Genomic DNA, 55,566 nt, shown 5'->3' on the forward strand with positions numbered 1-55,566 from the left:
CCAGGCGTACGGGGTGCCCGACCGGCGTCCGGGCCGGCGGAGCGCCGGGGAGTCCGCGGGCTGCTGCTTGCGGGCCCGCCGCCTGCGCATGAACAGCCAGCCGAGGCCGAGCAGGACCATCCCGATCGGCGTGCGCGCCAGCCAGCGGGTGACGACGAGTTGCAGGATCCTCTTCATGACACCCGCCTCTACCCGGCACGCATGTGATCATGTGCCCGCCGTTCAGGATGCCAGCTGCGGATAGAGGCCGGCCACGTCGCCGGACAGCTTGGCCCGCACCTGGCGGCTCGTGTCGTCGGCGACCACCTCGAAGCTCCCCTGCTCGATCCCCTGCAGGGCCTGGGCGGCGACCTCCGCCGGGTCGATCTTCGGACCGTCGACGTGGGCGGCCATGTCGGTGTCCATGTATCCGACGTGCAGCGCCGTGACGAGCGTGCCCTGCTCCTTCAGTTCGAGGCGGAGGCTGTTGGTGAGCTGCAGCGCGGCCGCCTTGGCCGCGGAGTACCCGGCCACCTGCGGGGCGGTGAACCACGACAGCACCGACAGCACGTTGAGGATCGCGCCGCCCCCGTTGCGGCCCAGGACCGGGGCGAACTCACGAGCCATGGCGAGCGTGCCGAAGTAGTGCGTCTCCATCTCCAGGCGGATGTCGTCGAGCGCACCCGCGAGGAACGACGAGCCCGTGGAGATCCCGGCGTTGTTGATCAGCAGGTTCACGTCGCGGGCCCGCTCGACGGCGGCTCGGACGGACACGGGGTCGGTGATGTCCAGGGCGAGCGGCACCACGCCCGGCAGGTCGACCGTCTCCGGCCTGCGCGCCGCCGCGTACACCTTGGCGGCGCCACGGTCCAGCAGTGCGGCCGCGAAACACCGTCCCAGCCCGCGGTTCGCGCCCGTGACCAGCGCGACCGATCCCTCGATCCTCATTGTGGCCTCCATTCCTCGACGGCTTCGCGTCCACGCTAGAGGTCTGACTTTAATATTGCAAGCCAGCTTCCTCGGGCTAGCCTGGATCCCACCGGCGACGAGCGAGCGAGGCGTGCGATGACGACCACCGAACTCCCCGACTCGATGACGTGTTCCATCGAGCGGGCGGTGACCCTCCTCGGAGAGCGGTGGACGCCGCTGATACTGCGGGAGCTGCACACGGGAGTCGTGCGCTTCGCCGACATCCAGCAGCGCCTGGGGATCGCCACGAACTTGCTGACCACGCGGCTGGCGACGCTCACCGGTGCGGGCGTCGTCGAGAAGCGGCCCTACCGCGACACGGGGGCGCGCACCCGGTACGAGTACCACCTGACCGATTCGGGCCGCGACGCGCTCGTGATCCTCGGAGCACTGCAGCAGTGGGGGGACCGCCACGTGCCCCTGCTGGCGGGACCGACCGTCGAGCGCCGCGATCGGCGGACCGGGGCGCGGCTGGACGTGTCCTTCACCGACCCCGAGGGGCACGCCGTCCCGCTGGACGCGGTCGCCTTCGTACGCACCGGGCACTCACCGGCGGGGTCGCCTGCCGCGTAGCGGTGGGGCTGCCGCGCGGTCACCCCGGACCTCGCGAGCGACTACCGTCGATGAGTGGGCGGGACCTCGAAGCCGAACGCCTCACTCAGCGCGTGGACGTCCTCGCGGTCCTTCTCCGCCGGGCTGTAGGCCGTTTTGAAGGCGAACATCCACTCCGGGGCGACGCAGTCCACGGCATGATCATGGATCGTGCCCCGCCCGGTGAGCGAGCCGTGGGGATATTCGATCCCGTAGACATTCGTCCCTGACTCGTCGTATTCGAAGACGTGCACGTCGACGCTGCGGCCCCGGCCGTCGGTCAGGACGTAGTTCCACGCGGTGCCGTCGCCGTCGCGGCTTTTCGTGAACCCCAGGTCCTTCATGTGTCCGACGAACTCTTCTTCGTCCTTGTGGTCGACCGCCAGATCGAGGTCGGGGTGGTCTCTCGTCTGCTTTCCCAACAGGGCGTCGACGCACCAGCCGCCGTCGATCCAGATCCTCACTCCGCGTTCGGCGAGGTATCCGTAGATGCCCGAGACCGTTTCACCGTCCATCGGAACACCGAGAGCCGCCCTCCGGACGGAGGACGGCTCCTGGGGTGATTCAGCCGATGATTCAGCCATGGTGGAGCTATGGGGACTCGAACCCCAGACCCCTTCCATGCCATGGAAGTGCGCTACCAGCTGCGCTATAGCCCCTTGCCACGCCGCGTCGGCGGTGCCCCGTCAGTGTATAGGACTTCCGCGGCGTGGGTGTAACCGTGCAGGCTTCAGCAGGCGCAGGCGGCACCCGCGGGCGCGGTGAGCGGGTCGGCCGGTCGCGCGCGCACTCCGGACGGCTCCACGACCGGGAAGCCCTCGCGCACCCAGTATTCGAAGCCGCCGATCATCTCCTTGACCCGATAGCCCAGCCGGGCGAACTCCAGCGCGGCGCGGGTCGCGCCGTTGCAGCCCGGCCCCCAGCAGTACGTGACCACCGTCACGTCACGGGGGATCAGCGCGGGCGCCCGGGCGGCGATCTCCGCCGTGGGCAGGTGGACGGCGCCCTCGATGTGGCCCTGCCGCCAGCTCTCCGCGCTGCGGGAGTCGACCACCGCGATCCCCGGCTCCCCCGAGAGCAGGTCGGCGCGTACGTCGGACACGTCGGTCTCGAAGGCCAGGCGGGCGGAGAAGTGGGCGACGGCGGCGGCCGGCTCGGCGGCGGGCGTGTGCGTTACGGCGGACATGCGACCAGGGTGCCCGGCCGGCCTGCCACCTCAGAAGGGGCGTGAACGCCCGATATCGCTAATATCCCGCCATGCTCCCGCTTCCCGATCGGAGCCGTACCGTGTCGGTGCTGGCCTTCGACGGCATGAGCCCCTTCGAACTGGGCTGTGTCGTCGAGGTCTTCGGGCTGCCCCGCCCGGAGCTGGACGTCCCGTGGTACGAGCTGGCGGTGTGCGCCGAGACGCCGGGCCCGCTGCGTGCGGTCGGCGGGTTCACGATCGAGGCGGCGCACGGGCTGGACGTCTTCGCCGAAGCGGGGACCGTGATCGTGCCGGGCGTCCCGGACGTGAAAGCGGAGATCTCTCCCGCGCTCACGGCGGCGCTGCGCCGGGCGCACGAGGGCGGGGCCAGAATCGTGTCGATCTGCTCGGGCGCCTTCGCGCTCGCCGCCGCCGGACTGCTCGACGGGCGGGCCGCGACGACCCACTGGAGGTACGCCGCGCTGCTCCAGAGGCGCTTTCCCGAGGTCAGAGTGGATCCCGGAGTTTTGTACGTGGACGAGGGCGACGTGCTGACCAGCGCGGGCAGCGCGGCGGGCCTCGACCTGCTCGTCCACCTGGTGCGGCGCGACCACGGGCCGAGCGTGGCCAACGCGGTGGCCCGCAGGCTGGTGGTGCCGCCGCACCGCGAGGGCGGGCAGGCGCAGTTCGTCGAGGCGCCGGTCGCGCCGGTGGACGACGGCGACCCGGTGGGCAGGGCGATGGACTGGGTGCTCGCCGATCTCACCCGGCCGGTCACGGTGGCCGCGCTGGCCCAGGTCGCCGGGATGTCGGAACGCGGATTCATCCGGCATTTCGGTCGCCGCACCGGGACGAGCCCCCTGCGATGGGTGATCGCGCAGCGGATCGCGGCCAGTCTGCCGCTCCTGGAGACGACGGCGGCTCCGGTGGAGGAGATCGCGGCCGCCGTCGGGTTCGAGAGCCCGGTGACGTTCCGCCACCACTTCGGCCGTTCGATGCGCACGTCGCCGTCGGCGTACCGCAAGGCGTTCCGGCGTTAGGGGATCGCCAGGGAGAACCACACGGTCTTGCCTCCGGCGACCCGGCTGGTCCCCCAGTGCTCGGCGAGCTGGCTGACCAGATAGAGGCCCCTGCCGTCCTCGTCGAGCAGGCCGGGCTCGCGCACCATCGGCAGCCGGTGGTCGTCGTCGCTGACCTCGCACAGCAGGTGATCGGTGCGCAGCAGCCTGATGGTGATGGGCCGCTGGGTGTGCCGCACGGCGTTGGTGACGAGCTCCCCGGCGAGCAGCTCGGCCACGGGGATCATGGACGTGAGGCCCCATGAGCCGAGCGTCCTGCGGACCAGGCCGCGTACGCGCCACGGCGTCGTCGGCTGGGGCTCCAGCAGCCACTGGGCGACATGCTCGCTGGGGATGCCGCGGAACCGGATGGCCAGCACGGTGACGTCGTCGGTCCTCTCGGCGGACAGCACGTCGTCGCTCAGCGCCTCGATCGAGGTGCCGTTCGCGAGCCTGCGGCGCAGCGACTCCACGCTGAGCCCGATGTCCTGCCCGCGCTCCTCCACGAGCCCGTCGGTGTAGAGGACGAGCATGCTGCCGTCCTCCGCCGCGATCTCCATCGTCTCGAACGGCGTGCGGCCCAGCCCGATCGGCGGGCACCGGGGCGGTGACAGCACCTCCGCCTTGCCGTCCGGTCCCAGCAGGATCGGCGGCAGGTGCCCGGCGCTCGCGATCGTGCACCTGCGCAGCACCGGGTCGTACACGCAGTAGACGCAGGTGGTGAGCGTCTGCGCGGCCAGCCGCTGGGCCATCTCGTCGAGCGAGTGGAGCACCTGCTCGGCCGGCAGGTCGAGCGAGGCCAGGGTCTGCACGGCCGTGCGGAGCTGGCCCATCACGGCCGCGGCGGCCAGCCCGTGTCCCATCACGTCGCCGACGACCAGGGCCACCCTGCTGCCCGGCAGCGGGATGACGTCGTACCAGTCTCCGCCCACCCGCTCGGCGGCGGGCTTGTAGCGGTAGGCGATCTCCAGCCCCGGCAGGTCGGGCGGGTCGCCCGGCCGCATGCCGCGCTGGAGGGTCTCCAGAATCTCGTCCTGCTTGCGGTCCCGTCGCCCGTGGAAGATCGTGAGCGCGGCGGGCACGGCGAACTGTTCCGCGGCGAGCACGTGGGCCTCGCCGAACGGCGGCCGCCGGGCGTCGCGCGCCAGCAGCGCGCAGCCGACGTGTTCGCCGTACGCCCTCAGCGGCACGGCGAGCAGGTGCCCGTCGAGCAGGACCGCCGCACGGATCCCGTCGCCGGCCCAGCGTGGCGGCAGCCGTCCGTCGGGATCGACCCGGTGCCAGACGGCGCCGTCCACGTAGACCGCGGCGGCGTCGGCCAGCTTCGGCACCACCGCCTCGCAGAGGGTCCTCGTCGCCTCCTCCGGGCCCGGGCTCTCGCCCATGGCCCGGACGATCCCGCTGACGTGATTCAGCACAGAGAACGGTTCCCCGTCTCCTGACACGGGCGTGGCCGCTCAGAATTGGTCATGCCGGCAGTTGACGAAGAGCTGGATTTCCGGCGGCGCCTGCGTGGTCGCCGGCGCGTACGAAAGGTGATTCTCCGACAGCACGGTGAAACCGGCGGCTTCGATGACCTCGCGCAACTCGTCGCGCAGATATCCGGTCACCCGCACCGGAGCGCCGAGAAACTGGAAAGGAACGTCGTCGAGGTCGATTTCCACCATGCTCAGCGAGAACAGGCCGCCGGGAGCGAGCACGGCGTGGATCTTGCGGAGCGCCTGCTCGATCTCGGCCCGCGGCAGCATGAGCAGGCTGAAGAAGGCCGTCACGGCGTCGAACACGCCGAGCGAGTCGTCGAGGTCGAGCACGTCGCGTTCGAGGAACGTCCCGGTCGGCACGTTCTTCCGCGCCAGGTCCAGCATGACCGGGGAGATGTCGATGCCGGTCACCTCGCAGCCCGCCTCGGCGAACTGCTGCGCCGTGGGCGCGCCCGTGCCACAGCCGACGTCGAGGACGCGCGCCCCCGGCTTGAGCTGCTTGATCATCCATTCACCGGCGGCCACCTGGCCTTCCTTGTGCGGGAAGGCCTCGTCGTACCGCCCGCCGATGCGGTTGAACGCCTCGGCCTGGATGGCGCGGTACTCCCGACGCGGATTGCCCGGTCCTGATTCGATTGTCATGGTCGCCGCCGTTATTGATCAGCCGTCTTTTGCCTTCTTCTAGATAGGGGACCACACCCGAATAAGTCAAGACACTGCGTCGCTAAATGGGCATTTCGGCCATCAAGTGTGTCAAAGATCGTTGTCAACTTCACTTGGTCGGCATACTGATATATCAGATATCAGACGCGGGAGGTTCCCATGATCGACGAGGTCCGCGAGGCGCTGCGCGGCGTGGTCGCCGTCACCGTCACCCCGTTCGACGACGGCGACCGGATCGACGAGCCGGCGCTCGCGGCCGTCGTCGAGCGGCTGGCGGGAGGCGGAGTGCGCGCGCTCACCCCCAACGGCAACACCGGCGAGTTCTACTCGCTGGACGACGACGAGCTGTCCCGGGCCGTCGCCGTCACCCGGAGGGCCGCGCCGGACGCCGTCGTGATCGCGGGCGTGGGCCACGAGGTGCGCCGGGCCGTACGGCTGGCCGGGGACGCCGCCCGGCAGGGCTGCCAGGCCGTCATGGTCCACCAGCCGGTGCACCCCTACCAGTCGGAGGCCGGCTGGACGGCCTACCACCGCGAGATCGCCCAGGCGGTGCCCGACCTCGGAGTGGTCTGCTACGTGCGCTCCCCCGCCGTGACCGAGCGCGCCCTTCGGGACCTGCTGCGCGAATGCCCCAACGTGGTCGGAGTCAAGTACGCGGTGCCCGACCCGGTGGCCATGGCCGTCCTCGCCGCCGCCGTCGAGGGGCCGGTCTGGCTGTGCGGGCTCGCCGAGACCTGGGCGCCCTTCTTCTGGCCCGGCGGCGCGGAGGGCTTCACCTCCGGCCTGGCGGTCATCGCCCCCGAGCTGTCGCTCGAACTGCACGCCCTGCTCAGGGCGGGCGACCGGACGGGCGCCGCGAAGGTGTGGAGGCTGCTCAAGCCCATCGAGGATCTGCGCGCGAGAAACGGCAGCGAGCACAACGTCTCGGCGGTCAAGGAGGCGCTCGCCCAACTCGGCGTGTGCGGCAGGGCCGTACGCCCGCCGATGACCGAACTGGACGGCCCCGACCGGCAGCGGGTTTCGGACATCCTGCGCACGCTCGCCTGAAGCCGGTTACTGGGCGAGGCGGGCGACCGAGCGCTCGATGTGGCGGCGGGTCAGCCGCTCGGCGAGGGCGGCGTCGCCCGCCTCGACGGCGGCGAGGACCGCCTCGTGCTCCTCGTGCTCCTCGGGCCAGGTGGGCCGGTCCCGCCACAGCACGGTGACGCTGCCGAGCGCGGCGAGATCCTGGAGGGTGTCGAGCTGGGCGACCACCAGTTCGTTGCCGCACCGGCCGTACAGCTCACGGTGGAAACGCCGGTTGGCCAGGCTGAGGGCCGCCGTGTCGGTGCCCGCGAGCAGCGCCCGCGCCTCGGCGAGGGCCGCCCGCGCGCCGTCCGTCGCGTGTCCGGAGGCCGCCGTCCGGCCGATCGCCCATGGTTCGAGCAGCAGCCTGACCTCGTACGCCTTCCGGAGGTCGGCGCGGCCCACCACGCGCACCGTCACCCCCCGGTTCGGCCCGATCACGACCAGCCCGGTGGCGGCCAGTCCGATGAGTGCCTCCCTCACGGGCGTCTTGGAGACCCCGAGCCGCTCGGCCAGGCGGCGCTCCACCAGCGTCTCTCCCTGCGCGAGCCGTCCGGACAGGATCGCGGTGCGGATCGCGTCGGCGACCAGGTCGGTGCGGGTGGTCGACCTGGCCACCGGACTCAGCACGTGCTCAGCGGTCATGCGTACCGGTATACCAATCCCGATCAGTCGACGTCCGGCTCGGGCGCCCCGCCGGACCCCCGCATGAAGTCGAGGTCGCATCCCTCGTCGGCCTGGAGGATGTGCGCCTCGTGCAACGCGCCGTACCCTCGCGTGTAGCGCGGGGGCGGCGGCGTCCAGGAGCGCCGCCTGCGGTCGAGCTCCTCGTCCGCAACCTCCAGCGTGAGGCGCCGCGCCCCGACGTCCAGCGTGATCGGGTCGCCGTCGCGCACCAGTGCCAGCGGCCCGCCGACGTGGGACTCCGGGGCGACGTGCAGCACACAGGCGCCGTAACTGGTGCCGCTCATCCGCGCGTCGGAGATCCGCACCATGTCGCGCACGCCCTGCTTCAGCAGCCGCTCCGGGATCGGCAGCATGCCGTGCTCGGGCATGCCGGGGCCGCCCTTCGGGCCTGCGCCGCGCAGCACCAGAACGCTGCCGGGCGTGACGTCCACCTCGTCGATGCGGCGCAGCAGGTCCTGGTGGCCCTCGAACACCACGGCGGGGCCCGTGTGGCGCAGCAGCCGCGGCTCCGCGGCCACATGCTTGATCACCGCACCGCCCGGCGCGAGGTTGCCGCGCAGCACGGCCAGCCCGCCCTCCGGCGACACCGGGTCGTCCCTGCGCCTGATGACCGCGTCGTCGTACGGCTCCCGCGTCATGACGCCAGAGCCGCCGACCGTGGGCCGGTCGAGGTGGAGCAGGTCCGCGATCCTGTGCAGCAGCGCGGGGACGCCGCCCGCCCGGTGGAAGTCCTCCATGAGGAACGCCCCGCCCGGCCGCACGTCCGCGAGGACGGGCACCCGGCGGGAGGCGGCGTCGAAGTCGTCGAGCGTGAGGCGCACCCCGCTGCGGCGGGCCATCGCGATCAGGTGGATCACCGCGTTGGTCGAGCCGCCCAGGGCCAGCACGGCGGTCACCGCGTCGTGGTAGGCCCTCTCGTCCAGCACCTGCGACGGGCGGGGACCGTGCCAGGCCAGGTCCACCGCGAGCCGGCCGCTCGCGGCGGCCATCCTGGTGTGCGCCGACAGCACGGCCGGGATCGAGGCGGCGCCCGGCAGCGTGAGTCCGAGCACCTCGGCGACCGAGGTCATCGTGGACGCCGTGCCCATCGTCATGCAGTGGCCGGGCGAGCGCGCGATGCCCTCCTCGATCTCCGCCCACTGCTCGTCGCCGAGCTGACCCGCCCGTCGTTCTGCCCAGTACTTCCACATGTCGCTGCCGCTGCCGAGCCGCTGCCCCCGCCAGTCGCCGGGCAGCATCGGCCCGCACGGCACGAAGACGACCGGCAGGTCCGCGCTGATCGCGCCCATGACGAGCGCCGGGGTGGTCTTGTCGCACCCGCCCATGAGCACGGCCGCGTCGACGGGATAGGAGCGCAGCACCTCCTCGGTCTCCATCGCGAGCAGGTTCCGGTAGAGCATGGCGGTCGGCTTCTGGAAGGTCTCCCCCACGGCCATGACCGGCAGCTCCACCGGGTAGCCCCCGGCCTGCCAGACGCCGCGCCGGACGTCCTCGGCCCGCTCGCGCAGATGGATGTGGCAGGGGTTGAGCTGGCTCCAGGTGTTGAGGATGCCGACGACCGGCTTGCCGAGGTGCTCCTCGGCCGCGATGCCGAGCTGCCGGGTGCGCGCCCGGTGGCTGAACGACCTGAGGCTGCCGGTGCCGTACCAGCGATGGCTGCGCAGCTCTTCCGCTCTCATCCGCTCGAACGTACGCCAGCGAATCCTGGTATATCAAGATATCTTCTTCCCTTTGCGCGGAAAGATCCCTAGCGTGGGCCGCCGTGACGATGCACACGGGCACGCTCCGCCCGCGCGGCGGAGAGCAGCGGGTCACGTTCACCGAGCTGTTCTTCGACCTCGTGTACGTGTTCGCGGTCACCCAGCTCTCCCACCTGCTGCTCGGCCACCTGTCGTGGCACGGCGCGGCGCAGACCCTGTTGCTGCTGCTCGCCGTCTGGTGGGCCTGGATCTACACCGCCTGGCACACGAACTGGTTCGACCCCGACCGCCCCTCCGTGCGGATCGTGCTGGTCGCCGTCATGCTGGCGAGCCTGGTCATGTCGGCGGCGCTGCCCCGGGCCTTCGGCGAGCACGGCCTGATGTTCGCCGCGGCGTACGTGGCCGTCCAGGTCGTCCGTACGGCGTGCTCGGTGGCCGCGGCGCCGCGGGGCCCGCTGCGGCGCAACCTGGCGCGCGTGCTCGCCTGGGCGGTGCTGTCGGGAGCGTTCTGGATCGCGGGCAGCCTCACACACGGCCCCTCCAGGGAGCTGCTGTGGGCGGCGGCGGTGGGAGCCGACCTGCTGGCGCCCTGGGTGGGATTCGTCACGCCGGGCCTCGGCAGGTCGGCGACCACGGACTGGTCGATCGACGGCGCCCACCTGGCCGAGCGCTGCCAGCTCTTCCTGATCATCGCGTTCGGCGAGTCGATCCTGGTCACCGGGACGACGTTCGCCGCGCACCCGTCGCCCGCCGCGGGCGCGGCCCTTCTCACCGCGTTCGGCGCGAGCGTCGGCCTGTGGTGGACCTACTTCGGCAGCAGCGCCGAGGCGGGCAGCCGGGTGATCGCCGCGGCGGACGACCCGGGGCGGCTGGCCCGCTCGGCCTACACCTTCCTCCACCTGCCGATGGTCGCCGGCGTCGTCGTGTCGGCCGTGGCCGACGAACTCGTGATCCGCCACCCGGGCGGGCACACCGCGCCCGGGACGGCGATCGCCGTGCTGGGCGGCCCCGCGCTCTTCCTCACCGGGCACGCGCTGTTCAAGCGGGCCGTGTGGGGACGCGCCCCGAGGTCGCATCTCGCGGGCGTGCTCGTCCTCGCCGCCCTCGGGGCCCTCACGCCGCTGGTGCCGCCCCTGGCGCTCGCGGCCTGCGCCACCGCGACCGTGGCGGGCGTCGCCGTCCGTACGGCCGTCACCCGCCGTGGGGAGCCGCGGGAGGGCTAGATGTGCTCCATGACGATGACCGCGGTCGTGTCGGGCTCGAGGGCCTCGAAGACATGGGGGGCGTCGCCGGGATAGGCGATGTAGTCGCCCGGCCCGAGCTCGACCGGTTCCTCCGCGGGCCCGGCCAGCGCCCGTCCCGCGCCGATCAGGAGATGCTCGACCGTGCCGGCCATGTGCGGGTCGGAGGTGCGCGGCCGGCCCGGCTGCGCCGAGATGCGATACAGGTCGCGCCGCGCGTGCGGCGGGCACGAGGCCAGCAGGGTGGCCGAGTAGCTGGCCTGCTCGGAATAGGTCGCGGGCCCCTCCCCCGCCCGGATCACCCGTACGGCCGGCCGGGGCGGGTCCACCAGGCGGCTGAACGGCACGCCGAGTGCGACCCCGAGCGCCCACAGCGTCTCCACGCTCGGATTGCCGACGCCCGACTCCAGCTGAGAGAGCGTGGACTTGGCGATGCCCGCGCGCTTGGCCAGCTCGGTCAGCGACAGACCGGCACGCTCGCGCTCCCTGCGGATCGACGCCGCGATGAGCGTGATCAGGTCGAAGGACGGCCTCTCAGCCACGTGTTCGCTCCACACTTCCGTTTGTTCGACTTGACGAACCGCATCGGTATTGTTCACTCTACTGGACATGCATTCGGTCTGGCGAACACTCGACCGCGGCACGCTCCGCGACATCGCCCTGGTGTGCCTCGCCGACGCCATGGTGGGCGCCGCGTTCGGCGCGATCGCCGTGTCCGGCGGCCTGCCTCCGTGGGTGCCGGTCGTCATGTCCCTGCTGGTGTTCGCCGGAGGGGCGCAGTTCGCCGCGGTCGGCGTGGTGCTGGCCGGCGGCGCCCCGATCGCCGCCGTCGCGGCCGGTCTGGTGCTCAACGCGCGCCTGCTGCCGTTCGGCTTCGCGATCGGCGACGTCCTCGGCGGCCGGTGGTGGACCCGCCTCGTCGGCGCGCACGTCATGACGGACGAGGCGGTGGCCTTCGTGCTTCGCGACGGCGATCCCCGCCGGCGTCACGCCGCGTTCTGGGCCTGCGGGCTCGGTCTGTTCGTCAGCTGGAACGCCGCCGTCGTGCTCGGCGCGCTGGCCGGAGGCGGCATCGGCGACACCGCCGCCCTGGGGCTGGACGCGGCCTTCCCCGCGGTGCTGCTCGCCCTCGTGCTGCCCTCGCTCACCGAACGGAACGTGCAGAACGCCCCCCTGCGCCGGGCCTGCGTCGTGGGTGCGGTGGTCGCTGTGGCGGCCACGCCGTTCCTGCCCGCCGGCCTGCCGGTGCTGCTCGCCCTGACCGGACTGGTGCTCGCCGTGCGCGCACCGGCCCCACTGCCCGACCGGGAGGCCCGCTGATGCCCCTGCTCGCCGTCGTCGCCCTGGCCGCCGGCACCTACGCGTTCCGCCTGGCCGGACCGGTGCTGCGGCACCGCCTCCGGCTGCCCGGCCGCCTGCGCCACCTGCTGTCCGTCGCCGCGACCGTGCTGCTGATCGGCCTGGTCGCCACCTCGGCCCTCACCGAGGGGCACGGCTTCGCCGGATGGGCCAGGCCCGCCGGGGTGCTGGTCGCCGGGATCCTCACGCTGCGGAAAGCGCCGTTCCCCCTGATCGTCGTCCTCGCCGCCGCCACGACAGCGGTCCTCCGCCTCCTCGGCGTGCCCTGACGGGCAAGCGCCCGATCGCATCACAGCGTTTATCGCTACTGGCTGCTCGGCTGTTCCCCAAGGCCGGTGATGTGTTGTGGTCAGGCCGGCTCGTCGACCGGCAGCGACAGGATGGTGGTGGCGTGGTCGATCAAGTGCGTCGCCGTCTTCATCGCGACACCCGTCGCCGGCGACTCACCGGTACCCAGGTTCCGGTCGTACTCGGGGAACGATCCGCCTGACAGTTGTAGCCGGATCCGCTGCCCGACGCCGATCCGGCGAGCGCAGAAATCGAGCGTCAGCTCGACCGTTCGAGCGACGGTCGGATCGGCCGCGAACGGCAGCCGCAGCATCGCGTCGGAGAAGTTGACGGAGATGCCGTCCGCGTCCACCACACACAGCCGCGCATGCAGGTCGGCGTGTGGGTTGTCAGATGTCAAACCGACGCTCAGCGTGGGATTGCCGTGTATCTCGATCGGCCGGTCGAACGCTGCGGTGGTGAAGGTGAGTACATCTCGCCGCTGCTCGCGTGCGGCATTGTCCTGCGGCCCGCTGTTCGGACCGACACGGCGGCCACCGAGAGCGGGCGTCGGATCGTTTGGATCATAGGTGAACGTCGAGAACTCGGTATCGCCGCGGGTGTTCAGCGTTCCACCGGCTCCAAGCCGCAACGTGAGGCGCCCGGAAGCCCTCGGCAGGCCGTCCAGTTCGCGCCACTCGTCGACACCGGCGACGTGCAGCCGGACGGCGGGTCGTGCGAGAGTGGCGACGCCGTCGCGCAGATGGTCGTCGAACCACGCCTGCGTCTCGTCCACCATCGTTGCGGCGGCTACCGCGACGACATCGGTGTGCACCCAGGGACCGAGCGTCAGGGCGACTTGGACACCTCGACCGCGCAGCGCCTGGAAAGCCTCGATGCTCTGCGGCAAGAACACGTCGTAGCTGCCGCCGATCAGCAGCGTCGGCCCCGCGAATCGCTCCAACGCCGCACGCTGGTCATAGGGCCGCCAGTACGGATCGTCCAGATCCGGTCGGCTCACCCAGTCTCGATACCAGGGCGCTGTCGCGCCGAGTAGCTCGGCGCCGGCCAGCAGCGGAATCCGCTGCGCGGCGTCGGCCGGCAGCTCGTCGTCAACGCCGGGACACGGCCGGCGCACCAGGTTGCTCCAGCTCTGACACTCCTGCACGGTGAACGCGCCGGTGCGATAGAACGCCGAACCGAAGTCGTACGGCCCGACCACGATCACCGCGGTCCTCACCTCGGGCGGCGGGTCCTGGAGCAGTGCGTAGGCGCAGTGGGCAAGGTAGGACATGCCGAACAGGCCCAGACGACCGTCGAACCAGTCCTGCCCACGAAGCCAGGCGACCGTGTCGTGACCGTCCGCCGCCTCCTGGACCATCGGTCGCAGCTGACCGTCGGAGTCAGCGGTGCCCCGGCAGCTCTGGAGCAGCACGTGGTAACCGGCGCCGGCGAACAGCCGCCCGAGTAGTAGGTCGTATGGGAAACCACGCCCGTACGGCGAGCGCACGAGAATGGTGGGCGCCGGCCGGTCGGTGTGGGGCGCGTAGTGTTCCGCCGCCAGTTCGACACCGTCACGCATACCGATGCGCACCGTGGTGACCAGACAGTCGGTGCTGCGGGCGCTGATGCCCAGCTGAGCCAGGACCTGGCGCGGATCGGCGAGGTCCGGCCGCCCGTCCGGCGCGAAGTCGAAGTGGGCCTGTTCCGGCACAGGGTTCTCCTGTTCACACATGCTGTCGGGTGCCCGTGGGCGCGGTTCAGGCCGAGACGGAATCGGTGACGTGACGCCATTTCTCGTCGGACTCGGCCAGGACCTGGGCCGCTTGCTGGGCGTAGCCGTAGGCGTCGGCGCCGAGCAGGAGCCGGAGCGGCGCGTCGTCTCGACCGGCGAGATCACGCACGATCCGAGCGATTTTCGCTGGCTCAGCGGCCTTTACCCCAGTGGCCGCGCTCACCGCAGCCGCGTCGCGAAGCATGTCAGCGAACGCACCAACGGTGGACCGGTAGGGCTCACTGATCGGAGGGACAGTCATGGAGGAGCCGGCCCAGTCGGTGCGCATGCCACCCGGTTCCAGGACCGTGACCTTGATCCCGAGAGGAGCGACCTCCTGCGCGAGAACGGTGGAGAATCCTCCGATCGCCCACTTCGCGCTCTGGTACGCGGCCAAGCCGGGCGACCCCACCCGGCCGCCGATGGAGGAGACCTGGAAGATGTGCCCCGAGCCCTGTGTCCGCAGGAACGGCAGCACCGCCTTGGTGACCTGCACGACGCCGTAGAAGTCGGTGTCCATCTGGGCCCGGAAGTCGGCGAGGTCGACATCCTCGATCGCGGCCAGGTCGGCGTACCCGGCGTTGTTGACCACGACGTCGAGGCGGCCGAACGTCGACACTGCCCGCTGCACAGCAGAGTGGACCTGGTCGTTGTCGGTGACGTCGAGCGGCACGGGAAGCACGTGCTCGCCGTAGCGCTCGACCATGTCGTCCAGCTGAGCGGGCTTACGTGCGGTAGCGACGACGCGGTCGCCGCCCTCCAGCGCCACCTCGACCAGAGCCCGGCCCAGGCCGCGAGAACTTCCGGTGACGAACCACACCTTCGACATGATCGAACTCCTTATGTACCGCCGGTCTATTACCTTCGCAAGATAATAGACCGGCGGTATCATGTCAATGTGCCGGCGGCCTATCATGGCGAACATGACGACATTCCGTCGGGCGCGCAGCGAGGAACAGCGGGAGATCCGTCGGCAGGCGATCCTCGACACCGCCGCCGCCATGCTCGACGAGATGCCCGTGAGCAAGGTCAGCCTCAACGAGCTGAGCCGCCGGGTGGGACTGGCCAAGTCACCCCTGCTGCGCTACTTCGAGTCCCGCGAGGCGATCCTGCTCGAACTGTTGGACCGCACCTGGAAACTGTGGCTCGGCCAGCTTTCCGAAGAACTCGCCGTCGACATCGACATCGACGACACCCCCCAGCAGCGCTGCGCGCAGCTCGTCGACACCCTCACCCGCTCGCTCGACCACCAGCGCACGCTGTGCGACCTGCTCTCGGCCCAGGCCGGGGTTCTGGAGCACAACGTCTCGCCGGAAGTCGCCATTCGGTACAAGCACGCGGCCATCGACAACGTGGTCACTCTCGCCGGGCTGATTCGCGGCCCGCTGCCCGAACTCGGCGACCGCGCCGGCCAACTGGCAGCCCAAGCCATCCTGGTGATCGGCGCCATCTGGACGCACTCGGTGCCGTCGCCGAGCATGCTCGCCGCCTATGAGCTCGTCCCATCACTGGCTGAGCAGCGGCTCGACTTCACCAGCACACTGCGGAGCATGCTGACCACCCTGATCATCGGGAACCTCGGCTGTCCGCGGTCGGACGCCTCTCCGTCGTCGACGTCCGGCCAACGCCCCGCCGGGTAGAGCCGGTCTTGCCGATCAAGCGAGAGCGGCTGCGAGCCGCGACGCGGGATCGACGCGGAGTGCTCTCCACGCACGTGGAGGTGGGGTCGCGGCGGTCCACACCGAACCCGAGTGCGGGGCGAGGTGGCCGCCCTTGGCGATGCGGACGAACAGCGGCCGATCGTACGCCCGGCGCCGGCCAGGCCCGCCCGGTAGGCGCGCGGCGCGCACCGGGCCCCGAAACGACAAGACCCGCCTGATCGCGATGATCAGACGGGATCTCGTCAACTTCAGTCCAGCCGATTCAAGAACGGCCCGCTGTGGAGCTATGGGGACTCGAACCCCAGACCCCTTCCATGCCATGGAAGTGCGCTACCAGCTGCGCTATAGCCCCTTGCGACGCAGTCAGTGTATAGGAGTCCGCGCGGGGACGGTAACCGGACGAGCCGATGTCACACAACGGCGGGCATGATACGTCTGCGTGACATGACCATCGAAGTCTTCACCGCGCACCGGAGCCTGCTCGCCGGTGTGGCGTACCGCATCCTCGGCAGCGCCGCGGACGCGGAGGACGTGGTCCAGGAGGCGTGGCTGCGCTGGGCGGAGGTGGACGCCACGTCGGTGGCCGACCCGAAGGCCTACCTCGTGCGTGTCACCACCAACCTCGCCATCGACCGGCTGCGCCGGGTGCGGGCCAGGCGGGAGGCGTACGTCGGGCCCTGGCTGCCCGAGCCGGTCGTCACCGCGCCGGACTCCGGGGAGGCCGCGGAACGCGCCGACAGCGTCGAACTGGCCCTCCTCGTCGTGCTGGAGACGCTGTCCCCTCTGGAACGGGCGGTGTTCGTCCTCAGGGAGGCGTTCGGCTTCTCCCATGCCGAGATCGCCGAAATCCTCGGCCGGGGCGAGCCCGCCGTACGGCAGCTCGCCAGACGCGCCCGCGACCACGTGCGCGAGCGCAGGCCGCGCTTCGAGGTGGACCGGCGCGAGCGGCGCAGGATCACCGAGCGCTTCACCGCGGCCTGTGCGGAAGGGGACGTCGAGGGCCTGACGGCGCTGCTCGCCGCGGACGTCCGCATGGTCGGCGACGGCGGCGGCAAGGCCAGGGCGCCGCTGCGGGAGCTGGCCGGCGCCGTTCCCGTCGCCCGCTTCCTCGTCGCGATCGCGAGCGCGGAGGGCCGCCGGCGCTTCCTGACATCCATCGGCGCTCCCCTGGGCGTGGAGATGGACCTGGAGATCACCGAGGTCAACGGCGGGCCCGCGATCGTCGCCCGGCTGGACGGCCGTCCCGTGACGGTCATCTCGCTGGTGATCACCGATGGTCTGGTGGACACGATCTATCTCATCGCCAACCCGGAGAAGATGTCACGGATCGGGGCCCGGGACGCGTCCGGAAGTGCATGAGAGAAAACATCACGATCGTGGGCGGCGGGCTCGCCGGGCTGACCGCCGCCATCGCCTGCGCCGAGGGCGGCGCGGCCGTCGTCCTGCACGAGGCGCACCACACCCTCGGCGGGCGCGCCCGCTCCACCGCCACGCCGTACGTCGCCAACGACGGCACCCACGTCTTCTACTCCGACGGCCTGCCCTGGCGGTGGCTGGACGAGCGGGGACTGGTCCGGCCGCACGTGCCGATACGGCCGGGCCACCTGGTCCGGGCGCGGTTGCGCCGGGACGGGAGGCTGACCGGGCGGCCCCCGGCACGGCTGCTGCGGATGCTCGCCCGACGCGGTCTCGAGGCGCCGGTGGACGAGGACTTCGGATCCTGGGCCACCCGGCGCTTCGGCGCCGACGCCGCGCGGGCCGCCGCGGGCCTGCTGGGAGTCGTCACCTACGAGTCGGACCCCGGCCGGCTGTCGGCGGCCTTCGCCTGGGAGCGGCTCCGGCGGGCGTTCGCCCCGCGGTACCCGTCCGTCCGCTATGTGGTCGGCGGCTGGGGACGGGTGATCGACCGGATGGCCGCGCGGGCGCGCGACCTCGGCGTCCGCATCGAGACCGGGTCGAGGGCAGACCGGCTGCCGGAGGGCCGGGTGATCGTCGCCACCTCCCTCGACGCCGCCCGCGGCCTGCTGGGCGACGACTCGCTGCGCTGGGAGAGCGGCCGGGCGGTCCTGCTCGACCTCGCGGTGCGCGCCGACCCGCGGGACCTGTTCCTCGTCAGCGACCTGGACGAGGGCGGCTTCCTGGAGCGTTACTCGCTGCCCGACCCGTCCCTCGCCCCGCGCGGGGAGAGTCTCGTCCAGTTGGAGATGCCGATGCGCCCCGGCGAGCCGAAGGCTGCGGCGCTCGCGCGGCTGGAGCGGATCGCCGACCTGGCCCTGCCGGACTGGCGCGAGCGGACGACCTGGCGCCGCGACGCCGTGGCCGCGGGGCGCACCGGCGCGCTCGACCTGCCCGGCACGTCGTGGCGCGACCGTCCGGCGGTCGAGCGCGGCGACGGCGTCTGGCTGACCGGCGACCAGGTGGCGGCGCCCGGCCTGCTCGCCGAGGTGTCGGTCAACAGCGCGCTCGCGGCGGCCCGGGCCGCCCTCGCCGCCCGGCCGCTGTCCCGGCGGGCGGCCTGACGCACGGCAAACGGGCCCTTCCCCCGGAGAGGAAGGGCCCGCGAGCGGTCTTCGGCGGCCACGGTGCCGGAGGTCTCGTCGATCACCAGAGAGCGAGGCCCTCGTCCGCCGCCGAGGCGGCGGACGGAGCGAGGGCTCCGGCTCCGAGTGTGAGGGCGGCCAGGCCGCCCACCACCCACCTCTGCCCCATCAAAATCCTTGCGCGAGCCGGTAGTAGGCCTGGTTCCACCGCAGTTCCTTCGTGAACTGGCGGGAGGTGGTCGCCTCGTCGATGACGAGCAGCTCGACGCCGAGCATGTCGGCGAAGTCGGTCAGCTCCTCCGACCCGACGGCCGAGGAGAGCACCGTGTGGTGCGGGGCGCCCGCCGTGATCCACGACTCGGCGGAGGTGCGCATGTCGGGCCGGGGCCGCCACACGGCGCGGGCGACCGGCAGGGCGGGCAGCGGCTCGGGCGGCGCGACCACGTCGATCTCGTTGGCCACCAGCCGGAACCGCTCGCCCATGTCGGACAGGCCGACCACCACGGCGGGGCCGGGGGCGGCGTCGAACACCAGCCGCACCGGGTCCTCCCGGCCGCCGATGCTCAGCGGGTGGATCTCGCACGCGGGGGTGTCCGCCGCGATCGTCGGGCAGACCTCCAGCATGTGCGCGCCGAGGATGAGCTCCTCGCCCGGGGTGAGGTGGTAGGTGTAGTCCTCCATGAAGGAGGTGCCGCCGGGCAGGCCCGCCGACATGACCTTGAGCGTGCGCAGCAGCACCGAGGTCTTCCAGTCGCCCTCGCCGCCGAAGCCGTAGCCCTCGGCCATGAGCCGCTGCACGGCCAGGCCGGGAAGCTGGCGCAGCCCACCCAGGTCCTCGAAGTTCGTGGTGAACGCCTTGAACCCGCCACCCTCCAGGAAGTGCCGCAGGCCCAGCTCGACGCGGGCCGCGTAACGCAGCGACTCGTGCCGCTCCCCGCCCGCGCGCAGCTCGGGGGCCATCCGGTAGAGGTCCTCGTACTCCTTGACGAGCGCGGACACGTCGGCGTCCGCGGCGGCGTCCACGGCCTCGACCAGCTCGTTGACGCCGTAGGTGTTCACCGACACCCCGAACCGCAGCTGCGCTTCGACCTTGTCGCCCTCGGTCACGGCGACGTCGCGCATGTTGTCGCCGAAGCGGGCCAGGCGCAGCGAGCCGACCTCGGCCCGGCCGGCCGCGGCGCGGGCCCAGGTGGCGATGCGCGCCGCCACCGACGGGTCGCTCACGTGGCCCGCGACGGTCTTGCGCGGCACGCCGAGGCGCGTCTGGATGTAGCCGAACTCGCGGTCGCCGTGGGCGGCCTGGTTGAGGTTCATGAAGTCCATGTCGATGGAGCTCCACGGCAGCTCCACGTTGGCCTGCGTGTGCAGGTGCAGCAGCGGCTTGCGCAACGCGTCCAGGCCGGCGATCCACATCTTGGCCGGGGAGAACGTGTGCATCCACGCGATCAGGCCGATGCAATCGTCGTCACCGTTGGCCTCAAGGCACACGCGGCGGATGGCCGCCGCGTCGGTGAGCACGGGCCGCCACTCGAGCTCGAACGGCAGCGCATCGCCCAGCTGCTCGGCGATGCGCTGGGACTGCTCGGCCACCTGCCGCAGCGTGTCCTCGCCGTACAGGCCCTGGCTACCGGTCAGGAACCATAGCTTCACAGGTGACTCCTCTGTCCATAGACGTTCTGATACCGGTCGTACAAGCGGTCGATGTCGCCCTGCGCGATCGGCAGAGGCTCACCGAGCTGCCGGGAGACATGCACGGTTCGGGCGACGTCCTCGCACATCACGGCGGCCTTGACGGCCGCCTTCGGCGACTCGCCGATGGTGAACACGCCGTGGTTCTGCATCAGCACGGCGCGGGAGCGGTGACCGGTCAGGGTCGCGACGATCCCCTTGCCGATGTCGTCGTTGCCGATGAGTGCGAACGGCCCGAGGGGGATCTCGCCGCCGAACTCGTCGGCCATCGCGGTGAGCACGCACGGGATGGCCTCACCGCGGGCCGCCCACGCCGAGGCGTACGTGGAGTGGGTGTGCACGACCCCGTTGACCTCCGGCATGTGCCGATAGACGTAGGCGTGCGCGGCCGTGTCGCTGGAGGGGGCCAGGTCGCCCTCGACCAGATTGCCGTCGAGGTCGCAGACCACGATCGACTCGGGGGTCAGGTCGTCGTACGACACCCCGCTGGGCTTGATGACGAACAGGTCCTCGCCCGGCACCCGGCCCGACACGTTGCCGGCCGTCCATGCGACGAGGTTGTATCGCACCAGCTCGGCGTGGAGCCGGCAGACTTCCCTGCGAAGTTCATCGATCATGCGCTGGCCTCGTTCCTGATCGCGCGGAGCCGGTGGAGCATCTCGCCGTCCGCGAAGTGGTCGTGCAACCTGCGGTATTCGGCGTACAGCCGGTCGTAGGCGTCGGCCCGCTCGGCGTCGGGCACGTACGCCGCCGCCTCGCGCTTGCCCATGGCCGCCGCGGCGGCGGTGATGTCGGGGTAGGCGCCCGCGGCGACGGCCGCGTGGATCGCCGAGCCGAGGGCCGGCCCCTGGTCGGAGCCGATCACCGACAGCGGGCGGCGCAGCACGTCGGCGTACGTCTGCATGAGGAAGCGGTTCTTGAGCAGGCCGCCGGCGACCACGAACTCCTCGACCGGCACCCCCGACGCCTCGAACGTCTCCACGATCGTGCGGGCGCCGAACGCGGTGGCCTCGATGAGCGCGCGGTAGACGTCCTCCGGGCGGGTGGCGAGCGTCTGCCCGACGATGACGCCGGACAGGGTGTGGTCGACCAGGACCGAGCGGTTGCCGCCGTGCCAGTCGAGCGCGACCAGCCCGTGCTGCCCGACCTTCTGCTCGGCCGCGAGCGTGGTCAGGTAGTCGTGCAGGCCGGTTCCCGCCTCCGCCGCCCGCTCGGCGTACGACGCGGGCACGCAGTTGTCGACGTACCAGCCGAAGATGTCGCCGACGGCGGACTGGCCGGCCTCGTAGCCCCACAGGCCCGGGACGATGCCGTCGCGCACGACCCCGCACATGCCGGGGACCTCGGCGAGCTGGTCGGAGCACATGACGTGGCAGGTGGAGGTGCCCATGATGGCGACCATCTGGCCCGGCCGCACGGCGTCGGCCGCGGCCGCGGTGACGTGGGCGTCGACGTTGCCGACCGCGACCGCGATCCCCTCGGGCAGTCCCGTCCACTCGGCGGCCCGCGCGGTCAGGCGACCGGCGAGGCCGCCGAGCGGAGCGAGCTCCTGGCCGAGCTTCCGGGTGAAACCGGAGAAGGCGGGATTGAGCGCGGCCAGGAAGTCCTCGGACGGATAGGCGCCGTCCTGGTAGACGGCCTTGTACCCGGCGGTGCAGACGTTGCGGGTCTCCACCCCGGTGAGCTGCCAGATGATCCAGTCGGCGGCCTCGATCCAGCGGTCGGCCCGGTCGTACATCTCCGGGTCCTCCTCCAGCAGCTGCAGGCCCTTGGCGAAGGCCCACTCGGAGGAGATCTTGCCGCCGTAGCGCGGCAGCCAGGCCTCGCCGCGCTCGGCGGCCAGCGCGTTGATCCGGTCGGCGTGCGGCTGCGCCGCGTGGTGCTTCCAGAGCTTCGGCCAGGCGTGCGGCCGCTCGGGGAACTCCTCGCACAGCGGATGGCCGTCGGCCGTGGCGGGCAGGATGGTGCAGGCCGTGAAGTCCGTGCCGATGCCGACCACCTGCTCCGCGGGGACCTGCGCGTCGGCCAGGGCCTTCGGCACGGCGTTCCGCAGCACGTCGATCCAGTCGGCCGGCGACTGCAGCGCCCAGTCCGGTCCGAGGCGGACGCCGGAGCCCGGTAACGCGTCCTCGATCACCCGGTGGGCGTACTCGTGCACGGCGCTGCCCAGCTCCGCACCGTCGCTCACCCGCACCACGACGGCACGGCCGGACAACGTGCCGTAATCCACACCGACCACATAACGGTCACTGTTAACGCTCACACTCAACCTCCAGAGGCTCTTGCGCCGACCACGCCCGGAGCGGGGGCCGCCGGCCGGCAATGCGGCCGGCGGCCCGGAAACCGGTTTCCATCGATATACATCAGCGTGCGGTGCCGGCCCTGCGCTTGGTCCACACGTCGAACGCCACCGCGGCGAGCAGCACGGCGCCCTTGACGAGCATGACCCGCTCGCTGGGTGAGCCGATCAGCGACATGCCGTTGTTGATCACCGCCATGATCAGACCACCGGTGATCGCGCCGACCACCTTGCCGACGCCGCCCTGCACGGCGGCGCCGCCGATGAAGGCCGCGGCGATCGCGTCAAGCTCGAAGCTGTTGCCCGCGGTGGGACCCGCCTGGTTGAGCCGGCCGGCGAAGATGACGCCGGCGATCGCCGACAGCACCCCCATGTTGACGAAGATCCAGAAGACCACCGACTTGACCTTCACGCCGGACATCACGGCCGCCTGGAGGTTTCCGCCGATCGCGTAGACCTGCCGCCCGAACACGGTGCGGTTGGCCATCAGCGAGTACGCCAGCACGAGCACCGCCAGCAGCACGAGCACCCACGGCAGGTTCTTGAAGCGGGCGAGCTGCACGACGAGGAAGAGGATCAGCGCGGCTCCGGCCGCCATCTTCAGCGCGAACAGCGCCAGGGAGTCGACCGCCTGGCCGTAACCCTTGCGGGCGCTGCGGGTGCGCCACTGCGCGAAGACCATGCCGGCGATCGCGACGATGCCGACCAGCAGGCTGAACAGGTCGGCGCCCCCTAGAGGGCCGAGACCGATGTTGCCCAGCCAGCCGTCGGTGAAGCCGTTGGCCAGCGTGCGGACCTGGTCGGGGAACGGGCCGATGCCCTGGTTGCCCAGGACGGTGAGGGTCAGCGCCCGGAACAGCAGCATGCCGGCCAGCGTGACGATGAACGCGGGGATGCCGAAGTACGCGATCCAGTACCCCTGCCAGGCTCCGATCAGCGCGCCCGCCACGATCGTGATCAGCAGGGCCGCCGGCCAGGGCACGCCCATGTTCACCATGAGCACCGCGGCCAGCGCGCCGGTGACCGCGACCACCGAGCCGACCGACAGGTCGATGTGCCCCGCGATGATGATCAGGATCATCCCGATCGCGAGGATCAGGATGTAGGAGTTCTGGACGATGATGTTGGAGATGTTCTGCGGCTGCAGCAGTGCGCCGTCGGTCAGCACCGAGAACAACACGATGATCAGCGCGAACGCGATGTAGATGCCGCTGGAGCGCAGGTTGAGCGACAGCCCGCCGAGCGACACCCGACCCGGCCGCCCCGGCGCTCCCCCGCCGCCCTTGGCGCCGACCTCCACGTCGGCGGGCGTGATGCTGCTCATGCGAGCTACTCCTGTCCTTTGGTCATGAGATACATGAGGCGTTCCTGCGTGGCCTCCTCGCGCGGCACCTCGCCGGTGACGCGCCCCTCCGAGAGCGTGTAGATGCGGTCGCAGAGACCCAGCAGCTCGGGCAGCTCAGACGAGATCACCAGCACGGCCTTGCCCTGCTCCGCCAGACGGTTGATGATCATGTATATCTCGTACTTGGCGCCGACGTCGATGCCCCGGGTCGGCTCGTCGAGAATCAGCACGTCCGGCTCGGTCAGGATCCACTTGGAGAGCACGACCTTCTGCTGGTTGCCGCCGCTCAGCTTGCCGACGACGCTGTCGACGCCGGGCGCCTTGATGTTCATGCTCGTGCGGAACTGCTGGGCGACGCGGTATTCCTCGTACTCGTTGACCCAGCCACGCCGCGACAGGCCCTTGAGCCAGGCGGCGCTGATGTTGCGCTTGATGTCCTCGATGAGGTTGAGGCCGTACCTCTTGCGGTCCTCGGTGGCGTAGGCCACGCCGTGTTTGATCGCGTCCTGCACGGTGCGGATCTCGATCGGCTCGCCGTTCTTGAAGATCCTGCCGGAGATGTGCACCCCGTACGTCCGCCCGAACACGCTCATCGCCAGCTCGGTGCGGCCGGCGCCCATCAGCCCGGCCAGGCCCACGATCTCACCGCGCCGCAGCATGAGCGAGGCCCCGTCGACCACCTTGCGCCCGGGCTGGCTGGGGCTGTAGACCGTCCAGTCCTCGATGCGGAACGCCTCCTCGCCGATCGCCGGCGTGCGCGGCGGGAAGCGATTGTCGAGGGCCCGGCCGACCATGCCGGAGATGATGCGGTCCTCCGTCACGCGGTCGGCGGCCATGTCCAGGGTCTCGATCGTGCGCCCGTCACGGAGGATCGTGACGGAGTCGGCGATCGCGGTCACCTCGTTGAGCTTGTGCGAGATGATCACGCACGTGATGCCCTCGTCCCTGAGCCCGCGCAGCAGGTCGAGCAGGTGGGCCGAGTCCTCGTCGTTGAGCGCCGCGGTCGGCTCGTCGAGGATGAGGAGCTTGACCTCCTTCGACAGCGCCTTGGCGATCTCCACGAGCTGCTGCTTGCCCACGCCGATGTCGGAGACCGTCGTCGTGGGGTTCTCTCTCAGGCCGACCCGCTTCAGCAGCTCGCCGGCCTCGTAGTTGGTGCGGTTCCAGTCGATGACGCCACGCGTCGCCCGCTCGTTGCCGAGGTAGATGTTCTCCGCGATCGACAGCTGCGGGCACAGCGCCAGCTCCTGGTGGATGATGACGATGCCGGCGCGCTCGCTGTCGCGGATGCCGCCGAACTCGCAGTGTCTGCCCTCGAAGGTGATCTCGCCTTCGTACTGGCCGTGGGGATAGACCCCGGACAGCACCTTCATCAGCGTCGACTTGCCGGCGCCGTTCTCGCCGCAGATGGCGTGGATCTCACCCCGCCGTACCGCCAGGTTGACGTCCTGCAGGGCCGTCACCCCGGGGAATGTCTTGGTGATCCCGCTCATCCGCAAGATGTGCTCGGTCATGTGCCCCCCGCTCAGGGAGGGCCCGGGGAATCCTCCCCGGGCCCGGATCCCTACTTGAGCTGGTCCTCGGTGTAGTAGCCGCTGCCGACGATGACGTCCTTGTAGTTGTCCTTGTCGACGACCACCGGGTCGAGCAGGTACGACGGGACGACCTTGTTGCCGTTGTTGTAGTCCGTGGTGTTGTTCACCTCGGGCTTCTGGCCCTTCAGCACCGCGTCGGCCATCTTCACGGTCTGCTCCGCGAGCTTGCGGGTGTCCTTGAAGATCGTCGAGTACTGCTCACCGGCGATGATCGACTTCACCGACGCCAGCTCGGCGTCCTGGCCGGTCACGACCGGGTACGGCTGGCCGCTGGTGCCATAGCCGGAGCTCTTGAGCGCCGACAGGATGCCGATGGACAGCCCGTCGTACGGCGAGAGCACACCGTCGACCTTGGCGTCGCCGGTGTAGGTCTTGGTGAGGATGTCCTCCATGCGCTTTTGCGCCGTGGCGGGGTCCCACCGCAGGATGGCGGCCTGCTTGAAGTCGGTCTGGCCGCTCTTGACCTTCAGCGTGCCGTCGTCGATCTTCGGCTTGAGCACCGACATCGCGCCGTTCCAGAAGAAGGTGGCGTTGTTGTCGTCGGGCGAGCCGCCGAACAGCTCGACGTTGAACGGGCCCTTCTTGCCGCTGTCGACGCCGAGGCCCTTCAGCAGCGAGGTGGCCTGCTGCACGCCGACCTTGAAGTTGTCGAAGGTGGCGTAGTAGTCGACGTTCGGGCTGTTGCGGATGAGCCGGTCGTAGGCGATGACCGGGATCTTGTTGTCCGCGGCCTCCTGCAGCTGCGAGGTGATCGCGGTGCCGTCGATCGAGGCGATGATCAGGAGCTTGGCGCCCTTGGTGATCTGGTTCTCGATCTGGTTGACCTGGGTGGGGATGTCGTTCTCGGCGTACTGGAGGTCCACCTTGTAGCCGAGGGCCTCGAGCTGCTGCTTGACGTTGTCGCCGTCGTGGATCCAGCGCTCCGACGACTTGGTCGGCATGGTGACGCCGATCAGGGCACCGGCGTTGCCCGCCGCGGAGGACGCGGACGCCTGGGTGTCCACCGTCTTCTGGCTGGAGCCGCAGGCCGTCATGGTCGCGGCGAGCGCGATGGCGGACACCACGCCCCCGATTCGTAGCAACCTCATATGCATCTCCTTGTTGGGGGTCGCCGCACATCTGGATGCGGCCGATAGAAGGTATAGGACGTATCAAGGAGTTCGGCGGCGCGATCCACCCGAGAACACGCGCTGCAGGAGGATGAAGACGAACAGCAGCAGACCAATGAAGATCTTGGTCCACCAGGAGCTGAGCGTGCCCTCGAAGCTGATGATCGTCTGGATCAGCCCCAGCACGAGCACGCCGAGCACGGTGCCGAGCAGGAAGCCGCTTCCGCCGGTCAGCAGCGTACCGCCGATGACGACCGCGGCAATCGCGTCCAGCTCCATGCCCACGGCGCTCAGCCCGTAGCCCGACAGCGAGTAGAAGGCGAACAGCAGTCCGCCGAGGGCCGAGCAGAACCCGCTGATCGTGTAAACAGCGATCTTCGTACGGGCCACCGGGAGACCCATGAGAAGGGCCGACTGCTCGCTGCCGCCGGTCGCGTAGACGTTGCGGCCGAGCCGGGTGTAGTGCAGCACGTACGCCGCGATCAGCACGACCACCACCGCGATCACCGCGCTCGGGGAGACCGACAGGTCGCCGCCGAGGTTGATCCGCGACTGGGCGATGTCGGTGAACGTCGGGTTCTCGATCGGGATCGACTCCGTGCTGATGGTGTAGCACAGGCCGCGGGCGAGGAACATCCCGGCCAGCGTGACGATGAACGGCTGGATCTCGAAGTAGTGGATGATGGCGCCCATGGCCAGGCCCAGCACCGCGCCGATCACCAGCACCAGGGCCATGACCGCGTACGCCGGCCAGCCGTCCTTCAGCAGGCTGGCGCTCAGCATCGTGGCGAGCGCCACCACGGAACCGACCGACAGGTCGATGCCGCCGGTGAGGATCACGAACGTCATGCCGACCGCGACGACCAGCAGGAACGCGTTGTCGATGAAGACGTTGAGGATGATCTGCCCGGTGGCGAAGTTCTCGTAGCGGATGCCGCCCGCCACGAACATCGCCACGAACAGGCCCGCGGTCACCAGGACCGGGATGTACTTCGGCGGGACCGTACGGCGGAGGTCCCGCAGGCCGGTGATGCTCGTCATGCCGAGACCCTCACCTTCTCTTCGGCCGCCGGGCGCGCCGTCATCGGGCGCCTGCGGCGGTGGAACACCTTCGCGCGGAAGGCCGGGGACTGGATCAGGCAGACGATCGTCACCACGAGCGCCTTGAACAGCAGCGTCGTCTCCGGCGGAACGCCGATCGAGTAGATCGTGGTGGTCAGCGTCTGGATGATGAGGGCGCCCAGCACCGTGCCGCTCAGCGAGAACCGGCCGCCGGACAGCGGGGTGCCGCCGATGACGACGGCGAGGATCGCGTCCAGCTCGATCCACAGGCCGGCGTTGTTGCCGTCGGCGCTGGAGACGTTCGAGCTGATCATGAGGCCGGCGATGCCGGCGCACAGCCCGCAGAACGCGTACACCGTCATGAGCACGCCGCGGGCGCTGATGCCGGCCAGGCGGCTCGCCTCGGCGTTGCCGCCGACCGACTCGATGAGCAGGCCGAGCGCCAGGCGCCGGGTGAGGAACGCGGTGAGCGCGAGCACGACCGCCACGATGATGATCCCGAACGGCAGCGTCAACCAGTAGCCGCCGCCGATCAGCTTGTACGGCGAGCTGTTGACGGTGGTGATCTGCCCGTCGGTGATGAGCTGGGCCAGGCCGCGCCCGGCGACCATCAGGATCAGCGTCGCGATGATCGGCTGGATGCCGATGCCGGCGACCAGGAAGCCGTTCCACGCGCCGAGGACCACCGACAGCACCAGCGCGAGGCCCACGGCCCCGAGGACGCCGCCCACGGAGTTCTGGTCGGACAGGCCGCTGATGCGCAGGCAGGCCAGCGCGCCGGCGATCGCCACGACCGAGCCGACCGACAGGTCGATGCCGCTGGTGGCGATGACCAGCGTCATGCCGAGCGACACCAGGATCAGCGGCGCGCCGAACCGGACGATGTCGATGAGGCTGCCGTAGAGGTGCCCCTCCTTCATCTGGATCTTGAAGAAGTTGTCCGTGAAGAAGAGGTTCAGGGCCAGCAGCGCGACCAGGATGACCAGGGGCCAGAACAGGCGGTGCTTGAGGATCCGGCTCATGATCGGGCTCCGCTCGCGATCGTCTCCGTCAGTGTGTCTGTGGTCAGGCGCTCGTCGTTGTCCAGTTCGGCGACGAGCCGCCGGTCGCGCAGCACGCCGACCTTGTGGCTGAGCCGCAGCACCTCCTCCAGCTCGGCGGAGATGAACAGCACGGCCATCCCGCCGTCCGACAGCTCGGCGACGAGGCGCTGGATCTCGGCCTTGGCGCCGACGTCGATGCCGCGGGTGGGCTCGTCGAGGATGAGCAGGCGGGGCTCCAGGATGAGCCAGCGGGCCAGCAGCACCTTCTGCTGGTTGCCGCCGCTGAGGTTCTTGATGAGCTGGTCGGGGTTGGCCGGGCGGATGTTCAGCGCGGTGATGTACTTGTCGACCAGCTCGTCCTGCTTGCGCCGCGGGATCGGCCGGGTCCAGCCGCGGGCGGCCTGCAGGGCGAGAATGAGGTTCTCCCGGACCGTCAGGTCGGGGATCAGTCCCTCCGCCCGCCGGTTCTCCGAACAGAAGGCCAGCTTCCGGGAGACCGCGGATCGGGGCGTGCGCAGGTTGACCTGCTCACCGCCGATCTTCAGCGATCCGGTGCCGGCGTGGTCGGCCCCGAACAGCAGCCGGGCGATCTCCGTACGGCCCGAGCCGAGCAACCCGGCCAGGCCGACGACCTCGCCCTCGTGAATCGTGAGCGTGAACGGCTGGATGGCGCCGGCGCGGCCCAGGTGCTCGGCCTCCACCAGCGGGGCGCCCTCGCGGGCCGGCGGGCGCTCCTCCAGCTTCTCCAGGTCGGCCAGCTCCCGGCCGATCATCTTGCCGATCAGCTCGACCTGGCTCAGCTCGCTGGTGAGGTACTCCCCCACGAGCGCGCCGTTGCGCAGGACCGTCATCCGGTCGGAGATCTCGTAGATCTGGTCGAGGAAGTGCGAGACGAACAGGATCGCGATGCCCTGCTCCTTGAGCCTGCGCATCACCGTGAAGAGCTGGGCGACCTCCCCGGCGTCCAGGCTGGAGGTGGGCTCGTCGAGGATGAGCACCTTCGCGTCGATGTCGACCGCCCGAGCGATCGCCACCATCTGCTGGATCGCCAGCGAGTACGACGACAGGGGCGCCGACACGTCGATGTCGAGGTCGAGCCGGGCGAGGATCTCCTCGGCCCGGCGGCGCATCGCCTGCCACTGGATGCGGCCGAGCCGGCGAGGCTCACGGCCGATGAAGATGTTCTCCGCCACCGACAGGTTCGCGCAGAGGTTGACCTCCTGGTAGACGGTGCTGATGCCCGCCTGCTGCGCGGCCAGGGGGCTGGAGAAGGCGACCGGCCGGCCCTCCAGCTCGATCTCGCCGGCGTCGATGTCGTAGACGCCGGTCAGCACCTTGATCAAGGTGGACTTGCCGGCGCCGTTCTCCCCCATCAGCGCGTGGACCTCGCCCGGCAGCAGCCGGAAGTCGACGCCGTCCAGTGCCTTCACGCCGGGGAACTGCTTGCCGATCCCGCTCATCCGCAGGATCGGCGCGGGTGCGGCCATGCGGCGCCCCTCTCTGTGTCTCCCGCTCACCGTCGGAGCGCTCACTTCCGCCTGGTCGTGCCGGAGGCGCGGGAAACGCCTCCCTCGTCGCGCTCTGGTCGCCGTGCCTGCCGTGCCTCGCTTCGCTCGGCTGCTCGGGGCGCCTTCAGGCCGCGTCTTCCCTCGTCGCGCTTGGTCGCTTCGCTCCCGCGCGCTCCTCAGTCCAGAACACGGCCGCGCCCTTCGCGGCTCCCGTGCGCTCCTCAGTCCAGATCGGCGGCGCACTCCTCCGGATCGCTCGGTTCTCGTGTCTCGTCGTCGCGGGCAGGGCCGCCCCCGTGGCGGGGGCGGCCCTGAATCCGATCAGTACTTGCGGTTGGGCAGGGCCTCCTTGGCCTGCTCCTGGGTGAAGGTGGTCTCCTCGGTGACCACCCGCTGGGGCACCTGCTCGCCCTTGACGACCTTCTTGGCGAGGTCCATGAGCTGGGTGCCGAGCAGCGGGGAGCACTCGACGATGTAGTTGATCTTGCCGTCGGCGAGGGCCTGCATGCCGTCGTGCACCGCGTCGACCGTGATGATCTTGATGTCCTTGCCCGGGACCTTGCCCGCGCCCTCGATCGCCTCGATGGCGCCGAGGCCCATGTCGTCGTTGTGCGCGTACAGCACGTCGATCTTGGGGTTGGACTTCAGGAAGGCCTCCATGACCTCCTTGCCCTTGGCGCGGGTGAAGTCGCCGCTCTGCGAAGCGATGACCTTGAACTTCGGGTCGGCGGAGATGACCTGCTGGAAGCCGGCCTTGCGGTCGTTGGCGGGCGCGGAGCCGGTGGTGCCCTCCAGCTGGACGATGTTCACCTCGTCCTTGCTGTCCTTGTACTGGTCGACCAGCCACTGACCGGCCTTCTTGCCCTCCTCGACGAAGTCGGAGCCGAGGAAGGTCTTGTACAGGCTGGTGTCCTTGGAGTCGACGGCCCGGTCGGTGAGGATGACCGGGATCTTCGCGTTCTGCGCCTCCTTGAGGACGGTGTCCCAGCCCGACTCCACGACCGGCGAGAAGGCGATCACGTCGACCTTCTGCTGGATGTAGGACCGGATCGCCTTGATCTGGTTCTCCTGCTTCTGCTGCGCGTCGGAGAACTTCAGCTCGACGCCCGCGGCCTTGGCGGACTCCTGGATGTCCTTGGTGTTGGCGGTACGCCAGCCACTTTCCGCGCCGACCTGGGCGAAGCCCATCACGATCTTTCCGTCGTCGGCGGAGCCGCCGCCCGACGCGCTGTCGCCGCCGCCGCTGTTGCTCCCGCAACCGGCCATCGTCAGCGCGGTGGCACCGGCCAGGATCAGTGCCGAGATCCTCTTCAACACTTGGGGGGATCCTTTCTAACTGTTAGCGCTAACACCTAGGGCACAGCGCTCGTTATCCAATGTGTTTCCGTACGGCTAGCGCGCCGCTGTGCTTCCCCTGAGCACGAACTGGGGAGGCACGACGAGACGCTCATGGGGCAGCGCCTCGCCCGACTCGATCTGCCGGAGCAGCACGTCGATGCTGCGCCTGCCGACGGCCCCGAAGTCCTGTCTGATGGTGGTGAGCGGCGGGGAGAAGAACTCCGACTCAGGGATGTCGTCGAAGCCCACGATGCTGATCTGCTCGGGGACCTTCACCCCCTCCTCCGTGAACGCGCGCAGCAGGCCGAGCGCCATCTGGTCGTTGGCGACGAACACCGCGGTGACGTCGCCGGCCATCGCGGCGAGCTCCTTGCCGGCGCGGTAACCGGAACGCGGGCTCCAGTCGCCGGTCAGCATGCCGGGGACGGGCCGCCCCGCGGCGGTCAGCACCGCGCGCCAGCCCTCGATCCGGCCCTCGGCCTCCAGCCAGTCCGCCGGGCCGCTGACATGCCAGACGGTCTCGTGCCCGAGGTCGAGCAGGTGCGAGGTCGCCAGCCTGGCGCCCTCGACCTGGTCGACGCTCACCACGGAGACCTCGCCCTGATGCCAGCCCTCGACGGCCACGGCGGGCATGCCCGCCGGCAGGTCGTCGAGCGCCCGGGCCGCCGATCGCTGCGGGGCGACGACGACGATGCCGTCCACGCCCTGCTCGGCGAGGTAGCCGATCGCGTCGTTCACGCCGGCCCTGTCGATGGTCCGCAGGCTCACGATGCTCACGAAATAGCCCGCGTCCCGCGCCGCCTGCTCGATTCCGTATACCGTGCTGGCCGGGCCGTACAGCGTCGTGTCGAAGCTGACCACGCCCAGCGTGCGCGAGTGCTTGGTGACCAGGGCCCGGGCGACGAGGTTGCGACGGTAACCGAGCTGGTCGATGGCCCGCATGACCCGGGTGCGGGTCTCGGCGCGGACGTTCGGATGGTCGTTGAGCACCCGCGAGACCGTCTGGTGCGACACTCCGGCCAGCCTGGCCACGTCGGCCATGACGGGCGGGCGACGCTCGACGTTGGGTCTCACCGGCACTCCTCTCAACTGCTTGGGAAGACTGTGAGCGTTAACACGACCCCCCGTCAAGGTGGTGGCCGATTACGGTCCGGTCACACCGAAACATCGCGTTAACCTCCTATTGACGGACATGCCGCATCGCCCTTAACTGGTGGCCGAATCCAGCTTGTTAGCGCTCACTTTGCGACCATCCCGTGATGTTTGCGCTAACAGAACCCGGAGGAGCCCCCCAAATGAGCAGAAAGGCCTGGTCACTGGCCTTATCGGCGGCCATGATGAGCGGTGTGGTGAGCGGCGTGCTCTCCACCACGCCGGTTCAGGCCGAAGCCGCCGACCCGATTCCCGCCGGCGCGGTCGTCGACCAGTTCGACACCGCCGCGCTCGGTCCCGACTGGCAGGTCCTCAACCCCGACGACACCCAGTGGTCCCTGGGCGAACAGCCCGGCAGCCTGCGGATCCACTCCCTCAAGGGCGACACCTACCAGAGCGACAACTCGGCCAAGAACATCTTCCTCATGGACGTCCCCGCCGGGGACTTCGAGGTCGTCACGAAGATCAGCGCCCCGGTCGCGCTCGACTACCAGAGCGCCGGCATCTTCGCCTGGCAGGACTGGGACAACTACGTGCGGGCCGGTCTCGCGCACGTCGGCTCGTCCGGGGGCAACGTCATCGAGACCGACACCGAAGTGAAGGCGGCCTTCACCGCGGCCTTCGCGAGCCGCCCCGGATCCACCGGCGAGATCCTCAAGCTGGCGAGGTCGGGCAACGAGTTCACCTCGTCCTACTGGGACGGCTCCGCCTGGGTGCAGGCGTCCAAGGTCACCGCCGCGCTGGACGTCAGGCAGGTCGGCCTGTTCGCGCTGTCCGCGCAGAACGGCACACCGATCGCGGCCGACTTCGACTACTTCGCCGTCAAGGCCGCCGCGGGCAAGACGATCGTCCCGTCCGGCCCGTTCACGCTGCGCGCGGCCGGCTCCGCGCCGTACCTGTCGGCCGCCGAGGACGGGCGGGTGCTCGTCTCCGACGCGCAGGCGATGACGAGCCTCGCGGTCACCGCCGAGGACAAGGGCGACGGCACGGTCGCGCTCAAGGACCTGAACGGCAAGGGCTACCTGCGGGTCGCCGACGACTCCACGCTGCGCATCGGCTCGACGGCTGGATCGTTCCAGCTCCGTGACGCCGGCGGAGGCAAGGTGTACCTGTCGGCCGGGGACAGGCAGGTCGTGGTCAGCGACGGCAGGCTCGTCGCCGGCGGCCAGAACACGACACAGGGAACGAAGTTCCGGGTCGAAGGGTATGCCAAGGACGTCGGCGAGCTCACGGTGGACACCGCCGCCGACGGCACCAAGGTCAGCCCCAACCTGTACGGCATCTTCTACGAGGACATCAACCACGCGGCCGACGGCGGCCTGTACGCCGAGCTCGTGCAGAACCGCTCCTTCGAGTTCAACTCGGTGGACAACCGCAACTACAACGGCCTGACCGCGTGGACCAAGGTCGGACGCGGCGGCGCGACCGGCACGGCCGCGGTGTCCGGCGACCAGCCGCTGAACGGCGACAACCGCAACTTCCTGCGGCTGGACCTCACGAACCCGGGCGCCGGCTACGGCGTGAGCAACGCCGGCTTCAACAAGGGCATCGCGGTCCAGGCCGGCAAGGCCTACGACCTGTCGCTGTTCGCCCGGCGCACCGCCGGCGGCCCGATCACCGCGTCCATCGAGAGCGCGGACGGCTCCACGGTGTACGGCACCGCCACGATCGACGCCCAGTCGGCCGACTGGAAGAAGTACACCGCGACGATCACCGCGAGTGGGACCACCGACGCCGCGCGCCTGGTCGTGCTGGCCGGCGGCACCGGCCGGGTCGACCTCGACATGATCTCGCTGTTCCCCGAGGACACCTTCAAGGGCCGCCAGAACGGCATGCGCAAGGACATCGCCGAGACGATCGCCGCGCTCAAGCCGCGGTTCCTGCGCTTCCCCGGCGGCTGCGTGACCAACGTCGGCACCTACGACCCGTACTCGCTCAACCAGGACCGGCGCCGCATCTACCAGTGGAAGGAGACGCTCGGCCCGGTCGAGGAGCGGCCGACCAACTTCAACTTCTGGGGCTACAACCAGACGTACGGCATCGGCTACTACGAGTACTTCCAGTTCGCCGAGGACCTCGGCGCCGAGCCGCTGCCGGTGCTGTCGGTGGGCGTCAACGGCTGCAACGAGAACCGGCCGCTGACCGACGAGGCCAAGCTCCAGCGGTGGGTCCAGGACACGCTCGATCTGATCGAGTTCGCCAACGGTCCCGCCGACTCCACCTGGGGTGCCAAGCGGGCCGCCATGGGCCACCCCAAGCCGTTCGACCTGAAGTACATCGGCCTCGGCAACGAGGAGATCTACACCGAGTTCTTCACGAACTTCCCCAAGTTCGCGAGCGCGATCCGGGCGAAGTACCCGAACATCAAGATCCTCTCGAACGCCGGCCAGACGTCCCAGGGCAGCTGGTTCGACCGGATGTGGCAGTTCGCCCGTGACCAGAAGGCCGACCTGGTCGACGAGCACTACTACAACGACCCGAGCTGGTTCCTGGCCAACAACCACCGTTACGACACCTACGACCGCAGCGGCCCGCACGTGTTCGTCGGCGAGTACGCCTCGAAGGGCAACACGTACTGGAACGCGCTGACCGAGGCGTCGTACCTGACCGGCATCGAGCGCAACTCCGACGTCGTCGAGCTGGCGTCGTACGCGCCGCTGCTGTCCAACGTCGACTACGTCAACTGGACGCCGGACCTCATCTGGTTCGACAACGACCAGGTCTACGGCTCGCCCAGCTACTACGTGCAGCGCCTGTTCTCCCGCAACGTGGGCGACACCGTGCTGCCGAGCACCTACAAGGCGAGCCCGCTGCCGGTCGACGCCATCAGGGGCGCCATCGGCCTCGGTTCCTGGAGCACCCAGGTCCGCTACGACGACGTCAAGGTGACCGGCGCCGACGGCACGGTCCTGTTCAGCGACGACTTCTCGAACGGCACGGGCAAGTGGACCCCCGGCCAGGGCACGTGGGCGGTGCAGGACGGCGCGTACGTCCAGACGGCCAACGTGACCGACGCCCGGTCCACGGCCGGCTCGACGGACTGGTCCGACTACACACTGGAGGTCACCGCCCGCAAGACCGGCGGCGCCGAGGGCTTCCTGGTGATGTTCGGCGCGAAGGACACCGGCAACTTCTACTGGTGGAACATCGGTGGCTGGAACAACACCCAGTCGGCCGTCGAGAAGGCGACGAACGGCTCCAAGTCGTCGATCGCCACGTCGGGCACCACGGTCCAGACCGGCCGCGACTACAAGATCAAGATCCAGGTCTCCGGTCGCCGCATCACCACGTGGCTGGACGGCCAGAAGATCAACGATTTCACCGACAACGCCTCCGTCGAGCCGCTCTACCAGGTGGTCTCGAAGGACAGCGACACCGGCGACGTGGTGATCAAGGCCGTGAACGTCCAGGACACCGCCGTGCGCAGCACCGTCGACCTCGGCGCCGCCAAGATCGCGCCGAAGGCCGTCGTCACCTCGCTGACCGGCGACCCCGCCGCCGTGAACTCGCTCGCCGAGCCCACGAAGGTCTCCCCGGTCGAGCGGGAGGTGAGCGGATTCTCCTCCGCCTTCACCTATGACTTCCCGGCCCGCTCGGTGACGTTCATCCGCCTCGGCAAGGACACCCGGACCGACACCGCCGTCACCGCCCACGCGTCGCCCACGCAGGTGAAGCAGGGCAAGAAGGTCCAGGTCCACTACAGCGTGGACCCGGAGGGCGCGACCGGTGAGGTGACCGTGTCCGAGGGCGCGACGATCCTCGGCGAGGGCACGCTCAACCCCGGCGGCCAGGGCAAGACCGAGCTCGGTCTCGACCTGCCGGCCGGCACGCACGAACTCACCGTCTCCTACTCCGGCGACGCCCGCTTCCGGCCGTCCGTCACCACGGTGACGCTGGAGGTGAAGCCGTAACAAGCGGCCGTCCGGGGTGCGCCATCGCCCCGGACGGCTCCTCCGCGCGCCCCGCCGGGGGCCTAGACCGGCGGGACGCGGTTTTCCGCCCGGCGCGCTCGCGAGCCGGGCGGAAGCCTTTCAGGGGCGCACGCCCGTGCTCTCCCTGACCACGAGCTCGGGCTCCACCATGCGCCTGGCCTTGCCTTCCACCCCGGCGATGCGGTCCAGCAGGAGCTGGAACGCCTGCCGGCCGACCTCGCCGAAGTTCTGCCGTACGGTGGTCAGGGGCGGCCAGAAGTAGGCCGACTCGGGGACGTCGTCGAACCCGACGACGCTCACGTCCTCGGGGACCCGCCGGCCCGTCTCCCGCAGGGCCCGCAGCACGCCCATCGCCATGTGGTCGTTGGCCACGAAGATCGCCGTCACGTCGGGCTCGCGGGCGAGCCGCTTGCCGATCTCGTAGCCGGAGTACGCGGTCCAGTCGCCGACCAGCGGCTCGGGCACCTCCCTGCCCTCCGCCTCCAGCGCCGACCGCCAGCCGGCCACCCGGCCGCTCGCGTCGATCCAGTTGGGCGGGCCCGACAGGTGCCAGACGGTGCGGTGACCGAGGCTGAGCAGGTGGCGGGTGGCGCGGGCGGCGCCGGCGTACTGGTCCACCGCCGCCACCGGAACCGGCAGGTCCGTTCCCCCGCCGACGTCGACCACCGGGAGCCCCGGGGGAAGGTGCCGGAGCCCCTCGGCGGCCGACTCGTGCGGCGCGACGACGATGACGCCGTCCACCGACTGGGACCGCAGGCGGTCGATCCCCCTGGTGATCCAGCTGCGGTTGAGCGCGGGCAGGCTGGCGATGCTGACCAGGTAGTCGCTGTCCCTGGCCGCCTGCTCGATGCCGAACAACGTGGAGGCCGGGCCGTACAGGGTGGTGTCGAAACTGACGACCCCGAGCACTCCCGAGCGGCCGGTCACCAGGACCCGTGCGGCCGAATTGGGCCGGTAGTCGAGTTCGCGGACCGCCGCGAGAACGCGCGCCCGGGTCTCCGGGCGCACCTTCTCCGGAGCGTTCAGCACTCTCGACACGGTCATCGCCGACACTCCTGCCAGCTCCGCGACGTCCTCCATGACCGCCGCCTTCGGGCGTTCGGTCGGGCTCTCACCAGGCCGGACCTTCGTCATCCGCCGCGCCCCGCTCATTCTGATCAGGTTCCCGAGTGTTTGCGATAACAGCAAGCCGTGTCACTATTGTCATGATCACTGTTGCGTCACGCGCCGATGAGGAACGTTCCGCCCGGTGACCGCGCACGCGCACTGCCCCCAGCTCATGGTATCGCTAACAGGTGCCCCGGCCCCGGAGTTACCTTCGGGCGTCGCGAAGTTCCCCCCTGGCGAGCCAGGCGAGGGCGCACAGAAGCACGATCGCCCCGCCCACCTGTACGGCGGACATGCGCTCGCCCAGCAGCACGACGCCGATGACGGCGGCGACCAGCGGTTCGAGCAGGGAGAGGACCGCCGCCGTGGTGCCGCCGACGACGCGCAGCCCCGCGAAGAACAGCCCGTACGCGAGCGCCGTCGGCACGGCCGCCAGGTAGCCGAGCAGCAGCACGTTGGTCACGGCGTGCCCGGCGGGCAGCAGCCCTCCGGCGGCGGCGAGCGGGAGCAGGCAGGCCGCGCCCCCGGCGAAGCCCCACACGGCCACGCCGTCGGCGGGCATCCGGCGGGTCGTGAGGGTGACAAGGGAGTAGGCCGCCGCCGACAGCAGCGAGTAGCCGGCGCCCGCGGGGGTCACCGTCTGCGCGCCTCCTGTGAGCATGGCAAGACCGGCGACGGCGAGCGCGGCGCTCCCGAGGCCGGTGCGCCCCAGCGGCTCGCCCAGGAAGACCCTGCCGCCGGCCGCCACCAGGAGCGGGGCGGCGCCCATCGTGATCATCGTGGCGATCGCGACACCGGCCTCGGCGATCGCCGCGAAGTAGGCCGCCTGGCACACCGCCATCGCCGGGCCGACGAGCAGCACCACCCGCCAGGAGGGGCGGCTGCGGGCGACGGCGAGCAGGAGCGCCGCGCCGCAGGCGAAGCGCCAGAACGACACCGCGACGGGACTGAGCTGTCCCGCGCCGTGCAGCAGCGCTCCCGCCGCTCCCCCGGTTCCCCAGGCGACCGCGGCGGTGGACACATAGACGAGGCCCTGCCGTACGGACAGGGCTGGAGCATGGTTCATCGACGTCTCTCCAGTGAGGTGGGCCCGATTCCCGCAGGCGGGCAGGGACCACCGGCCGGGCCGCCCTGGCCCGGCTCACCGGATGGCGCCGCCCGCTAGCGGGCGGGGGGCGGAGAGACGATCAATGTCACGCGGGCACCGTAACGTGTCCGCACGGCCGGCCGCATCACCATTTAGGCACTTTCGGGGGTGCCGGTGCGCGCGGCGCGAGCCGGAAGGCTTAGTCTTGCATCGTGGCAGCCCGAGGCGAGGTCAGGTCGCCTCGGGCTGTCCGTTCAAGGAAGCCCAGGATGCGCGACCAGGCGTCGGCGCAGACCTCGGCCAGCTCCGGACGGCCCAGCTCGAAGAAGCTGTGCGGCGCTCCCGGATAGGTGACGAACTCGTGCGCCACCCCCGCGCCTTCCAGCGCCTCGCCGAACGCGCTCACCACCTCGGGGGAGATGCCCTCGTCCGCGCCTCCGAACAGTCCCAGGATCGGCCCGCGCAGCTCGCCCGCCATCTGGGTGGGACCGGGCTTGCCGAACAGCACGTCCGGATAGCCGTACAGGCCGATGGTGCCGGCGAGCCCGAAGGCGGGCCGGGCGGTCATGAACGCGAGCCTGCCACCGAAGCAGAAGCCGAGGGAGACGATCTCCTCGGCGCCCTCAGTCCGCAGGTGCGCGGCGCCGGCGGCGATGTCGGCGAACAGCCCGTCCTTGTGCGCCTTGCCCAGGTGCTCCATGAAGGGGAAGTCGCCGGTCCGCGGGCCGGTCCCGGCCGTACGCCCGAAATAGTCGATGGCGAGTGCGGTGTGCCCCCGCTCGGCGAGCCGTTCTGTGAGGCGCTCGTAGAATCCCGACAACCCCCGGTTGTCCGGCAGGACGAGCACCGCAGGACCGGACGCGCGGCCGGGGCGGGACAGACAGGCCGCGAAGTCCGCGCCGTCGGCCGAGGTCAGCACGAGACGCTCGGTCGTGGCGGTCGTGATCGGAGAACCGTGGACGGGCGGCACGGCGCCGGGCTCGTAACACACGGGCGATACGCCTTTCATCGGAATCGGCAGGTACACCCGTGAGGCTATAAGACGATTTTTGCATCATATCATGACGAAATAAATTTCCGATCTCCGGTATATAACAAGCCCATCTCCCCGAATCGGGGAGATGGGCTTGTCATGGCGGCGTTCGAATCAGATCACCGGACCGGGCGTGTCACGCGGCGGCACCGGCCCGGTGCCGGGGACGGGACCCGTGCCGGGAGCGGGCGGGATCGGACCGGAGCCGGGCGCCGGCAGCGGCGTCTCGCGCGGATACTCGGGGTTCACGGTCTGGGGCGGCATCGGCTCACCGATGTCGTAGCCCGTGCCGGAGCCGCCGGTGCCCGTGCCGCCCTGCTGGTGCGGGCCGGGAACCTCGCCGCGCCAGGCGCCGGTCTCGGCGCCGCGCGACTCGATGAAGGTCTTGAAACGCTCCAGGTCGCCCTTGACCCGCATGCGGACGATCTGCAGCGCGTCCGCCGCCTTCTCCAGGAAGCCCTCGGGGTCGTACTCCATCTGCAGCGTGACGCGGGTCGTGTTGTCGTCGATCCGGTGGAAGGTGACGACGCCGGCCTGCCGCGGCGGGTCCACCGAGCGCCAGGCCACCCTCTCGTCGGGGTGCTGCTCGGTGATCTCCGCCTCGAACTCGCGGCGGACGCCCGCGATTTCGACGACCCAGTCGGTGCGCGTGTCACCGATCTGCTTGACCGACTCCACGCCCTCCATGAACTCCGGGAAGCTCTCGAACTGCGTCCACTGGTTGTACGCGGTGCGGATCGGGACATTCACGTCGACGGACTGTTCGATCGAGCTCATGCCTTCTCCTTCTCTCGTGGATTTCTGCACTACGCCTGCCCTGAGAGATGGACGTAAACCCGGGTGCGCGGCCTCAGCGGGAGGCCGACCTGCGGCGCTTCTCGTGGCGTCCGGCCGGACGGGCCAGGCGCGGCCGGGCCGCGTCGCCCCCGTTGCCGCCGTCGGCCGACCGCGCACGCCGCGTCTTCTCGGCCGACCGGCGCCCCCGTCCCGTGACGAGGTCGCGCACGCCCCGCGAGACGTGGTCGTGCCGCCGGCCGGTGGGCACGGACGACGTCTCGTCTTCCAGGGTGCGGTCGGCCGCCGCGTACCAGCCGGTGACCACCTGTACGGCGAGCGCGGCGAACAGCAGCCCGAACGGCAGCGCCCACCCGCCGCTCACCTGGTGGAGCAGGCCGAACGTGATCGGTCCTGCGCCCGCGATGAGATATCCGGCGCTCTGCCCGAAGGCCGACAACGCGGCGGTGCCCGCCGCCGTGCGGGTCCGCATGGCCAGCAACGCCAGCGCGAGCGGGAAGGTGCCCCCGCCGACGGCCACGAGGATCGACCAGGCCCACAGCGCCTGCCCGGTGAGCAGGCCCGCGAAGCCGGCCGTGTACAGGGCGGCGAAGACGATCACCAGCGGACGCTGGCCGGACAGCCGGGCCGCCAGGGCGGGCACCGCCATGGAGACGGGGATCCCGAGCCCGGTGAACACGGCGAGGACCAGGCCGGCCTGGCCCGCGGTGTAGCCGTTGTCCCGCAGCAGCAGCGGCAGCCAGCCGAACATCACGTACGCGATGAGCGACTGCGAGCCGAAGTATCCGGCCACGGCCCAGGCGAGCCTGCTGCGCAGGAGGCCGTCGGCTCCGGCCCTCGCGGATGTGTCGCGCCGCTCCGGCTCACCGCGCCTGAGCGCGAGCCACGGAATCGCGGCCACGGCGGCCAAGGCCGCCCACACCCCGAGTGCCACATGCCAGTTGCCTCCCGCGGCCTGCTGCACGGGAACGGTCGCGGCGGCGGCGACCATCGTCCCGGCCGCGAGGGCCGTCGAGTAGACGGTGGTCATCGCCCCCGCCCGCCGGGGGAAGTGCCTTTTGATCAGCGCGGGGATGACGACGTTGCCGACCGCGCCGCCCGCCAGCGCGACCGCGCTGGCCGCCATGAACGGCACGGCGGAGTCGACGAGGGAGCGCGCGGCCTGTCCCGCCGCGAGCAGGACGATCGCGCCCAGCAGCAGCCGGTGCTCCCCCATCCTGCGGGACATGGCCGGCGTCAGTGCGCCGAACAGGGCGAAGCTCATCACCGGCAGCGTGGTGAGCAGCCCGGTCATCGCCGCCGACAGCCCCAGCCCCGCGCTCACCTCGTCGAGGACGGTCCCCACGCTGGTCACCGCGGTGCGCAGGTTCAACGCGGCGAGGGCGATGCCCCCGGCGATCAGCCACGCCATCGATCCGCCTTGTGCTCCCGGCACGCCCCTCCGCGTCACGACGGCACTCATCGCCGCAACATCTCCCCTCATCGGGTCATCCTACGATTGACACCATACCAAAGCCCTCATCGCTCCCATTTGTTCCAGCTTCGGAGAACTCGTTACGAACGCCGGACGCCGCGCAGCAGCCACAGGAGGCCGATCACGGGCAGCGCGAGCGGCACGAAGCCATACCCGCTGCCGTACCCCGACCACACGGTGGCCTGCGGAAACGCGGCGGGGTCCGCCAGGCTCAGCGTGCCGACGACCAGCACCCCGGCCAGCTCGACCAGGCAGGCGGCGAGCGCGACCCGCCGTGCGCCCCGGGCCAGCGCCACCGTGAGCACGATGTAGACCACTCCGGCGAACGCCGACAGCACGTACGCCAGCGGCGCCTCGGCGAATCTCGTGGCGATCTGCACGGCGGCGCGGGAGGTCGCGGCCAGCGCGAAGATCCCGTACACGGCCACGAGCACCCGTCCCGGCCCGGAGCGTACGGCCTCGCCGCCCCGGTCCTGCCCGGAAGGGATGCTCATGCCACCTCCTCGCCTTGCGGCTCGGAGTCGCATGAGCGAATCGCACTGTGTCTATTGATTCGCTCGCTACGCTCGCTCATGCCACCTCCTCGCCTTGCGGCTCGGAGTCGCATGAGCGAATCGCACTGTGTCTATTGATTCGCTCGCTACGCTCGCTCATGCGCCGGCGTTCCAGATCTGCAGCAGCCGCCCGGTCATGACGGCCACGGTGAAGGCGGCCACGGCGATGACCCCCGGGCCCCAGCGCGTGCGCTCCGCCCGGCCCCACCACATGGCGGCGGGCGGGATCACCACGGTGCCCGCCAGGTAGCCGATGAAGGTCGCCTTCTCCACCACGTGGCCGAGATCGGCGAGCGCGAAGCCCGCCTGCGCGAGCACGGCCAGCTCCAGCAGCCCCAGCCCGGCCAGCAGCACCGGCCCCATCGGGCGGTCCCGTACGGCGGTGACGACGCCGGCGAGCGCCAGCAGCAGGGCGGCGCCGATCAGCCAGCCCGAATAGGCGCCGTTCATGCCGCGCTCAGGGCGGGGATCGCAGACATGGCCAGTAGGGTATCGGCCCGCACCCCCGCCCTGCCGCACGCCCTGCCATCGCTGCCGCGCGGCCTGCCGGCGCCGTCACACGCCTCGCTAGCGCTGCCGGGTCTCCGCGAGGAGCAGGTCGACCGCGTCCTCCGGCTTCCCGTTGACCGCGTACGCGCCCCGCTGGCGCGAGGCGGAGCTGCCCCGGCGCAGCGCCGCGTCGGCGAGCTCCGAGACGATCTCCCAGTCGCCCAGCTCCTCCAGCGTCGGCCGCAGCTCCTCCAGCATCCAGGTGATGAGCCGCGGGGCGGGCTCGGGCCGGCTCGTCACCGGCGACAGCAGGTCGCCCTCCAGCCCGTCACGGGCCGCACGCCAGTTGGCGGCCCGCAGCAGCGCGAGGCGCTGCTCGCCGACCGGCGGCTCGCCCCGCTCCACCGCCTCCGTCTCCCTCGTCATGAGGGCGCGGAAGAGACCGGCGAGCAGCACCACGTCGTCCGCGAGCGGGCAGGAGTCGCAGATGCGCATCTCCACCGTCGGCACGTGGGCGCTGAGCCGCAGGTCGAAGTAGACCATGCCCCGGTCCTCGATGACGCCGGACGCCACGAGGTCCTCGGCCGTCCTGTCATATTCGGCGGCGTCGGCGAACGGGCCGAGCGGGCCCGCCGTCGGCCAGCGCTGCCAGGTCAGCGCCCGGCTGCTGGCATACCCGCTGTCCTCGTCCATCCAGTAGGGCGAGCTGGCGCTGAGCGCGAGCAGCGGGGGCAGCCACGCCTCCACGCGCTGGGCGGCGAGCACCGCCACGTCCCTGTCGTCGATCTCCACGTGCACCTGCGCCCCGCAGATGAGCTGCTCCTGGGCGAGGAACCGGTAGGACTCCGACAGGTACTCGTAACGCTCCCCCGGAGTGAACGTATAGCCCTCGATGCCGGTGATCGGCGTCGTGCCGGAGGCGATCACGCCCACCCCCAGCGGCTCGCCGGCCGACACGAGCGCCTGGCGCAGCCGCACGATCTCGGCCCGCACGTCGCCCAGGTCCTCCATCGGGGTGCTGTTGGTCTCCACCACCGAGCGCTGCAGTTCGGCCGCGAACCCCTCGTCCGGCAGCCGCTCCAGCATCGACTCCGCCAGCGGCGTCAGCCGCCGGGTCTCGAGATCGACGACAAGGAACTCCTCTTCAACGCCGACAGGCCGTCTCTTCGTCATGACCGATCACTACCCCGGTGGTGCGGAATAGGCCTGACCTGGCCGATCACGCATGGACCGGTGTCGGGGCGCGACCCCCGGGTAGGAGGCGTCTTCTAGGCTTTCGGTCCTTCTGCTGCTTCCTCGTGCCGGCCGTCCTGCGCCCCGACGAGAACCCCGCCTTCTCGGCTCTGCTCGCCCGTACGCGACGCGAACCGCGGCTCGGCGCCGACGGCACGACGGTGCACGCGACCGAGAGCGGTTACGTGGTCGACATCGACCTCGATCTGCTCCAGGAGGCCGTGGCGGCCTGCCCGGGCGAGGCCGAGATCGTGCTGGAGGTCCAGCTCGGCTCGCACGTCGTGTTCGGCGACCCGGTGGCCACCGTCGTGTGCCCCGGTCACGAGGACACGGACGGGGCGCGGTCCGCGCTGCCGGCCGCGATCAGCCTCGACGACCTGCGCGACATCGACGTGGACGCGGGCTACGGAGTGGACGAGATCGGAGCATCCCGGGTCGCAGGCGGTGGCCGGCGAGGGCGCCCCGGTGGGTATCCGGCGTCGCCGCTGATTTCTCCCTGTACGCCGAACCTTTTCCGTGGATGATGGCTCTTATCGGTGGGGGCCCGACATTTCCACTACGGGGAAGGATTCGACATGCCGGTCGACCTGTCCAACGGCAAGCCGCTCGCATGGGATTCGGCGAAACTCGACGCCGACACCAAGGCGATGCTCGACAACCTGCAGCCGAACATCCTGCAGGCGCACGTACGCGAAAGCATGTCCCTGCTGCTCGTGCACTTCGGCGACGGCGCGGACGGCAGGCGCTTCCTGCGCTCCCTCGTGCCGCTCATGAAATCGGCCAGGAAGCACCTGGAGGAGGTCCGCGACTTCAACCGCTCGAAGAAACCCGGCACGCCGTACGTGGGCGTCGGCGTCAGCAAAATCGGCTATCTGAAACTGGGCCACGCCACAACCGAATTCACCGACAACGCGTTCAAGTCGGGGATGAAACGGCGAAAGGACACGTTGAGCGACCCGGCGGTCGGCGCCTGGGAGAAGCACTACCAGGAGGAGATCCACGCGATCGTGCTGATCGGCGACGCCGCACCCGAGCCGGTCGCCGCCACCCGCGAGCGCGTCCTCGCGCTGCTGCCGAAGACCGCGAAGATCGTCGGCGAGGAGAAGGGCGAGGGCCTGCGCGACGCCCAGGGCCGGGGCATCGAGCACTTCGGCTACGTGGACGGCCGCAGCCAGCCGCTGTTCCTCGCCGACCAGGTGGCCGCCGAGTCCGGCACCAACTGGAACCCGTTCTTCCCGCTGAGCCACGTGCTCGTCCCCGACCCCCTTGCTCCCCACCCGAGCCGGCACTTCGGCAGCTATCTCGTCCTGCGCAAGCTGGAGCAGAACGTCCGCGCGTTCCGCGAGGCCGAGGAGGCCCTCGCCGACGCGCTCGGTCTGAAGGGAGACGACCGGCCGCTCGCGGGCGCGATGCTGGTGGGCCGGTTCCGCAACGGCACCCCGCTGCGGCTGCACGGCAAGCGGAGCTCCGAGGGCCATCCGGTGCAGAACGACTTCAGCTACCGCGACGACCCCGGGTCCAAGTGCCCGGTCAGCGCGCACATCCGCAAGGCCAACCCCCGCGACTCTCGGGACGGCGGCCTGGAGCGCGCACTCGGCGTGATGATGGCCCGGCGCGGCCAGACTTACGGCAGGCGCACCGACAAGCCGTGGGACGACGCGCCCCCGACGACCCGGCCGACCGGCGGGGTGGGCCTGCTGTTCATGGCGTTCAACTCCAGCCTGCAGAACCAGTTCGAGTTCACCCAGCAGACCTGGGCCGACAACGCCGATTTCCCGGCCGGGGGCACCGGCCACGACCCCGTGATCGGCCAGGGCAAGCGGGACGTCAAGGTGCGCTATCCGAAGGCGTGGGGCAGCACGAAGCTCAGCACCCCCCAGCACCAGGTCCCCCAGACCGTGACGATGAAGGGCGGCGAGTACTTCTTCATGCCGTCGCTCGCCTACCTCAAGAGTCTGTGATCCTCCGACACCCGCGTCAGGCGCGGAAGCGGCCGGCGTAGACGTTCCGGGCCCGGTGGCAGGTGCATGCGCTCGGGCCCGGAGACGTGGTAGGTGGAGCTATGGGGACTCGAACCCCAGACCCCTTCCATGCCATGGAAGTGCGCTACCAGCTGCGCTATAGCCCCTTGCCACCGCTCCGGGTGTTCCCGGCGCGGCGCTCGGAGAGCATATAGGTATGCCCGTCCGTTTACCTAATCGTCACCAGCCACATGCGTCTCAGCCGTCGGCGGTGGCGGCAGGGCTGTCGTCGCTGCTGATCGGCTCGGGGAGCGTCCCCGCGTTGTGCTCAAGCAGGCGCCAGCCGCGGCGGCCCTCCTCCAGCACCGACCACGAGCAGTTGCCCAGGCTGCCGAGCGCCGACCACAGCTCCTGCGGCAGCCCGAGCAGGCGGCAGATGCCGAGCCGCAGCGCGGCGCCGTGCGAGGCGACGACCAGCAGGCCGCCCTCGTCGAGACGGGACGCCCAGCGCCCGACGGCGTCGGCCACGCGGTCGGCGACGTGCGCCACGTCCTCGCCGCCTGGGGCCTCCCACGCCTCGTACTCGACCGGCCAGCCCGCCCTGATCTCGTCGCGGGTCAGGCCCTCCCACTCGCCGCCGCCGCGCTCGCGCAGGTCCTTGTCCACGGCCACGTCGAGGCCGGTGAGCCGGCCGAGGGCCGAGGCGGTGTCGTAGGCGCGCCGCAGGTCCGAGGAGACGAGCATGGTCGGCCGCAGGGCCGCGAGCAGGGAGGCCGCCCGGGCCGCCTGCGCGATGCCGGTCTCGTCCAATGCGATGTCGGTGTGCCCCTGGAAGCGCTTTTCGACGTTCCACAGCGTCTGCCCGTGCCGCAGGCAGACGACGCGACGGCTCATCGCGCCGCCCCGATGATGGCCTTCGTCACCGGGCCGCTCCGTGCCCGCGCTGCGCGGCGACCCGCTTGACGCTCTCCGGCAGCTCGATGGACGGGCAGTCCTTCCACAGGCGCTCCAGCGCGTAGAAGTTGCGGTCCTCCTCGTGCTGCACGTGCACCACGATGTCGAGGTAGTCGAGCAGGACCCAGCGGCCCTCCCGCTCGCCCTCACGGCGTACGGGCTTGGCGTCGGCCTCCACGCGCAGGCGCTCCTCGATCTCGTCGACGACCGCACGGACCTGGCGGTCGTTGGACGCGGAGCAGAGAAGGAAGGCGTCGGTGATGACGAGCTGTTCGCTCACGTCGTAGGCGATGATGTCGTCGGCCAGCTTCTCGGCGGCGGCCTCGGCCGCCACCCGCACGAGCTGGATCGATCTCTCGGATGCTGTCACGATTCGGTTCTGTCCTCCGTTGACGGGCTCTTCCAGGGTGCACACTCCGCGTGCCCCGTACAACCGGCTTTCCCGGGGAGACCCTACCGGCACACCCTGTCGATTCCGGTGTTATGCCCGGGATCAGGAGTTCAACGTCCTTCCGGGCCCGAGGATTCCATCAAAGGGAAGGCGGCGACGGTGGCGCCGACCCGGATCGTCCCCGGCGTCCGGGGGGCCGCGGCGCCCTCGTGCAGGTCGACGATCGCGGCGAGGATCCTGCCGCGCACGTCGTGCCACAGCTCGGGCTCGACCCACAGCTCGGCGTCGGCCGTCACCCCCTCCTCGCCCGCGCGCCGTCGCCCGGCCCGCTCGCTCAGCGACCGCGCCAGCGCCTCGGCGAGCAGCGGGAAGCCGTCCCGCTGCTCGGTCAGCGGCGTGCCTCCCGCCGCCCGGTAACGGCGCTCCCGGCCGCCGCGCCGGACCCGTACGTCGGCCAGCTCGGCCAGCCCGGCGTCGTCCAGGCAGCGCAGGTGGTGGCTGGCGAGGGCGTGGGAGATGCCCAGTTCGCGGGACAGCTCGGCCGCCGACATGGGCGCGCCCCACATCAGCGAGAGCATGCGCAGCCGCACCGGATGCGCGAGTGCTCTGAGCCTGGGATCCGCCTCCGCCATGGCGGAAAGTTAACACCATCACAACCCCCAAGCATTGACTTGGGGGTAGGTGGCGACGATGATCGCCCGCATGAGAGCCGCCCTCGCCGACCGCAACGCCCGCCGTTATCTGAGCGCCGTCGTGGTCTCCGGTTTCGGCACGATGGCCATGTCCCTCGTCGCGGGCATCTGGGTGAAGTCGCTGACCGGCTCCGACAGCCTCGCCGGCCTCACCGCGTTCTGCTTCTGGGCGCCGACGGCGGCCGGGCCCGCGCTCGGCGCGGTGGTCGACGTTCTCGGCGCCCGGCCCGTGCTCGTCTGGACCAACGTCGTGATGGGGGCGGCGCTCTGCCTGCTCTTCCTGGTCCGCTCCCCCGCCCAGGTCTGGCTGCTGTTCGCGGTGCTCCTGCTCTACGGCGTGAGCTTCGTCGTGCTCGACGCGGCGGAGGCGGCCGTCCTGCCCGCCGCCGTGCCGGAGGCGCTGCTCGCCGAGGTCAACGGGCTGCGCATGAGCGCGTCGGAGGGCACCCGCCTCGCCGCGCCCCTGCTGGGCGCCGGGCTGTTCGCCGCCGCGGGCGGTGACGCGGTGGTCGCGCTCGACGCGGCCACCTTCGCGGCCGGCGCCTGGCTGCTCGGCACGCTGCGCCTGCCGGCCGCCTCCGCGCGGGGCGCCCGCGCGACGCGCGGCTGGGCGGCCCGGACGGCGGAGGGAGCGCGCTTCCTGTTCCGCGACCCGCTCCTGCGCCGCCTCACGCTGCCCGGGGCGGCGCTGATGCTGGTCTCCGGCGTCAACGGCGCGGTCGTCTTCGCCGTGGTCGACCATGGTCTGCACCGGGAGCCGGGCTTCACCGGCGTCCTGTCCGCGATCCAGGGCGGCGGCACGGTCCTCGGCGGTCTGCTCGCGGGGCCGCTGCTGCGCCGGGCCGGCGAGGCGCGGCTGTCCGCCGCCGGAGGGCTCCTGTTCGCCGCCTCGGTGGCACTGCGCGCCGCCCCCTGGGAGTCCGTCGTCACGGCGGCGAGCCTGCTGTCGGGGCTGGGGCTGCCCTGGGTGCTGGTCGCCGCCTTCACCGCCGTACAGCGGATCGCACCCCGCGAGCTGCTGGCCACCGTGTCCGCGACCGCCAACACCGTGCTGTTCGTCCCGACCGCTGTGGGGATGGCGCTCGGCGCCGGGCTCCTCGCCCTGGCCTCCTACCGTCCGGTGCTGTACGCGGCGGCGTTCACCGGCGTGCTCGCCGTGGCCTGCACGGTGCCTTTACGTGCGGGTCAGCCTTCCGGGTCGCGGTAGAGGCCGCGCTTGTTGATGTACTGCACGATGCCGTCGGGGACCAGATACCAGATGGGCTCCCCGGCGGCCACCCGGTCGCGGCACTCGGAGGAGGAGATCGCCAGGGCCGGAATCTCGATCAGGCTGACCTTGCCCGCCGGCAGGCCGGGGTCCTGGAGCGTGTGGCCGGGCCGGGTGCAGCCGACGAAGTGCGCGATGGTGAACAGCTCGTCGACGTCGCGCCAGCTCAGGATCTGCGCGAGCGCGTCGGCGCCGGTGATGAAGTACAGCTCCACGTCCGGGCCGTACGCCGCGCCGATGTCACGCAGCGTGTCGATCGTGTACGTGGGGCCGGGCCGGTCGATGTCCACCCGGCTGACGGAGAAGCGGGGGTTGGACGCGGTGGCGATCACGGTCATCAGGTAGCGGTCCTCGGAGGAGGACACGTTCTGCTCGGCCTTCTGCCACGGCCGTCCGGTCGGGACGAACACCACCTCGTCCAGGTTGAAGTGGTGGGCCACCTCGCTGGCCGCCACCAGGTGACCGTGGTGGATCGGGTCGAAGGTGCCGCCCATCACGCCCAGTCGCCGGATCGCCGTCCCGTTACGCATGGAACGGACGATAACGCCCCTACCGGACCACACGTGAAACCGGCCCTCCCGTGGCGTCCGGGGCTCCCCGCGGCGTCCGCGCGCGTCCGGCCCGTGAGACATAGCATGCGGAACATGACCACTCCCGATCGCAATCGCGTGCAGCTGCCCGGCATCAGCTCGCGAGCCTACGAACACCCCGCCGACCGTTCCGCGCTCGTCGCGATGCGTTCGCTCTCCGGATTCGACGCGGTGCTCAAGCGCACGTCCGGCCTGTTCAGCGAGCGCCGGCTCCGCCTGATGTTCCTGGCCTCCGCGGTGCGCACGACCGACACCCAGTTCCGCGCCCTCCACGACATGGGCCGCGACAGCGCCTACATCCTCGACCTGCACCGGATCCCGGAGATCTACGTGCAGCAGGACCCCAAGGCGTACGCGATGGCGATCGGTTTCGACGAGCCGTTCATCATCGTCTCGACGGGGCTGCTCGACCTCATGGACGAGGAGGAGCTGCGCTTCGTCATCGGTCACGAGACCTCGCACATCCTGTCGGGCCACGCCGTCTACGGCACGATGCTCGCGATCCTGACCCGCCTGGCCACCCGGGTGGCCTGGATTCCCCTCGGCTACATCGGCCTGCGGGTCATCGTCGCCGCCCTGGAGGAATGGCAGCGCAAGGCGGAGATGTCCGCCGACCGCGGCGGCCTGCTCGCCGGACAGGACCCCGACGCCGCGCTGCGGGCGCTGATGAAGCTCGCCGGCGGCTCCCGCCTGCACGAGATGAACATCGAGGCGTTCCTCGACCAGGCCAGGGAGTACGACACCGCGGGCGACGTGCGCGACGGCCTGCTCAAGGTCCTCAACATGCTCGGCACGACCCACCCGTTCGCGGTGACCCGCGTCGCCGAACTCGACCGCTGGCGTCGCGGCGGAGAGTACGAACGGATCATCGCCGGCGCCTACCCGCGCCGCGAGGACGACGCCAACGCCAGCATCACCGAGGAGATCAAGGCGGCGGCCAACTCCTACCGCGAGTCGTGGGCGCAGTCGCAGGACCCGTTCATCGGCGTGCTGCGCGACGTCGCCGAGGGCGCGGTCAACGCCGGCGAGCGTATCTTCAACCGTTTCGCCCGGCGCGAGAACTGAGTCGCGCGACTGGGCCGCAAGAACTGGGCCGCGAGAGTCGGGCACCGGGCAGGCCCGCCGGGACGAGCCGTACGTGCACCGCGGCGGGCTTTCCGCAACCGCTGGAAAAGGCACCCGTTAGAAGAAGAAGGCCACGGCGCGCACCGCCGCCGCGCACAGCGCGACGAAGCCGCCCAGAACGGCGAGCGCGCGCAGGCCCTCCCGCCGCAGGCCGGGGATGGCCGCGCCCGCCCGCTCGATCTCCCGGCCGATGATCGCGCCGCCGACGACGCCGAACGCGACGCCGGCGATGGTGACGGGCACCGGCTGGGACCACCACTCGGGCTCCAGGCGTCCCCCGGAGCCCACCCACAGCGCCGCGAACGCCGCCGCCGCGGCGGGCAGCCCCGGCCACGCGACGGCCGACAGCAGCGAGCCGGTCAGCGTGAGCGGGAACGCCAGCGTGCGCAGGCAGGCGCGGGCACGGCCGGGTTTGCGGCTCCGCACGAGCCAGTGACTGGTCCACACGGCCCTGATCACCACCGCGAGAGCCGCCGTGATCGCGAAGGTGGCGAGCGGATAGACCACGGACGTCACCACGCACGGAACGGCGAGCAGCGCGACCAGGACCAGGGCGGCGTTCCCCGTCGGGATGCCGAGGGCCCCTTCCGGCGCCGCCTCCGGTGCGGTGGCGAGGGCCGTGGCCGCCTTCCCCCGCCGGGGGCGTGCGGCCGAGCCGGGGCCGTCGCCGCGCCGGGCGGCCCGCTCGGCCGCCGGTTCCCGCGCCGTGGTCTCGGCGCCCTTCCTGACCGGCTTGTCCTCCGTCTTGGTGGCCTTCCTGGCCGCGGGTTTCGGCACAGCTTTCGGCACAGCTTTCGGCACAGCTTTCGCCGCCGGCTTCGCGTCGGCCGCCGCACGCGCCCGGGCCGCCTCCGCGGGCGTACGCGCAGTGGTCTCGGCGGCCGTCGGCTCACCCGGCGCGCGCGAGGACTCCCCGGCGGCCCGCGCGAGCCGCGACAGGCGGTCGGCCAGCAACGCGGCGGTCGGGCGGCGGGCGGGGTCGCGATGCAGGGCGGCGCGGACGAGCGGAAGCAGGGCGGCCGGCACCCCCACCAGGTCGGCCTTGCCGTTCAGCACCGCGTACATCTGCGACTCTGCGGTGCCCCGGCCGAAGGTCGGCCGACCGGTGGCGGCGAAGGCCACCGTGGCGGCCCAGCCGTGCACGTCGGCGGGCTCTCCCACGGTCTCGTCGGCGAAGACCTCGGGGGCGCAGTAGCCGGGCGTGCCGAGGAACGTGCCGGTCACCGTGACCCGCGTCGCGTCGAGCACCTGGGCGATGCCGAAGTCGATCAGCACCGGCCCGTCCTCGCCGAGCAGGACGTTGGCCGGTTTGACGTCGCGGTGCACGACTCCGCCCGCGTGGATGATCGCCAGAGCCGCCGCGAGGCCCTGCGCCAGCTCGATGAGCCGGGACTCCGCCAGCGGCCCGTGGCGGCGTACGGCGTCGAGGAGGTTCTCCCCCTCGATGTACTCCATGACGAGGTACGGCCGGTCGCCGGACAGGTCGGCGTCGAGCACCTGGGCGACGTACGGGCTCTCGACCCGGCGCAGCGCCCGCACCTCGCGTTCGAGGCGTAATCGGGCGTCGGGATCGTTCTCGATGGGGTCGCGGAGCATCTTCACCGCGACGCGGTCGCCCCGGCGGCCGACGGCGAGGTACACCTCACCCATGCCACCCCGGCCCAGCCGCTCCAGCAGCGCGTAGGGGCCGACCCGCCCGAGACGTCCAGCCATAGGAGCGCCAACCATAGCGGTCCGGCCGCCCGAATAGGCGGAGGCGCGCCGTTCCACGCGCGTATGAGCCGATACCGACCGGCTCACACGCGGTGGACACGGGCCTGCGGGCCGGGGACGCGGGCCTCGGCGCGCGTCCCGTGCTCACCCGCGTCCGGCGGTCACACCCGCACGTGGCCCTCGCCGGTGTAGATCCACTTGGTGGAGGTGAGCTCCGGCAGCCCCATCGGGCCCCGGGCGTGCAGCTTCTGGGTGGAGATGCCGATCTCCGCCCCGAAGCCGAACTCCCCGCCGTCGGTGAACCGGGTCGAGGCGTTCACCGCGACCGCCGCCGAGTCCACGGTCGCCACGAACCTGCGGGCGGCCTGCTGGGAGCGGGTCACGATGGCGTCGGTGTGGGCCGAGCCATACTTGCGGATGTGCGCGACCGCGTCGTCCAGCGAGTCGACGACGGCGGCGGCGATGTCGAGCGAGAGGTACTCGGTGGTGAAGTCCTCCTCGGTGGCGGCCACGACGTCGGCGCCGTAGGCCCGCACCCGCTCGTCCCCGTGGACGGTCACGCCGGCGTCCTTCAGCGCCGTCAGCGCCCTGGGGACGAACGCGTCGGCGATGGCGGCGTGCACGAGGAGCGTCTCGGCCGTGTTGCACACCGAGGGCCGCTGCGCCTTGGCGTTCACCAGGATCTTCAGGGCGGTGTCGATGTCGGCGTCGGCGTCCACGTACACGTGGCAGTTGCCCACTCCGGTCTCGATCACCGGCACGGTCGACTCCTCGACCACGCTGTTGATCAGCGAGGCGCCGCCGCGCGGGATCAGCACGTCCACCAGCCCGCGGGCGCGCATCAGGTGCTTGACCGACTCGCGGGTCTGGCCCGGCACGAGCTGCACGGCGTCCGCCGGCACCTCGGTCGCCGCCAGCGCCTCCTGCATCACCCGCACCAGCGCGGTGTTGGAGGAGTACGCGCTGGACGAGCCGCGCAGGAGCACGCCGTTGCCGCTCTTGAGGCACAGCGCGGCCGCGTCCACGGTCACGTTGGGCCGGCCCTCGTAGATGATGCCGATGACGCCGAGAGGCACCCGCACCTGACGCAGCTCCAGGCCGTTGGGCAGCGTGCTGCCGCGCACGACCTCGCCGACCGGGTCGGGCAGGTCGGCCACCTGGCGGACGGCCGCCGCGATCTTTGCGATCCGGGCGGCGTCGAGCCGCAGCCGGTCGATCATCGCTTCGGAGGTGCCGTTCTCCCTGGCCCGGTCCACGTCCACGGCGTTGGCCGCGACGATCTCGTCCGTGGCCGCCTCCAGGGCGTCGGCCACGGCGCGCAGCGCCGCGTCCTTCGGCGCGCGCGGCATCGGCGCGAGCACCGTCGCGGCGTCCCTCGCCGCCTGCGCGACCTTCAGAAATTCCTCTGCCTCAGACATTGCCTCGCGCTCCGTCACTTGTGGTGGTGAACAGGCTCCAATATCACGATGTCGTCCCGGTGGATCAGCTCGCGCTCGTACTCCGGGCCGAGTGTGCTGGCCAGCTCCCGGGTGGAACGGCCGAGCAGGTCGGGGACCTCCCCCGCGTCATAGTTGACCAGACCGCGGGCGACGACGGCGCCCGACGGCGCGCACAGGTCGACCGGGTCGCCCGCGGCGAAGTCGCCCTCGACCTTCACGACGCCCGCGGGCAGCAGCGACTTGCGCCGGTCGACCACGGCCTCGACCGCGCCCGCGTCCAGGTGCAGGCGGCCCCGGCCGGTCGTCGCGTGGGCCAGCCACAGCAGCCGGGTCCCAGGGTGGCGGCCCCCCGGGTGGAAGCAGGTGCCGATGTCGGCTCCCGCGAGCGCCTGCGCCGCGTGCGCCGCCGCCGTGAGCACGACCGGGACGCCCGCCCCGGTGGCGATGCGGGCCGCCTCCACCTTGGTGATCATGCCGCCGGTCCCGACCCGGCCGGAGGTGCCCAGCTCGACGCCCTCCAGGTCCTCGGGCCCCCGGACCTCGGCGATCCGCTGGGCGCCGTCCTTGCGCGGGTCGCCGTCGTACAACGCGTCGACGTCCGACAGCAGCACCATGCCGTCGGCGTGGGTGAGGTGGGCCACCAGCGCCGCGAGCCGGTCGTTGTCGCCGAACCGGATCTCGTCGGTGGCCACCGTGTCGTTCTCGTTCACCACGGGGACGATGCCGAGTTCGAGCAGCCGGGCCAGCGTCCGCTGGGCGTTGCGGTGGTGTGAGCGGCGCATCATGTCGTCGGCCGTCAGCAGAACCTGCCCCACGCGCAGGCCGTACCTGGCGAAGGACGAGGTGTAGCGGGCGACCAGCACGCCCTGCCCGACCGAGGCGGCCGCCTGCTGGGTGGCCAGGTCCTTGGGCCGGGCGCGCAACCCTAACGGCCCGAGCCCGGCGGCGATCGCTCCGGACGACACCAGCACGATCTGCGTGCCGGCCGTGCGCCGGGCCGCCAGCACGTCGACCAGCGCGTCCACCCGGTCGACGTCGATCGTGCCCCGCGGCGTCGTCAGCGACGACGACCCCACCTTGACCACCAGCCGCGCGGCCTCGCGGATCCGTTCCCTGCCAGTCACGCCATCTCCCACTCCGGCCCCCCGATCAGCCGAGCCTCGCGTCGGTGCCGCGCGGGCCCATCGTCGCCTCCGTGGCCTGCGACGGCTGCCAGTCGAAGACGTAGCCGCCCTCCATCGGACCGATGATCACCTCGGCGCCGGCCGTCGCGCCGGCCTTGATCAGCTGTTCCTCCACGCCGAGCCGTTCGAGCCGGTCGGCCAGGTAGCCGACGGCCTCGTCGTTGGAGAAGTCGGTCTGGCGGATC

General features: G+C 71.0%; 52 protein-coding genes and 3 tRNA genes (2 of these 55 only partly in view). 14 read left to right on the plus strand and 41 right to left on the minus strand.

Annotated features, from left to right (window positions below):
• Both ABZ860_RS18125 and ABZ860_RS18130 read right to left on the minus strand, forming a co-directional pair.
• Positions 1–177 carry the 5' portion of a DUF6203 family protein gene (locus tag ABZ860_RS18125; protein WP_357221272.1) on the minus strand. The gene continues 30 nt to the left of window position 1, outside the view, so only the first 177 of its 207 coding nucleotides appear in the window; it begins with the start codon at positions 175–177; the stop codon falls past the left edge of the window.
• A gap of 45 nt (positions 178–222) precedes the next feature.
• The gene (locus ABZ860_RS18130; protein WP_357221275.1) at positions 223–927 is read right to left on the minus strand and encodes an SDR family oxidoreductase; all 705 of its coding nucleotides are present in this window, start codon (positions 925–927) and stop codon (positions 223–225) included.
• 117 nt (positions 928–1,044) lie between these two features.
• On the opposite strand from ABZ860_RS18130, the gene ABZ860_RS18135 reads away from it, so the two are divergent.
• On the plus strand, positions 1,045–1,521 hold the full coding sequence (locus tag ABZ860_RS18135; RefSeq protein ID WP_357221277.1) for a helix-turn-helix domain-containing protein: 477 nt from the start codon (positions 1,045–1,047) through the stop codon (positions 1,519–1,521).
• A 41-nt stretch (positions 1,522–1,562) separates the two neighbouring features.
• Here ABZ860_RS18135 and ABZ860_RS18140 read toward each other — a convergent pair whose 3' ends face one another.
• The 3 genes from ABZ860_RS18140 to ABZ860_RS18150 form a co-directional block, all read right to left on the minus strand.
• Positions 1,563–2,054 carry a hypothetical protein gene (locus ABZ860_RS18140; RefSeq protein WP_357221280.1) on the minus strand — a complete coding sequence of 164 codons (492 nt, stop codon included), beginning with the start codon at positions 2,052–2,054 and terminating at the stop codon, positions 1,563–1,565.
• A gap of 68 nt (positions 2,055–2,122) precedes the next feature.
• Positions 2,123–2,198, minus strand: a tRNA-Ala gene (locus ABZ860_RS18145).
• Positions 2,199–2,269: 71 nt separating this feature from the next.
• Positions 2,270–2,725 (minus strand): rhodanese-like domain-containing protein, encoded by a 456-nt coding sequence (locus tag ABZ860_RS18150; protein WP_357221283.1) that lies wholly within the window; start codon positions 2,723–2,725, stop codon positions 2,270–2,272.
• A gap of 71 nt (positions 2,726–2,796) precedes the next feature.
• Here ABZ860_RS18150 and ftrA point away from each other — a divergent pair, with 71 nt between their 5' ends.
• The gene (gene ftrA / locus ABZ860_RS18155) at positions 2,797–3,765 is read left to right on the plus strand and encodes a transcriptional regulator FtrA (protein WP_357221286.1); all 969 of its coding nucleotides are present in this window, start codon (positions 2,797–2,799) and stop codon (positions 3,763–3,765) included.
• Here the strand turns inward: ftrA and ABZ860_RS18160 are convergent.
• Both ABZ860_RS18160 and ABZ860_RS18165 read right to left on the minus strand, forming a co-directional pair.
• On the minus strand, positions 3,762–5,168 hold the full coding sequence (locus ABZ860_RS18160) for an ATP-binding SpoIIE family protein phosphatase (RefSeq protein WP_357221289.1): 1,407 nt from the start codon (positions 5,166–5,168) through the stop codon (positions 3,762–3,764). The two genes, ftrA and ABZ860_RS18160, sit on opposite strands and share 4 nt — an antisense overlap.
• 72 nt (positions 5,169–5,240) lie before the next feature.
• Positions 5,241–5,906, minus strand: coding sequence for a class I SAM-dependent methyltransferase (locus ABZ860_RS18165; protein WP_357221292.1), 666 nt, complete (start codon positions 5,904–5,906; stop codon positions 5,241–5,243).
• Positions 5,907–6,086: 180 nt separating this feature from the next.
• Between ABZ860_RS18165 and ABZ860_RS18170 the strand changes: the two genes are divergently transcribed.
• Positions 6,087–6,974 carry a dihydrodipicolinate synthase family protein gene (locus ABZ860_RS18170; protein WP_357221295.1) on the plus strand — a complete coding sequence of 296 codons (888 nt, stop codon included), beginning with the start codon at positions 6,087–6,089 and terminating at the stop codon, positions 6,972–6,974.
• A gap of 6 nt (positions 6,975–6,980) precedes the next feature.
• Here the strand turns inward: ABZ860_RS18170 and ABZ860_RS18175 are convergent, their stop codons facing one another.
• Together ABZ860_RS18175 and ABZ860_RS18180 are read right to left on the minus strand one after the other, a co-directional pair.
• Positions 6,981–7,637 carry a GntR family transcriptional regulator gene (locus tag ABZ860_RS18175; RefSeq protein WP_357221297.1) on the minus strand — a complete coding sequence of 219 codons (657 nt, stop codon included), beginning with the start codon at positions 7,635–7,637 and terminating at the stop codon, positions 6,981–6,983.
• Between the two features lie 23 nt (positions 7,638–7,660).
• Complete coding sequence (locus ABZ860_RS18180) at positions 7,661–9,358, minus strand: IlvD/Edd family dehydratase (RefSeq protein ID WP_357221300.1); 1,698 nt, start codon at positions 9,356–9,358, stop codon at positions 7,661–7,663.
• Positions 9,359–9,447: 89 nt separating this feature from the next.
• Here ABZ860_RS18180 and ABZ860_RS18185 point away from each other — a divergent pair, with 89 nt between their 5' ends.
• Positions 9,448–10,602 (plus strand): low temperature requirement protein A, encoded by a 1,155-nt coding sequence (locus ABZ860_RS18185; protein ID WP_357221469.1) that lies wholly within the window; start codon positions 9,448–9,450, stop codon positions 10,600–10,602.
• Here the strand turns inward: ABZ860_RS18185 and ABZ860_RS18190 are convergent.
• The gene (locus ABZ860_RS18190; RefSeq protein ID WP_357221303.1) at positions 10,599–11,162 is read right to left on the minus strand and encodes an XRE family transcriptional regulator; all 564 of its coding nucleotides are present in this window, start codon (positions 11,160–11,162) and stop codon (positions 10,599–10,601) included. The two genes, ABZ860_RS18185 and ABZ860_RS18190, sit on opposite strands and share 4 nt — an antisense overlap.
• Before the next feature lie 67 nt (positions 11,163–11,229).
• Between ABZ860_RS18190 and ABZ860_RS18195 the strand changes: the two genes are divergently transcribed.
• Positions 11,230–11,940, plus strand: a complete 711-nt coding sequence (locus ABZ860_RS18195) for an AzlC family ABC transporter permease (RefSeq protein WP_357221306.1) — start codon at positions 11,230–11,232, stop codon at positions 11,938–11,940.
• Positions 11,940–12,248, plus strand: a complete 309-nt coding sequence (locus tag ABZ860_RS18200) for an AzlD domain-containing protein (RefSeq protein WP_183544148.1) — start codon at positions 11,940–11,942, stop codon at positions 12,246–12,248. The genes ABZ860_RS18195 and ABZ860_RS18200 overlap by 1 nt, the downstream gene beginning before the upstream one ends.
• Positions 12,249–12,328: 80 nt before the next feature.
• Here ABZ860_RS18200 and ABZ860_RS18205 read toward each other — a convergent pair whose 3' ends face one another.
• Positions 12,329–13,960, minus strand: coding sequence for a CocE/NonD family hydrolase (locus ABZ860_RS18205; RefSeq protein ID WP_357221309.1), 1,632 nt, complete (start codon positions 13,958–13,960; stop codon positions 12,329–12,331).
• A gap of 46 nt (positions 13,961–14,006) precedes the next feature.
• Positions 14,007–14,849 carry an SDR family NAD(P)-dependent oxidoreductase gene (locus ABZ860_RS18210; protein WP_357221312.1) on the minus strand — a complete coding sequence of 281 codons (843 nt, stop codon included), beginning with the start codon at positions 14,847–14,849 and terminating at the stop codon, positions 14,007–14,009.
• Between the two features lie 94 nt (positions 14,850–14,943).
• On the opposite strand from ABZ860_RS18210, the gene ABZ860_RS18215 reads away from it, so the two are divergent.
• Positions 14,944–15,660 carry a TetR family transcriptional regulator gene (locus ABZ860_RS18215; RefSeq protein ID WP_357221315.1) on the plus strand — a complete coding sequence of 239 codons (717 nt, stop codon included), beginning with the start codon at positions 14,944–14,946 and terminating at the stop codon, positions 15,658–15,660.
• A 300-nt stretch (positions 15,661–15,960) separates the two neighbouring features.
• Here the strand turns inward: ABZ860_RS18215 and ABZ860_RS18220 are convergent.
• A tRNA-Ala gene (locus tag ABZ860_RS18220) sits at positions 15,961–16,033 on the minus strand.
• Between the two features lie 92 nt (positions 16,034–16,125).
• On the opposite strand from ABZ860_RS18220, the gene ABZ860_RS18225 reads away from it, so the two are divergent.
• Together ABZ860_RS18225 and ABZ860_RS18230 are read left to right on the plus strand one after the other, a co-directional pair.
• Entirely contained in the window at positions 16,126–17,040 is a 915-nt protein-coding gene (locus tag ABZ860_RS18225; protein WP_357221318.1) for an RNA polymerase sigma-70 factor, read from the plus strand.
• Positions 17,037–18,200: an FAD-dependent oxidoreductase gene (locus ABZ860_RS18230; RefSeq protein ID WP_357221320.1), complete on the plus strand. Its 1,164-nt coding sequence runs from the start codon at positions 17,037–17,039 to the stop codon at positions 18,198–18,200. Before ABZ860_RS18225 ends, ABZ860_RS18230 begins: the two co-directional genes overlap by 4 nt.
• 189 nt (positions 18,201–18,389) lie before the next feature.
• Here ABZ860_RS18230 and araA read toward each other — a convergent pair whose 3' ends face one another.
• From araA to ABZ860_RS18285, 11 genes are all read right to left on the minus strand, one after another.
• Entirely contained in the window at positions 18,390–19,871 is a 1,482-nt protein-coding gene (araA, locus tag ABZ860_RS18235) for an L-arabinose isomerase (protein ID WP_357221323.1), read from the minus strand.
• Positions 19,868–20,527 (minus strand): L-ribulose-5-phosphate 4-epimerase, encoded by a 660-nt coding sequence (locus ABZ860_RS18240; protein ID WP_357221326.1) that lies wholly within the window; start codon positions 20,525–20,527, stop codon positions 19,868–19,870. The genes araA and ABZ860_RS18240 overlap by 4 nt, the downstream gene beginning before the upstream one ends.
• Positions 20,524–22,173: a ribulokinase gene (gene araB / locus ABZ860_RS18245; RefSeq protein ID WP_357221329.1), complete on the minus strand. Its 1,650-nt coding sequence runs from the start codon at positions 22,171–22,173 to the stop codon at positions 20,524–20,526. The genes ABZ860_RS18240 and araB overlap by 4 nt, the downstream gene beginning before the upstream one ends.
• Before the next feature lie 100 nt (positions 22,174–22,273).
• A complete protein-coding gene (gene mmsB / locus ABZ860_RS18250) occupies positions 22,274–23,533 on the minus strand; it encodes a multiple monosaccharide ABC transporter permease (RefSeq protein WP_357221332.1) in 1,260 nt (419 codons plus the stop codon).
• A gap of 5 nt (positions 23,534–23,538) precedes the next feature.
• The gene (gene mmsA, locus ABZ860_RS18255; RefSeq protein ID WP_357221335.1) at positions 23,539–25,068 is read right to left on the minus strand and encodes a multiple monosaccharide ABC transporter ATP-binding protein; all 1,530 of its coding nucleotides are present in this window, start codon (positions 25,066–25,068) and stop codon (positions 23,539–23,541) included.
• A gap of 50 nt (positions 25,069–25,118) precedes the next feature.
• Complete coding sequence (gene chvE / locus ABZ860_RS18260) at positions 25,119–26,237, minus strand: multiple monosaccharide ABC transporter substrate-binding protein (RefSeq protein WP_357221337.1); 1,119 nt, start codon at positions 26,235–26,237, stop codon at positions 25,119–25,121.
• A gap of 63 nt (positions 26,238–26,300) precedes the next feature.
• On the minus strand, positions 26,301–27,299 hold the full coding sequence (gene yjfF / locus ABZ860_RS18265; RefSeq protein WP_357221340.1) for a galactofuranose ABC transporter, permease protein YjfF: 999 nt from the start codon (positions 27,297–27,299) through the stop codon (positions 26,301–26,303).
• Complete coding sequence (locus ABZ860_RS18270) at positions 27,296–28,342, minus strand: ABC transporter permease (RefSeq protein ID WP_357221342.1); 1,047 nt, start codon at positions 28,340–28,342, stop codon at positions 27,296–27,298. Before ABZ860_RS18270 ends, yjfF begins: the two co-directional genes overlap by 4 nt.
• Positions 28,339–29,850 carry a sugar ABC transporter ATP-binding protein gene (locus ABZ860_RS18275; protein ID WP_357221344.1) on the minus strand — a complete coding sequence of 504 codons (1,512 nt, stop codon included), beginning with the start codon at positions 29,848–29,850 and terminating at the stop codon, positions 28,339–28,341. Before ABZ860_RS18275 ends, ABZ860_RS18270 begins: the two co-directional genes overlap by 4 nt.
• A gap of 342 nt (positions 29,851–30,192) precedes the next feature.
• Positions 30,193–31,188 carry an ABC transporter substrate-binding protein gene (locus ABZ860_RS18280; protein WP_357221347.1) on the minus strand — a complete coding sequence of 332 codons (996 nt, stop codon included), beginning with the start codon at positions 31,186–31,188 and terminating at the stop codon, positions 30,193–30,195.
• A 75-nt stretch (positions 31,189–31,263) separates the two neighbouring features.
• Positions 31,264–32,250 carry a LacI family DNA-binding transcriptional regulator gene (locus ABZ860_RS18285; RefSeq protein WP_357221472.1) on the minus strand — a complete coding sequence of 329 codons (987 nt, stop codon included), beginning with the start codon at positions 32,248–32,250 and terminating at the stop codon, positions 31,264–31,266.
• Positions 32,251–32,504: 254 nt separating this feature from the next.
• Between ABZ860_RS18285 and ABZ860_RS18290 the strand changes: the two genes are divergently transcribed.
• Entirely contained in the window at positions 32,505–36,272 is a 3,768-nt protein-coding gene (locus ABZ860_RS18290) for an alpha-L-arabinofuranosidase C-terminal domain-containing protein (protein ID WP_357221350.1), read from the plus strand.
• 120 nt (positions 36,273–36,392) lie between these two features.
• Here ABZ860_RS18290 and ABZ860_RS18295 read toward each other — a convergent pair whose 3' ends face one another.
• The 8 genes from ABZ860_RS18295 to ABZ860_RS18330 all read right to left on the minus strand — a co-directional run bounded on the left by ABZ860_RS18295 (position 36,393) and on the right by ABZ860_RS18330 (position 44,005).
• The gene (locus ABZ860_RS18295) at positions 36,393–37,427 is read right to left on the minus strand and encodes a LacI family DNA-binding transcriptional regulator (RefSeq protein ID WP_357221475.1); all 1,035 of its coding nucleotides are present in this window, start codon (positions 37,425–37,427) and stop codon (positions 36,393–36,395) included.
• Between the two features lie 178 nt (positions 37,428–37,605).
• Positions 37,606–38,466, minus strand: a complete 861-nt coding sequence (locus ABZ860_RS18300; RefSeq protein WP_357221353.1) for an EamA family transporter — start codon at positions 38,464–38,466, stop codon at positions 37,606–37,608.
• Between the two features lie 220 nt (positions 38,467–38,686).
• Positions 38,687–39,478: a dienelactone hydrolase family protein gene (locus tag ABZ860_RS18305; protein ID WP_357221356.1), complete on the minus strand. Its 792-nt coding sequence runs from the start codon at positions 39,476–39,478 to the stop codon at positions 38,687–38,689.
• Positions 39,479–39,634: 156 nt separating this feature from the next.
• Positions 39,635–40,297: an SRPBCC family protein gene (locus ABZ860_RS18310; RefSeq protein WP_357221359.1), complete on the minus strand. Its 663-nt coding sequence runs from the start codon at positions 40,295–40,297 to the stop codon at positions 39,635–39,637.
• Positions 40,298–40,370: 73 nt separating this feature from the next.
• Positions 40,371–41,726 carry an MFS transporter gene (locus ABZ860_RS18315; RefSeq protein ID WP_357221362.1) on the minus strand — a complete coding sequence of 452 codons (1,356 nt, stop codon included), beginning with the start codon at positions 41,724–41,726 and terminating at the stop codon, positions 40,371–40,373.
• 143 nt (positions 41,727–41,869) lie between these two features.
• On the minus strand, positions 41,870–42,283 hold the full coding sequence (locus ABZ860_RS18320; RefSeq protein ID WP_357221365.1) for a hypothetical protein: 414 nt from the start codon (positions 42,281–42,283) through the stop codon (positions 41,870–41,872).
• Positions 42,284–42,439: 156 nt separating this feature from the next.
• Positions 42,440–42,793 (minus strand): hypothetical protein, encoded by a 354-nt coding sequence (locus ABZ860_RS18325; RefSeq protein ID WP_357221368.1) that lies wholly within the window; start codon positions 42,791–42,793, stop codon positions 42,440–42,442.
• Positions 42,794–42,910: 117 nt separating this feature from the next.
• On the minus strand, positions 42,911–44,005 hold the full coding sequence (locus tag ABZ860_RS18330; RefSeq protein ID WP_357221371.1) for a glutamate--cysteine ligase: 1,095 nt from the start codon (positions 44,003–44,005) through the stop codon (positions 42,911–42,913).
• A gap of 125 nt (positions 44,006–44,130) precedes the next feature.
• Between ABZ860_RS18330 and ABZ860_RS18335 the strand changes: the two genes are divergently transcribed.
• Complete coding sequence (locus ABZ860_RS18335; protein WP_357221374.1) at positions 44,131–44,589, plus strand: DUF2254 family protein; 459 nt, start codon at positions 44,131–44,133, stop codon at positions 44,587–44,589.
• A 51-nt stretch (positions 44,590–44,640) separates the two neighbouring features.
• Positions 44,641–46,026: a hypothetical protein gene (locus ABZ860_RS18340; protein ID WP_357221377.1), complete on the plus strand. Its 1,386-nt coding sequence runs from the start codon at positions 44,641–44,643 to the stop codon at positions 46,024–46,026.
• Between the two features lie 94 nt (positions 46,027–46,120).
• Here the strand turns inward: ABZ860_RS18340 and ABZ860_RS18345 are convergent.
• From ABZ860_RS18345 to ABZ860_RS18360, 4 genes are all read right to left on the minus strand, one after another.
• A tRNA-Ala gene (locus ABZ860_RS18345) sits at positions 46,121–46,193 on the minus strand.
• A 91-nt stretch (positions 46,194–46,284) separates the two neighbouring features.
• Positions 46,285–46,920, minus strand: a complete 636-nt coding sequence (locus ABZ860_RS18350) for a histidine phosphatase family protein (RefSeq protein ID WP_357221380.1) — start codon at positions 46,918–46,920, stop codon at positions 46,285–46,287.
• 25 nt (positions 46,921–46,945) lie between these two features.
• Positions 46,946–47,350 (minus strand): ribosome silencing factor, encoded by a 405-nt coding sequence (gene rsfS / locus ABZ860_RS18355; RefSeq protein WP_357055549.1) that lies wholly within the window; start codon positions 47,348–47,350, stop codon positions 46,946–46,948.
• 131 nt (positions 47,351–47,481) lie between these two features.
• A complete protein-coding gene (locus tag ABZ860_RS18360) occupies positions 47,482–48,003 on the minus strand; it encodes a winged helix-turn-helix domain-containing protein (RefSeq protein WP_357221382.1) in 522 nt (173 codons plus the stop codon).
• A 70-nt stretch (positions 48,004–48,073) separates the two neighbouring features.
• Here ABZ860_RS18360 and ABZ860_RS18365 point away from each other — a divergent pair, with 70 nt between their 5' ends.
• The gene (locus tag ABZ860_RS18365) at positions 48,074–49,270 is read left to right on the plus strand and encodes an MFS transporter (protein WP_357221385.1); all 1,197 of its coding nucleotides are present in this window, start codon (positions 48,074–48,076) and stop codon (positions 49,268–49,270) included.
• Here the strand turns inward: ABZ860_RS18365 and nadD are convergent.
• Positions 49,249–49,860 carry a nicotinate-nucleotide adenylyltransferase gene (gene nadD / locus ABZ860_RS18370; protein ID WP_357221388.1) on the minus strand — a complete coding sequence of 204 codons (612 nt, stop codon included), beginning with the start codon at positions 49,858–49,860 and terminating at the stop codon, positions 49,249–49,251. The genes ABZ860_RS18365 and nadD overlap by 22 nt on opposite strands.
• A 105-nt stretch (positions 49,861–49,965) precedes the next feature.
• Here nadD and ABZ860_RS18375 point away from each other — a divergent pair, with 105 nt between their 5' ends.
• Complete coding sequence (locus ABZ860_RS18375) at positions 49,966–50,985, plus strand: M48 family metallopeptidase (RefSeq protein WP_357221391.1); 1,020 nt, start codon at positions 49,966–49,968, stop codon at positions 50,983–50,985.
• Between the two features lie 117 nt (positions 50,986–51,102).
• On the opposite strand, the gene ABZ860_RS18380 is transcribed toward ABZ860_RS18375, so the two are convergent.
• The 4 genes from ABZ860_RS18380 to obgE all read right to left on the minus strand — a co-directional run.
• Complete coding sequence (locus ABZ860_RS18380; RefSeq protein WP_357221393.1) at positions 51,103–52,758, minus strand: serine/threonine-protein kinase; 1,656 nt, start codon at positions 52,756–52,758, stop codon at positions 51,103–51,105.
• Positions 52,759–52,919: 161 nt separating this feature from the next.
• Positions 52,920–54,176: a glutamate-5-semialdehyde dehydrogenase gene (locus ABZ860_RS18385; protein WP_357221396.1), complete on the minus strand. Its 1,257-nt coding sequence runs from the start codon at positions 54,174–54,176 to the stop codon at positions 52,920–52,922.
• A 14-nt stretch (positions 54,177–54,190) separates the two neighbouring features.
• Complete coding sequence (gene proB, locus ABZ860_RS18390) at positions 54,191–55,321, minus strand: glutamate 5-kinase (protein ID WP_357221399.1); 1,131 nt, start codon at positions 55,319–55,321, stop codon at positions 54,191–54,193.
• Between the two features lie 25 nt (positions 55,322–55,346).
• Positions 55,347–55,566, minus strand: the 3' end of a protein-coding gene (gene obgE / locus ABZ860_RS18395) for a GTPase ObgE (protein ID WP_357221402.1). Its footprint extends 1,130 nt past the window's final position; the window shows 220 of its 1,350 coding nt (coding positions 1,131–1,350); its start codon lies beyond the right edge, outside the window; the stop codon is at positions 55,347–55,349.

It is taken from the genome of Microbispora sp. NPDC046973, assembly GCF_040644495.1.
Lineage (GTDB): Bacteria > Actinomycetota > Actinomycetes > Streptosporangiales > Streptosporangiaceae > Microbispora.

Bases quoted from the DNA above. Each gene is read 5' to 3' on its own strand.
- ABZ860_RS18210 (WP_357221312.1), bottom strand. From the start codon at position 14,849: ATGTCGAAGGTGTGGTTCGTCACCGGAAGTTCTCGCGGCCTGGGCCGG.
- ABZ860_RS18385 (WP_357221396.1), bottom strand. From the start codon at position 54,176: ATGTCTGAGGCAGAGGAATTTCTGAAGGTCGCGCAGGCGGCGAGGGAC.
- ABZ860_RS18295 (WP_357221475.1), bottom strand. From the start codon at position 37,427: ATGACGAAGGTCCGGCCTGGTGAGAGCCCGACCGAACGCCCGAAGGCG.
- ABZ860_RS18195 (WP_357221306.1), top strand. From the start codon at position 11,230: ATGCATTCGGTCTGGCGAACACTCGACCGCGGCACGCTCCGCGACATC.
- ABZ860_RS18140 (WP_357221280.1), bottom strand. From the start codon at position 2,054: ATGGACGGTGAAACGGTCTCGGGCATCTACGGATACCTCGCCGAACGC.
- ABZ860_RS18340 (WP_357221377.1), top strand. From the start codon at position 44,641: ATGCCGGTCGACCTGTCCAACGGCAAGCCGCTCGCATGGGATTCGGCG.
- ABZ860_RS18290 (WP_357221350.1), top strand. From the start codon at position 32,505: ATGAGCAGAAAGGCCTGGTCACTGGCCTTATCGGCGGCCATGATGAGC.
- ABZ860_RS18375 (WP_357221391.1), top strand. From the start codon at position 49,966: ATGCGGAACATGACCACTCCCGATCGCAATCGCGTGCAGCTGCCCGGC.
- ABZ860_RS18170 (WP_357221295.1), top strand. From the start codon at position 6,087: ATGATCGACGAGGTCCGCGAGGCGCTGCGCGGCGTGGTCGCCGTCACC.
- chvE (WP_357221337.1), bottom strand. From the start codon at position 26,237: ATGAGGTTGCTACGAATCGGGGGCGTGGTGTCCGCCATCGCGCTCGCC.
- yjfF (WP_357221340.1), bottom strand. From the start codon at position 27,299: ATGACGAGCATCACCGGCCTGCGGGACCTCCGCCGTACGGTCCCGCCG.
- ABZ860_RS18240 (WP_357221326.1), bottom strand. From the start codon at position 20,527: ATGATCGATGAACTTCGCAGGGAAGTCTGCCGGCTCCACGCCGAGCTG.
- ABZ860_RS18350 (WP_357221380.1), bottom strand. From the start codon at position 46,920: ATGAGCCGTCGCGTCGTCTGCCTGCGGCACGGGCAGACGCTGTGGAAC.
- ABZ860_RS18160 (WP_357221289.1), bottom strand. From the start codon at position 5,168: ATGGGCGAGAGCCCGGGCCCGGAGGAGGCGACGAGGACCCTCTGCGAG.
- ABZ860_RS18175 (WP_357221297.1), bottom strand. From the start codon at position 7,637: ATGACCGCTGAGCACGTGCTGAGTCCGGTGGCCAGGTCGACCACCCGC.
- ABZ860_RS18165 (WP_357221292.1), bottom strand. From the start codon at position 5,906: ATGACAATCGAATCAGGACCGGGCAATCCGCGTCGGGAGTACCGCGCC.
- ABZ860_RS18130 (WP_357221275.1), bottom strand. From the start codon at position 927: ATGAGGATCGAGGGATCGGTCGCGCTGGTCACGGGCGCGAACCGCGGG.
- ABZ860_RS18275 (WP_357221344.1), bottom strand. From the start codon at position 29,850: ATGGCCGCACCCGCGCCGATCCTGCGGATGAGCGGGATCGGCAAGCAG.
- ABZ860_RS18270 (WP_357221342.1), bottom strand. From the start codon at position 28,342: ATGAGCCGGATCCTCAAGCACCGCCTGTTCTGGCCCCTGGTCATCCTG.
- ABZ860_RS18135 (WP_357221277.1), top strand. From the start codon at position 1,045: ATGACGACCACCGAACTCCCCGACTCGATGACGTGTTCCATCGAGCGG.
- ABZ860_RS18300 (WP_357221353.1), bottom strand. From the start codon at position 38,466: ATGAACCATGCTCCAGCCCTGTCCGTACGGCAGGGCCTCGTCTATGTG.
- ABZ860_RS18325 (WP_357221368.1), bottom strand. From the start codon at position 42,793: ATGAACGGCGCCTATTCGGGCTGGCTGATCGGCGCCGCCCTGCTGCTG.
- ABZ860_RS18200 (WP_183544148.1), top strand. From the start codon at position 11,940: ATGCCCCTGCTCGCCGTCGTCGCCCTGGCCGCCGGCACCTACGCGTTC.
- ABZ860_RS18320 (WP_357221365.1), bottom strand. From the start codon at position 42,283: ATGAGCATCCCTTCCGGGCAGGACCGGGGCGGCGAGGCCGTACGCTCC.
- ABZ860_RS18330 (WP_357221371.1), bottom strand. From the start codon at position 44,005: ATGACGAAGAGACGGCCTGTCGGCGTTGAAGAGGAGTTCCTTGTCGTC.
- ABZ860_RS18315 (WP_357221362.1), bottom strand. From the start codon at position 41,726: ATGGCGTGGCTGATCGCCGGGGGCATCGCCCTCGCCGCGTTGAACCTG.
- mmsA (WP_357221335.1), bottom strand. From the start codon at position 25,068: ATGACCGAGCACATCTTGCGGATGAGCGGGATCACCAAGACATTCCCC.
- ABZ860_RS18365 (WP_357221385.1), top strand. From the start codon at position 48,074: ATGAGAGCCGCCCTCGCCGACCGCAACGCCCGCCGTTATCTGAGCGCC.
- ftrA (WP_357221286.1), top strand. From the start codon at position 2,797: ATGCTCCCGCTTCCCGATCGGAGCCGTACCGTGTCGGTGCTGGCCTTC.
- ABZ860_RS18215 (WP_357221315.1), top strand. From the start codon at position 14,944: ATGACGACATTCCGTCGGGCGCGCAGCGAGGAACAGCGGGAGATCCGT.
- ABZ860_RS18360 (WP_357221382.1), bottom strand. From the start codon at position 48,003: ATGGCGGAGGCGGATCCCAGGCTCAGAGCACTCGCGCATCCGGTGCGG.
- ABZ860_RS18310 (WP_357221359.1), bottom strand. From the start codon at position 40,297: ATGAGCTCGATCGAACAGTCCGTCGACGTGAATGTCCCGATCCGCACC.
- ABZ860_RS18285 (WP_357221472.1), bottom strand. From the start codon at position 32,250: ATGGCCGACGTGGCCAGGCTGGCCGGAGTGTCGCACCAGACGGTCTCG.
- ABZ860_RS18185 (WP_357221469.1), top strand. From the start codon at position 9,448: ATGCACACGGGCACGCTCCGCCCGCGCGGCGGAGAGCAGCGGGTCACG.
- mmsB (WP_357221332.1), bottom strand. From the start codon at position 23,533: ATGAGCAGCATCACGCCCGCCGACGTGGAGGTCGGCGCCAAGGGCGGC.
- ABZ860_RS18380 (WP_357221393.1), bottom strand. From the start codon at position 52,758: ATGGCTGGACGTCTCGGGCGGGTCGGCCCCTACGCGCTGCTGGAGCGG.
- ABZ860_RS18180 (WP_357221300.1), bottom strand. From the start codon at position 9,358: ATGAGAGCGGAAGAGCTGCGCAGCCATCGCTGGTACGGCACCGGCAGC.
- nadD (WP_357221388.1), bottom strand. From the start codon at position 49,860: ATGCGTAACGGGACGGCGATCCGGCGACTGGGCGTGATGGGCGGCACC.
- ABZ860_RS18225 (WP_357221318.1), top strand. From the start codon at position 16,126: ATGACCATCGAAGTCTTCACCGCGCACCGGAGCCTGCTCGCCGGTGTG.
- ABZ860_RS18230 (WP_357221320.1), top strand. From the start codon at position 17,037: ATGAGAGAAAACATCACGATCGTGGGCGGCGGGCTCGCCGGGCTGACC.
- ABZ860_RS18150 (WP_357221283.1), bottom strand. From the start codon at position 2,725: ATGTCCGCCGTAACGCACACGCCCGCCGCCGAGCCGGCCGCCGCCGTC.